General features: G+C 65.6%; 51 protein-coding genes and 5 tRNA genes (2 of these 56 cut by a window edge). 33 read left to right on the top strand and 23 right to left on the bottom strand.

Features of this window, described 5'->3' with window-relative positions:
• From A5785_RS10295 to A5785_RS10285, 3 genes are all read right to left on the bottom strand, one after another.
• Positions 1-280 carry the 5' portion of a DUF1416 domain-containing protein gene (locus A5785_RS10295; protein WP_005204217.1) on the bottom strand. 26 nt of this gene lie to the left of the window's left edge, so the window shows 280 of its 306 coding nt (coding positions 1-280); the start codon lies at positions 278-280; the stop codon falls past the left edge of the window.
• A gap of 2 nt (positions 281-282) precedes the next feature.
• Positions 283-1122 carry a sulfurtransferase gene (locus tag A5785_RS10290; RefSeq protein WP_005204219.1) on the bottom strand — a complete coding sequence of 280 codons (840 nt, stop codon included), beginning with the start codon at positions 1120-1122 and terminating at the stop codon, positions 283-285.
• A 411-nt stretch (positions 1123-1533) separates the two neighbouring features.
• Positions 1534-2505 carry an LmeA family phospholipid-binding protein gene (locus A5785_RS10285; protein ID WP_082938028.1) on the bottom strand — a complete coding sequence of 324 codons (972 nt, stop codon included), beginning with the start codon at positions 2503-2505 and terminating at the stop codon, positions 1534-1536.
• Positions 2506-2661: 156 nt separating this feature from the next.
• Here A5785_RS10285 and A5785_RS10280 point away from each other — a divergent pair, with 156 nt between their 5' ends.
• The 4 genes from A5785_RS10280 (at position 2662) to A5785_RS10265 (ending at position 6549) form a co-directional block, all read left to right on the top strand.
• Positions 2662-3552, top strand: a complete 891-nt coding sequence (locus A5785_RS10280) for a winged helix-turn-helix transcriptional regulator (protein ID WP_049697753.1) — start codon at positions 2662-2664, stop codon at positions 3550-3552.
• Complete coding sequence (mshD, locus tag A5785_RS10275; protein WP_049697754.1) at positions 3536-4474, top strand: mycothiol synthase; 939 nt, start codon at positions 3536-3538, stop codon at positions 4472-4474. The genes A5785_RS10280 and mshD overlap by 17 nt, the downstream gene beginning before the upstream one ends.
• On the top strand, positions 4440-5438 hold the full coding sequence (locus A5785_RS10270; protein WP_049697755.1) for an endonuclease/exonuclease/phosphatase family protein: 999 nt from the start codon (positions 4440-4442) through the stop codon (positions 5436-5438). Before mshD ends, A5785_RS10270 begins: the two co-directional genes overlap by 35 nt.
• Before the next feature lie 124 nt (positions 5439-5562).
• Positions 5563-6549, top strand: a complete 987-nt coding sequence (locus A5785_RS10265; protein WP_231894258.1) for a glycosyltransferase family 2 protein — start codon at positions 5563-5565, stop codon at positions 6547-6549.
• 4 nt (positions 6550-6553) lie between these two features.
• Here A5785_RS10265 and A5785_RS10260 read toward each other — a convergent pair whose 3' ends face one another.
• Positions 6554-10003 (bottom strand): AMP-binding protein, encoded by a 3450-nt coding sequence (locus A5785_RS10260; protein WP_082938027.1) that lies wholly within the window; start codon positions 10001-10003, stop codon positions 6554-6556.
• A 46-nt stretch (positions 10004-10049) separates the two neighbouring features.
• Positions 10050-11360 (bottom strand): hypothetical protein, encoded by a 1311-nt coding sequence (locus tag A5785_RS10250; RefSeq protein WP_049697757.1) that lies wholly within the window; start codon positions 11358-11360, stop codon positions 10050-10052.
• Between the two features lie 179 nt (positions 11361-11539).
• On the opposite strand from A5785_RS10250, the gene pstS reads away from it, so the two are divergent.
• Genes pstS through pstB form a run of 4 tightly spaced genes read left to right on the top strand, consistent with a single transcriptional unit; the run spans position 11540 to position 15541 of the window.
• Positions 11540-12661 (top strand): phosphate ABC transporter substrate-binding protein PstS, encoded by a 1122-nt coding sequence (pstS, locus tag A5785_RS10245; protein ID WP_197494557.1) that lies wholly within the window; start codon positions 11540-11542, stop codon positions 12659-12661.
• A gap of 35 nt (positions 12662-12696) precedes the next feature.
• The gene (gene pstC / locus A5785_RS10240) at positions 12697-13785 is read left to right on the top strand and encodes a phosphate ABC transporter permease subunit PstC (protein ID WP_049697759.1); all 1089 of its coding nucleotides are present in this window, start codon (positions 12697-12699) and stop codon (positions 13783-13785) included.
• A complete protein-coding gene (gene pstA, locus A5785_RS10235) occupies positions 13782-14711 on the top strand; it encodes a phosphate ABC transporter permease PstA (RefSeq protein ID WP_005204269.1) in 930 nt (309 codons plus the stop codon). The genes pstC and pstA overlap by 4 nt, the downstream gene beginning before the upstream one ends.
• 53 nt (positions 14712-14764) lie before the next feature.
• Positions 14765-15541 carry a phosphate ABC transporter ATP-binding protein PstB gene (pstB, locus tag A5785_RS10230; protein WP_049697760.1) on the top strand — a complete coding sequence of 259 codons (777 nt, stop codon included), beginning with the start codon at positions 14765-14767 and terminating at the stop codon, positions 15539-15541.
• 88 nt (positions 15542-15629) lie between these two features.
• Here the strand turns inward: pstB and A5785_RS23485 are convergent, their stop codons facing one another.
• From A5785_RS23485 to A5785_RS10205, 6 genes are all read right to left on the bottom strand, one after another.
• On the bottom strand, positions 15630-15779 hold the full coding sequence (locus tag A5785_RS23485) for a hypothetical protein (RefSeq protein WP_168431243.1): 150 nt from the start codon (positions 15777-15779) through the stop codon (positions 15630-15632).
• Between the two features lie 140 nt (positions 15780-15919).
• Positions 15920-16582, bottom strand: a complete 663-nt coding sequence (gene phoU / locus A5785_RS10225) for a phosphate signaling complex protein PhoU (RefSeq protein WP_049698056.1) — start codon at positions 16580-16582, stop codon at positions 15920-15922.
• Positions 16583-16682: 100 nt separating this feature from the next.
• Positions 16683-19034: an LCP family protein gene (locus A5785_RS10220; protein ID WP_064866254.1), complete on the bottom strand. Its 2352-nt coding sequence runs from the start codon at positions 19032-19034 to the stop codon at positions 16683-16685.
• A gap of 129 nt (positions 19035-19163) precedes the next feature.
• A complete protein-coding gene (gene dusB, locus A5785_RS10215) occupies positions 19164-20297 on the bottom strand; it encodes a tRNA dihydrouridine synthase DusB (RefSeq protein WP_268760657.1) in 1134 nt (377 codons plus the stop codon).
• A 133-nt stretch (positions 20298-20430) separates the two neighbouring features.
• The gene (locus A5785_RS10210) at positions 20431-21423 is read right to left on the bottom strand and encodes an acyl-ACP desaturase (RefSeq protein ID WP_049697762.1); all 993 of its coding nucleotides are present in this window, start codon (positions 21421-21423) and stop codon (positions 20431-20433) included.
• Positions 21424-21606: 183 nt separating this feature from the next.
• Positions 21607-22185, bottom strand: coding sequence for a nuclear transport factor 2 family protein (locus A5785_RS10205; protein WP_049697763.1), 579 nt, complete (start codon positions 22183-22185; stop codon positions 21607-21609).
• A 153-nt stretch (positions 22186-22338) separates the two neighbouring features.
• Here A5785_RS10205 and A5785_RS10200 point away from each other — a divergent pair, with 153 nt between their 5' ends.
• Together A5785_RS10200 and A5785_RS10195 are read left to right on the top strand one after the other, a co-directional pair.
• Positions 22339-23742 (top strand): WS/DGAT/MGAT family O-acyltransferase, encoded by a 1404-nt coding sequence (locus A5785_RS10200; protein WP_049697764.1) that lies wholly within the window; start codon positions 22339-22341, stop codon positions 23740-23742.
• Positions 23743-23785: 43 nt separating this feature from the next.
• Positions 23786-25810 (top strand): NAD(+) synthase, encoded by a 2025-nt coding sequence (locus tag A5785_RS10195; protein ID WP_049697765.1) that lies wholly within the window; start codon positions 23786-23788, stop codon positions 25808-25810.
• Between the two features lie 13 nt (positions 25811-25823).
• Here A5785_RS10195 and A5785_RS10190 read toward each other — a convergent pair whose 3' ends face one another.
• Positions 25824-26981: an acyl-CoA dehydrogenase family protein gene (locus tag A5785_RS10190; protein WP_049698058.1), complete on the bottom strand. Its 1158-nt coding sequence runs from the start codon at positions 26979-26981 to the stop codon at positions 25824-25826.
• Positions 26982-27164: 183 nt separating this feature from the next.
• Between A5785_RS10190 and A5785_RS10185 the strand changes: the two genes are divergently transcribed.
• Positions 27165-28325, top strand: a complete 1161-nt coding sequence (locus A5785_RS10185) for a thiolase family protein (protein ID WP_049697766.1) — start codon at positions 27165-27167, stop codon at positions 28323-28325.
• On the opposite strand, the gene A5785_RS10180 is transcribed toward A5785_RS10185, so the two are convergent.
• From A5785_RS10180 to A5785_RS10160, 5 genes are all read right to left on the bottom strand, one after another.
• Positions 28309-29190 (bottom strand): LysR family transcriptional regulator, encoded by an 882-nt coding sequence (locus A5785_RS10180; protein ID WP_049697767.1) that lies wholly within the window; start codon positions 29188-29190, stop codon positions 28309-28311. The genes A5785_RS10185 and A5785_RS10180 overlap by 17 nt on opposite strands.
• A gap of 3 nt (positions 29191-29193) precedes the next feature.
• Complete coding sequence (locus A5785_RS10175) at positions 29194-30099, bottom strand: LysR family transcriptional regulator (protein ID WP_049697768.1); 906 nt, start codon at positions 30097-30099, stop codon at positions 29194-29196.
• Between the two features lie 30 nt (positions 30100-30129).
• Positions 30130-30891 (bottom strand): crotonase/enoyl-CoA hydratase family protein, encoded by a 762-nt coding sequence (locus tag A5785_RS10170; protein ID WP_049697769.1) that lies wholly within the window; start codon positions 30889-30891, stop codon positions 30130-30132.
• Complete coding sequence (locus A5785_RS10165) at positions 30888-32006, bottom strand: MBL fold metallo-hydrolase (RefSeq protein ID WP_197494562.1); 1119 nt, start codon at positions 32004-32006, stop codon at positions 30888-30890. The genes A5785_RS10170 and A5785_RS10165 overlap by 4 nt, the downstream gene beginning before the upstream one ends.
• 167 nt (positions 32007-32173) lie before the next feature.
• A complete protein-coding gene (locus A5785_RS10160; RefSeq protein ID WP_049697771.1) occupies positions 32174-33124 on the bottom strand; it encodes an alpha/beta fold hydrolase in 951 nt (316 codons plus the stop codon).
• A 174-nt stretch (positions 33125-33298) separates the two neighbouring features.
• Here A5785_RS10160 and A5785_RS10155 point away from each other — a divergent pair, with 174 nt between their 5' ends.
• The 6 genes from A5785_RS10155 (at position 33299) to nrfD (ending at position 41076) form a co-directional block, all read left to right on the top strand.
• On the top strand, positions 33299-34168 hold the full coding sequence (locus A5785_RS10155; RefSeq protein WP_082938034.1) for an alpha/beta fold hydrolase: 870 nt from the start codon (positions 33299-33301) through the stop codon (positions 34166-34168).
• 170 nt (positions 34169-34338) lie between these two features.
• Complete coding sequence (locus tag A5785_RS10150; protein WP_064866269.1) at positions 34339-35124, top strand: DUF2510 domain-containing protein; 786 nt, start codon at positions 34339-34341, stop codon at positions 35122-35124.
• A 132-nt stretch (positions 35125-35256) separates the two neighbouring features.
• A complete protein-coding gene (locus A5785_RS10145) occupies positions 35257-35577 on the top strand; it encodes a putative quinol monooxygenase (RefSeq protein ID WP_049697773.1) in 321 nt (106 codons plus the stop codon).
• Between the two features lie 15 nt (positions 35578-35592).
• On the top strand, positions 35593-38949 hold the full coding sequence (gene fdh / locus A5785_RS10135; protein WP_197494556.1) for a formate dehydrogenase: 3357 nt from the start codon (positions 35593-35595) through the stop codon (positions 38947-38949).
• Between the two features lie 10 nt (positions 38950-38959).
• Entirely contained in the window at positions 38960-39976 is a 1017-nt protein-coding gene (locus A5785_RS10130) for a 4Fe-4S dicluster domain-containing protein (RefSeq protein WP_049697776.1), read from the top strand.
• Positions 39973-41076, top strand: a complete 1104-nt coding sequence (nrfD, locus tag A5785_RS10125) for an NrfD/PsrC family molybdoenzyme membrane anchor subunit (protein ID WP_064866251.1) — start codon at positions 39973-39975, stop codon at positions 41074-41076. Before A5785_RS10130 ends, nrfD begins: the two co-directional genes overlap by 4 nt.
• Here the strand turns inward: nrfD and A5785_RS10120 are convergent.
• A complete protein-coding gene (locus A5785_RS10120; protein WP_049697778.1) occupies positions 41060-42211 on the bottom strand; it encodes a GGDEF domain-containing protein in 1152 nt (383 codons plus the stop codon). The genes nrfD and A5785_RS10120 overlap by 17 nt on opposite strands.
• Before the next feature lie 57 nt (positions 42212-42268).
• Positions 42269-43303: a selenide, water dikinase SelD gene (gene selD, locus A5785_RS10115; RefSeq protein WP_049697779.1), complete on the bottom strand. Its 1035-nt coding sequence runs from the start codon at positions 43301-43303 to the stop codon at positions 42269-42271.
• 52 nt (positions 43304-43355) lie between these two features.
• Here selD and A5785_RS10110 point away from each other — a divergent pair.
• From A5785_RS10110 to selB, 3 genes are all read left to right on the top strand, one after another.
• Positions 43356-43451, top strand: a tRNA-Sec gene (locus A5785_RS10110).
• Positions 43452-43475: 24 nt separating this feature from the next.
• Positions 43476-44810 (top strand): L-seryl-tRNA(Sec) selenium transferase, encoded by a 1335-nt coding sequence (gene selA / locus A5785_RS10105; RefSeq protein ID WP_049697780.1) that lies wholly within the window; start codon positions 43476-43478, stop codon positions 44808-44810.
• 1 nt (position 44811) lies between these two features.
• The gene (selB, locus tag A5785_RS10100) at positions 44812-46602 is read left to right on the top strand and encodes a selenocysteine-specific translation elongation factor (protein ID WP_049698060.1); all 1791 of its coding nucleotides are present in this window, start codon (positions 44812-44814) and stop codon (positions 46600-46602) included.
• 27 nt (positions 46603-46629) lie between these two features.
• On the opposite strand, the gene A5785_RS10095 is transcribed toward selB, so the two are convergent.
• The gene (locus A5785_RS10095) at positions 46630-47232 is read right to left on the bottom strand and encodes a TetR/AcrR family transcriptional regulator (protein ID WP_049697781.1); all 603 of its coding nucleotides are present in this window, start codon (positions 47230-47232) and stop codon (positions 46630-46632) included.
• An 81-nt stretch (positions 47233-47313) separates the two neighbouring features.
• Between A5785_RS10095 and A5785_RS10090 the strand changes: the two genes are divergently transcribed.
• The 6 genes from A5785_RS10090 to A5785_RS10065 all read left to right on the top strand — a co-directional run bounded on the left by A5785_RS10090 (position 47314) and on the right by A5785_RS10065 (position 52566).
• The gene (locus tag A5785_RS10090) at positions 47314-48432 is read left to right on the top strand and encodes a hypothetical protein (RefSeq protein ID WP_049697782.1); all 1119 of its coding nucleotides are present in this window, start codon (positions 47314-47316) and stop codon (positions 48430-48432) included.
• Between the two features lie 5 nt (positions 48433-48437).
• Entirely contained in the window at positions 48438-49511 is a 1074-nt protein-coding gene (locus A5785_RS10085; RefSeq protein WP_049698061.1) for a phosphotransferase family protein, read from the top strand.
• A 10-nt stretch (positions 49512-49521) separates the two neighbouring features.
• Complete coding sequence (locus A5785_RS10080; protein ID WP_049697783.1) at positions 49522-50070, top strand: dihydrofolate reductase family protein; 549 nt, start codon at positions 49522-49524, stop codon at positions 50068-50070.
• A 91-nt stretch (positions 50071-50161) separates the two neighbouring features.
• Entirely contained in the window at positions 50162-50623 is a 462-nt protein-coding gene (locus A5785_RS10075) for a MarR family winged helix-turn-helix transcriptional regulator (RefSeq protein ID WP_049697784.1), read from the top strand.
• 17 nt (positions 50624-50640) lie between these two features.
• Positions 50641-51063, top strand: coding sequence for an organic hydroperoxide resistance protein (locus A5785_RS10070; protein WP_005204332.1), 423 nt, complete (start codon positions 50641-50643; stop codon positions 51061-51063).
• A 90-nt stretch (positions 51064-51153) separates the two neighbouring features.
• Positions 51154-52566, top strand: coding sequence for an HNH endonuclease (locus A5785_RS10065; RefSeq protein ID WP_231894250.1), 1413 nt, complete (start codon positions 51154-51156; stop codon positions 52564-52566).
• Positions 52567-52625: 59 nt separating this feature from the next.
• Here the strand turns inward: A5785_RS10065 and A5785_RS10060 are convergent.
• Positions 52626-52698 (bottom strand) — tRNA-Lys (locus tag A5785_RS10060).
• A 216-nt stretch (positions 52699-52914) separates the two neighbouring features.
• On the opposite strand from A5785_RS10060, the gene A5785_RS10055 reads away from it, so the two are divergent.
• The 3 genes from A5785_RS10055 to A5785_RS10045 all read left to right on the top strand — a co-directional run bounded on the left by A5785_RS10055 (position 52915) and on the right by A5785_RS10045 (position 53207).
• Positions 52915-52987: transfer RNA gene (locus A5785_RS10055), tRNA-Glu, on the top strand.
• Between the two features lie 38 nt (positions 52988-53025).
• A tRNA-Asp gene (locus A5785_RS10050) sits at positions 53026-53102 on the top strand.
• Positions 53103-53130: 28 nt separating this feature from the next.
• Positions 53131-53207 (top strand) — tRNA-Phe (locus A5785_RS10045).
• Positions 53208-53297: 90 nt separating this feature from the next.
• On the opposite strand, the gene A5785_RS10040 is transcribed toward A5785_RS10045, so the two are convergent.
• Complete coding sequence (locus tag A5785_RS10040; protein ID WP_049697786.1) at positions 53298-53579, bottom strand: cyclic-phosphate processing receiver domain-containing protein; 282 nt, start codon at positions 53577-53579, stop codon at positions 53298-53300.
• 53 nt (positions 53580-53632) lie between these two features.
• Complete coding sequence (locus A5785_RS10035) at positions 53633-54166, bottom strand: DUF1990 family protein (RefSeq protein ID WP_049697787.1); 534 nt, start codon at positions 54164-54166, stop codon at positions 53633-53635.
• Between the two features lie 67 nt (positions 54167-54233).
• On the opposite strand from A5785_RS10035, the gene A5785_RS10030 reads away from it, so the two are divergent.
• From A5785_RS10030 to A5785_RS10010, 4 genes are all read left to right on the top strand, one after another.
• The gene (locus tag A5785_RS10030; RefSeq protein WP_049697788.1) at positions 54234-55295 is read left to right on the top strand and encodes a hypothetical protein; all 1062 of its coding nucleotides are present in this window, start codon (positions 54234-54236) and stop codon (positions 55293-55295) included.
• A gap of 264 nt (positions 55296-55559) precedes the next feature.
• Entirely contained in the window at positions 55560-56207 is a 648-nt protein-coding gene (locus A5785_RS10020; RefSeq protein ID WP_049697790.1) for an NUDIX hydrolase, read from the top strand.
• A gap of 115 nt (positions 56208-56322) precedes the next feature.
• A complete protein-coding gene (locus A5785_RS10015; protein WP_049697791.1) occupies positions 56323-56877 on the top strand; it encodes a YceI family protein in 555 nt (184 codons plus the stop codon).
• A 210-nt stretch (positions 56878-57087) separates the two neighbouring features.
• Positions 57088-57671 carry the beginning of an adenylate/guanylate cyclase domain-containing protein gene (locus A5785_RS10010; protein ID WP_197494555.1) on the top strand. It continues 1126 nt past the right edge of the window, so 584 of the gene's 1710 nt are visible here — the first part of the coding sequence; its start codon is at positions 57088-57090; the stop codon falls past the right edge of the window.

Here is a 57671-nt window from a genome sequence, read left to right as displayed (position 1 = left end):
CGTGAACGCCGGGGCCCTCGGGGCTGACGGTCACGTCGCCGTTGCCGACCGACGAGAGGGCGCGCAGCGTCCAGGTGCCGGGGGCGGCGAAGAAGCGGAAGTCGCCGGTGGGGCTTGCGACGACCTCGGCGGTGAACTCACCGGTCGAGTCGAGCAGTCGCACGAACGCGCCCGCAACCGGGTTACCGGATGCGTCGGTGACCTGTCCGGTCAGGACGGTCTCCTTCTCGACGTCGACGCCCGCGGGCAACTTCTGTCCCTGCTTGGGTGCAGCACACATACTTACTTTCCTTCTCCCAGTTCAACCGGAACGCCGACCAGCGAACCGTATTCGGTCCAGCTGCCGTCGTAGTTCTTCACATTCGTCTGTCCGAGCAGCTCCTGCAGCACGAACCAGGTGTGGCTCGAGCGCTCACCGATACGGCAGTACGCGATGGTCTCCTTCGAGCCGTCGAGGCCCGCTTCCTTGTACAGCTCGGCGAGGTCGTCGTCGGACTTGAAGGTGCCGTCTTCGTTGGCAGCCTTGCTCCACGGCACGTTGATGGCGCCGGGGATGTGGCCGGGACGCTGGCTCTGCTCCTGCGGGAGGTGCGCGGGAGCCAGGATCTTGCCGGAGAACTCGTCAGGGCTACGCACGTCGACGAGGTTCTTCACGCCGATGGCGTCGACGACCTCGTCGCGGAAGGCGCGGATCGAGTTGTCGGGATCGGCAGCCTTGTACTCGGTCGCGGGACGCGAGACGGCGTCGGTCGACAGCGGGCGGCCGTCGAGCTCCCACTTCTTGCGTCCACCGTCGAGCAGCTTGACGTCCTGGTGGCCGTAGAGCTTGAAGTACCAGTACGCGTAAGCGGCGAACCAGTTGTTGTTGCCGCCGTAGAGGACGACGGTGTCGTCGTTGGAGATGCCGCGCTCGCTGAGCAGCGCGGAGAACTGCTCGCGGTCGACGAAGTCGCGACGGACCGGATCCTGCAGATCGGTCTTCCAGTCGAGCTTGACGGCGCCTTCGATGTGGCCGCCGTCGTAAGCGCTGGTGTCCTCGTCGACCTCGACGAAGACGACCTTGTCGTTGTTCAGGTTCTGCTCAGCCCAATCAGCGCTGACCAGGACGTCGGAACGTGCCATGTCTGGTTCCTTCCAGAGGTGGGATTTCTCGGTAAGTGTGTCCGGTCACCGGAGTGATGAGAATGGGCCGGACGTCGGTCGAATGACGGTCGAACGATGACGGCGGCATCTGAGGAGATGCGGACTTGCGATGTCACGAGCGCGCACACTGCACACACCGGCCGTCACCTGTGGTGAGCGTGCCGAGGTGGCGCGATCACCGGACTAGAGACAGCAACAGTCGGCGACGCGACAGAAGTCGATCGCCCGCCGACGGGTGAGCAGAAGCTCACGGCGCAGTTGCATGCCAACGAGGGTACAACAGCCACCCCGTGACACTTCAATAGCGGCCCCCGTGATTTCGACTGCGACGACGAGTTGCGCTGGCGCGCGGCGGCGGAGTTACGCTCGCGCGCTGAATGCCGACGGTGGTCAGAAGTCTCTCGGGCGAAGATCGCGCGGACCGGTGTCGGCGACGAGGAGTACGTCGCTTCCCTCGCTGTGCGCACCCGTGGCAGTGATGCCCCACGGTAGGGGGAGGGGTGGCAGCGTCGTCGAAAATCGTTGCAGCACTTGGGCGCGCAGCGCCGCGTTGTCGGGGCCGTCGAGTTCGGGAGCGCTCTCGTGTTCTTCCGGGCCGTCGTAGAAGTCGGTGGCCTGCAGGTGTAGCCGACCGTCGCGGATCGAGAGGTCGACGCTCACGCTCACCTTTGCTTTGCGACCCCGATATTCCGACGCCGACGGGGTGTCCGCGGGGACGGGCGTGGTCTCGGGTCCTGCGGAGGGCAGAGGACTATCGGATGGGGGCAGGGCGACGGTTCCGGTCAGCAGCACCCCGGATGATCGGTGCAGCAGGCCGTCCTGCGGGCCACCGCCGCCTGCCTTGCCCTCGGGAGCGGGAGTGTTCACCGTGAGGTCGAGGATGCCCAGGAATCGGCCGAGATTGACCGAGTCCAGCCGTGTATACGCGTCGACCGACTCGGTGTGCATCGTGTCCGACGGCCCGATGTTCCACCCGTCGGGCACAGACAGCGTCCCGAGACGGGCGCCGAGTTCTGCGGTACACCCGCGTCGGATCTGGCAGCCGGCCACCGCGACGCCGCGCGCGGTGATGGTCGCACCGGAGAACTCGCCGCGTGACGCGTGTGTCACGTAGGGGAATCCGCTGAGCGTGACCTCGGGATCGAAGGTGATCTGCGGCGAGGCCTGCAACGATCGCGACAGGCGGTACTCGCCGCGCGCGGCGGCGCCGAGATCGGCGAGAAACGCCCCGACCAGCACTACGACGACGACACAGACGCCGACGATGAGTGCGCGACGGGCGCGGAATGTGCCGCGCTCGTGGCTGCCCGACGCAGTTGCGCCACCCCCGTCGGCTGCCTTGTTAACAGCAGAACCCGACATTGGCGCTATTCTGTCATCTATCGCGCACACGGTGGTAAGCCGACGTAAACAATGAGGTTCGTTCGTGTGTGATGCTGACGTCCCGGCGAACTTCTGCCCGGCGGTCGCAGTAGTAGTGGTGGAGTTCAGGGCGGGAAGACGAGATCGGAGTATCACGTGGATCTCTTGTTATTGACAGCCGATCCGAATCCGGAGGCGGTGCTGCCATCCCTGTCGCTGCTCGCGCACACGGTCCGTGTGGCACCCACCGAGGTGTCGTCGCTGATGGAGGCCAGTAACGCCGACATCGCCATCGTCGACGCGAGAACAGACCTCGCCGCGGCACGCGGATTGTGCAGACTCCTCGGCAGCACCGGCTCAGCCGTGCCGGTGGCTGCGGTGCTGACCGAAGGCGGGCTCGTCGCGGTCAACGCCGACTGGGGCCTCGACGAATTCCTCCTCCCGGCGACCGGACCAGCCGAACTCGACGCGCGGCTTCGGCTTCTGGTCGTTCGTACCCGTGGGGTGGGCACGGAGGAGGCGTCCGGCAAGGTCACGCTGGGTGAACTCGTGATCGACGAGGGCACGTACACCGCTCGACTGCGAGGGCGCCCGCTCGACCTCACCTACAAGGAGTTCGAACTCCTCAAGTACCTCGCGCAGAACGCGGGCAGGGTGTTCACCCGCGCACAACTACTGCAAGAGGTGTGGGGTTACGACTTCTTCGGCGGCACGCGAACGGTCGACGTCCACGTCCGACGCCTGCGCGCCAAACTCGGCAGCGAGCACGAGTCGCTCATCGGGACCGTGCGCAACGTCGGATATAAAGCAGTACGTCCGACGCGCGGTCGCGGCGCAGGCTCCGGAGCGGCCAGCGACTACCCGGTCGACGATGACATTGCCGACGATGACATTGCCGATGACGGTCTGTCCGACAGCGATATTGCTGAGAATGCAGATCTCGATGACGACCTCGACGGTGGGGACGTGAATGAGGACGCCAGGTCTGCGGGCGACTCCTTCGACGCCTCGGGATTCGGTGAGGAGTTCAGTGCCAGCGGAAGCTGACGCGATCGGAGACACCCCGGTCGTCACCGATCGACTCGACGCCGCCGGTGTCGCGCACGCACGCCGACTGGTGGCCGACGCGACCAGCGCCGACGATGTCGGCCCGCTGTCCGAGCAGTCCGTCCTGTCCATCGACGACGCCGCCGGATCTCACGCGGAGTCGGGCGTGCGTCACGTCGTCTCGACGGCCGGCTACGCCAACATCACCCCCGGACGCGAGGGGGAGCCCTCGATGATCGAGGGGGTCGTCGACCCGGCCCTGCGCCGCCGCGGGCACGGGAAGGCCCTGTTCGACGCAGCATTCGACGCCGCGCGCGCTGTCTCGAATCCCGACGGCCCGACGCCCCGCGCCTGGGCGCACGGCGATCTCCTCGGCGCGCAGGCGCTCGCGGCGAGCATGGGCCTGCACAAGCAGCGGGAGCTGCTACAACTGCGCCGCGACGTCGCAGCCGACGGGTCTGATCTACCACCGCTGGTCGTCGACCCGTCGATCGAGCTGCGCACCTACGCCGGACCCGCCGACGACGCGGAGATCCTCCGGGTCAACAACGCCGCGTTCGCGTGGCACCCGGAGCAGGGCGGATGGTCGTCGGAGCAGATCACCGAACGGACATCGGCCGAGTGGTTCGACCCGGCCGGGCTGTTCCTCGCCTACGACGTCGACGACCCGACGACGCTGCTCGGCTTCCACTGGACCAAGCAGCAGGACGCCGATCTCGGCGAGGTCTACATCGTCGGGGTCGACCCGGCGGCTCAGGGCCGTGGCCTGGGCCGGATGCTCACGCTGGCCGGGCTTCACTACTTTGCCGACCGTCGGATCGGGACTGTGATGCTGTACGTCGAAGGCGACAACACCGCAGCCCTACACACCTACGAGAGGCTCGGGTTTGCCCGATACGCCGTCGACGTCGCGTACGGCTGAGTCGGGCAGGACCGGGTCGAGTCGGCTGCGCCGAGCGCTGACGATCATCGGTTGCCTGCTGGCCGCGGTCGGTCTTCTCGGGGCCGTTGCGCATGCTGTGCCATTCGTCAGCAACACCTGGGCACGATTGGCCGCGGGCACCCCGATCCTGATCGTGATCGGGATCGTCGGTCTGGTGGTGTTGCTCGCGTCGCGGGCATGGATGTGTGCTGTCGTCGCTGCAGTCGTCGTCGCCATCGGGATCGGCACACAGGTACCGCTCTTCGTCGGGACCGACGAAGCGCGCGCGGCGTCGGACATCACCGTCATGCAGGCGAACATCTATCTCGGACAGGCCGACGCCGCGTCGGTGGTGCGGGAGATACGCGACAATCGCGTCGACATCGCCACCGTCGTCGAACTCACCGACGACGCGATCGGCAAGCTCGACGCCGCCGGAATCGCCAGTGCGCTGCCGTATCGGTTCGTGGTTCCGAGGCGGGGTGGGGGCGGGGCCGGCATCTACTCGCGCTACCCGTTGACCGACGAGTTCCGCATCGGCAAGATGGCGATGGCCAATCTGCGGGCCGTCGTCGACCTGCCGGGTGTCGGGCGTCGCGCCATCTATGCGCTTCATCCCATACCGCCGTGGCCGGAGCCGGCGTGGCGGTGGGCGTACGAGGTCGATCTGCTGTCCTCGACGCTGGGTGAGGAGCGACTCCCGCTGATCCTCGGCGCCGATTTCAACTCGACCTACGATCACGCACGCTTTCGGCGGTTGCTCGCGCAACCGCCGGGTCTCGTCGACGCCGCTGACCACCTCGGGGCGGGGATCGTCGCAACGTATCCCGCCAACAGGCGCTTTCCGCCCGTGCTCGCTCTCGATCGGGTGATGACGCGCGGCGGTCCGATGCCGACGAGCTTTCGTCGAGTCGAGTTGCCCGGTTCCGACCACACCGGCGTGATCGCCACGGTCAGGCCCTGACCTCGTCCGCGGCGGTGCCCGACAGGCGCATGGTATCGCGGTTAGGCTACCCTTACGCGGAGTGATTTTGAGGGGAGCGCATCTCGCGATGTTTCAATCCGCCACGAGCCGGACTCGACTGACGATGCAAGACGTGTCGGTGTCTGTTGTCGTGCCGGTCTATCGCAGCGCTGCCTACATCGAGGCATGTGTGCGCTCGATAATCGACCAGCACGCTCCGGTCGACGAGATCGTGCTCGTCGATGATCGCGGCGGTGACGATTCCATCGAACGGGCAGAAGCCGTGCTCGCTGATGGGGAGGTCGCGCATCGGGTCGTGCGTATGCCACACAACAGCGGTGTGGGGCCGGCACGCAACGCGGGACTTGCGGCAGCGTCGGGAAACATCATCTGGTTCTTCGACAGCGACGACATCGCCGACGCGGCGTTCACGGCGACAATGCTGGACCAACTGCTTCGTTCCGACGCCGATTTCGCCACGTGCACAACGCGATTCGTCGACGAGAGTGGGGTACCGACGGGAGATTTCACTCCGGTACTTCCGACCGGCGCGCTCTCCGGCGACGAGTACGCGAACCTATTGCTGCGCAGTAGGGCACGGTCGTATGCCAGTGGAAAACTCTTCCGCCGTGACGTTCTCGGCGACGACCCCTGGGGTACGCGCCGCGCGTACGAGGATTTGTCGACCATCGCGCGGGTGGCGCTGGACTCACGCGCCGTGGCGACGGTGCCAGAGGCGTTGTACCGCTATCGACTTCGCAACGATTCGGTGTCGCACCGTGTCACGGCCGACACGCGCGCGATCTTCGAGATGGGCGACGAGGTCCTCGAGATGCTCGACACCGTTCCCGACACGAGGCAATGGCGTTCGACTGCAAGGTCATTCGTGTATCGAGAGGTTCTGATCCCCGCGGCGCACATGGCGATGCGCGCAGAGCACGAAGGCGGTGCGGGCCCCATGACGAACGAACTGCTGCGCATCGCTCGTGCTCGCGTATCGCGTCGGGACGTGCTCCCGCTGCTCGCGGCGGGTGAGATGCGCTCTGCCGTCTTCGCCGTCGCGATGCTGACAGCACCGCACCGCTACGCGAATGCGTTGCGGCACAGGTGATGCGTCAGGGCAGCGCGTGGAGGAAGTGCCCCACCACCTCGGTGATGTGTGGCTCGCGCACGATCGACATGTGATCGGCCCGAATCCGGGTTATCGTGATGTCGCCCGGGGTGAGATGGTCGGTCCAGACCCGCTCGTCGTGGTGGTTGTCGGCTCCGAGCACGACGAGTACCCGGCCGTGATACGGCGCGGGGCGGTGGAACCGGCCGACACGCCAACCGACCTGCTCCATCGCACGTGCCGACTCGACGGGTTCGTCGGTGAGGAACCCGGCGCGGAGCAACTGAATTCGATTGCGCCACAACTCTGATCGAGACAACTGGGGACCTTCGGTGGTCTCGGTGGTCGCGGGGGTCTGTGCCGACGAGCCGACGGCGCGAGCGGTGTGCTGCGGGACGAACGTGTCGAGCGTCATCACCAACTCGACCTGCTCGCCCGCGTGGCGGAGTCGTCGGGCGACCTCGAGTGCGATCAATCCGCCCAACGAATGGCCAAGCAGCACATAGGGTCCGCTCGGTTGGAGGCGACGCAGATCGCGCAGATGTCTGCGCGCGGCCATACCGACCGTCCAGTCGGGGAAACCGCGATTCTCCAGGCCGTGGGGTTGGAATCCGTAGATCGATCCGATCCGTTCATCGCCGGCGAGGTGATCTGCCAGCGCGACGAACACCAACGCCGACGCGCCCGCGCCCGCGAAGCAGAAGACCGTCTGCCCGTCGCCGCGGCGTAGGGGTACCGTCGTCGGGGAGAGTGAATCGCTACTGCTGGCAACGGAATCCGGTCGCAGGCGTGCATCCAGCGTGCGTGCCATCGCCGCGACCGTCGGTGCCGACGCGGCGTCGGCCTGGGTGAGTGCAACGCCGTGGCGCCGGGTGATTCCGACCAGGATCTGTGCCACCGTCAGCGAGTCGGCACCGAGTGCGTAGATGTTCTCGTCACGTCCGATCTCGTCGAGCCCGAGGGCCTCGGACCAGATCGCTGCCACCGACATCTCGAGATCGCCGACTGGCGGGTCGATGTGTCGGGTCGGCGCGGGTAGTGCGGCCCGGTCGATCTTGCCGCGCGCAGTTCTCGGGAGGGCGGCGAGCTCGACAACGTGTGCGGGAATCATCCACTCGGGCAGTCGTTGTCGCAGTCTGGTGCGGATTTCGGCCGCCGGTGGGGTGCGGCCACCGGGCACTGGTGCGACGTACGCGAGCAGCTCGGTCCTGCCGGAATCGGGCTCCTTCCGTGCGATCACTGCGGCTTCGGCGAGGTCGCCGTCGGACATGATCGCGCGGTGCACCTCCGCGGGCTCGACGAGATAGCCCCTGATCTTCACGGCGTCGTCGACGCGGCCCGTGAGGATGAGCGTCGCGCCGTCCCACGTACCCCTGTCGCCGGTGCGGAAGCTGAGTACTCCGTCGGCGTCGCGGGAGAAGCGGTCCTCGTCGGCGGCCGGGTCGAGATATCCGAGTGCGAGGTGACGCGACGAGACGACGACGCGACCGTCGTCGTCGATGGTGACCGATTTGTGTGGCGCGAGAACGCCTGCGGGAAGCGGGCCGGGAGAGACGTGCTCTCCCGCGCGGAGATCGAAGTAAGCAAGTGCCGACGTCTCCGACGATCCCACCCAGTTCGTCACCGTGGCCTCGGGAGCGTGCGACAGCGCGGCCTGTGCGACGTCGGACGTCAGTGCCTCGCCGGTGGTGATGATGCGACGCAACGATGTCCACGCCGGATGGCCGGTCGCCTCGCGTGCGCTCGTGAGCGCACGCAGCAGTGCCGGGGTGAGAAAGGTGACGTCGGCGGCGCACTCGGCGAGCTCGTCGAGTACCGCAGCTGCGGTGCGGTCACGCGGGTCGACGGCGGTGATGTCGGCCCCGTTGATCAGCGAACCGATCAGGACGTTGAGTCCGGCACCGAAGCTGATCGGCAGGCACAGCGCGACCCGACGTCCCGGCGTGATCGAGAATCCGGTGCGCATCAGCTCGGAATCGCAGAGCCACATGCCATTCGGGTGCAGGACGCCCTTGGGTGTGCCCGTCGAGCCGGACGTGAACTGGATGCTGGTGAGGCTGTCGGGATTGTCGAGACCCGCGGTTGTTCCGGGGCCCGCGGCGGCGCCTCGCTGTGTGATCGCCGCGAGGTCGGTCACCGGAAGCTCGTGGGCGGCAGCGACGGCGCGGGCGGCGTCGAGGTGCTCGGCGTCGGCGATCATGAATTCGGCACGGCGGTCGTGCTTCTCGAGCTCGGCCAGGATCGTCGAGACGCGTTCTGCGGGTAGGTGCGGGTCGAGGGCGACGATCGGATGTCCGGAGAGAAACACCCCGAGAACGAGTGCGACCGCATCGGGTGACAATCCCACCTGCACGACAATCGGATTCGAGGCTCCACTCGCATGCGCGGTGATCGACGCCGCGGCAGACGTGGCTCGGTCGACGAGTTGGCCGTACGTCAGGCTCTGACCCGCCATGCGGATGGCCGGGCGGTCGGTGAAACGTTGTGCGCCTGCGAGGATCGCGGTTCGCACCGAACGGGCCTCGGCGGTGAGCGCCGCGACCCGCGTCGGTGTGTGGCGTGAACGCCACACACCCTGCGGCAGAGTGCGGGTCGCGTACCCACGCTCGGTGGAAAGCGCTGTGTCGGTTGAGGTCAGGCGTGACAGGGTTGCCTTGGAGCGTCCCTCTTCGTAACAGCGACGTGCGAAGTACGCGAAGCGGGCGCGGTCGGGTGACACCGCATGGAGGACACGGAAATGCGTGTCGCGCAGAATCGTCGAATCCGGGAACCTTTGGCGCAGAGCGATTCCCATCAATGTTTCCTCGCAGCCGGCGGGGAGATTGGCGCGCCGACCGAGCGCCGTCGAGAAGCCTCCGACGGCCTCGAGCCGATCGCGCCGCACGGCCATGGCAGCCCCGATCGGATTGCGGATCTGCGCACTGTGCCCTGGTAGGCCGCGATAATCGCAGCCGACGACCCAGCCGAACTCCTCGGGGAACCATGTCGGCCTGGGGGCAAGCCACCGGGCATCGATTGCACCGCCCAGGGCACTGATGTCGTCGTCGGCGAATCGCGATCGAACCGCGGCGAACGACCCGGGTACCGGCTCGGCGTCGTCGTCGATGAAGACCAACACGTCACCGCGTGCCACGCGAGCGCCGGTGTTTCGGGCTCCGGACAGTCCCCGCGGCCCCGATGACGCGACAACCGTGACCGCGGAGTGGTCTGTGGGGAACTGCGCTGTCAGTGAGATGAGCAGGTCGTCGTTGTGATCGACCACGACGAGGAGCTCGTCGACGTCGAGGAGTTGCGCGCGTGTCGCGGTGATGGCGCGCGTGAGAAGCGTTGCGCGATCGGAGGTATAGCAGCAGATGATCGCCGACAGGGTGGGCGTGACGGACTGCTGGTGCGGGTGCGGCAACTTCGACTCCGGACGGCATGCGGGACGGCGGACCTCGGTAGCGTAACCCATAAATATTAGGGAAGGCTAACCAAAGTAGCCTGATGTGATCGACCCACTACCTCGGTGCGGTGATCGTCCCTTCGAGCGCCGCCAGCGCCTGCGCCGGTAGGTCCGCCAGCGCGGCTGTCACCGCGTCGGCGGGAAAGACATCGTCGCGGAAGGTTGCTGTAAGACAAAGGCTTCCGGCGACCGACGTGCTTGTGACCGTGATCCCGGTTGGCGACGGAGGCTCGGCGATGCCGATGACAAGCGCCCTGTCGGTGTCGACGAAATCCCACCCTCGCCCACGTCCCGGTACGACGCCGCCCGACGAGTGCAGTAGGTCGATCGCCGCCTCGCCGGCGGGCGCCCACGACTGTTGGCCGGTCGCCTCCACACTTCGGCCTTCTGTGGACCTCGACCTCCCCGCGGCTCTTGACTCGGCTGCTCTCGACTTTGCTGCTGTCACAAGGAGATTCGCCACGGGGCGACCTATGGACGCCGCCTCTGACAGCTCTACCTGTAGCGCGACCGGCGCGGTGTCGGGAAGCACGGCGAAGTCGAGGCCTGCCGCGAAGTTCGCCATGGTGCCCACTGACCGGGGTAGGTAGGCCCGCGCGTCGAACGGAAGTGTGACCATCGGATTGACCCGCAACCCGGCGGCGGTCAGAGCGCGCACGAGCGCGACGGTGTGCAATGTGAACATCCCGACGCCTGGCGCGCGCGACGTCCGCGCGGCGCGCATCGATTCGACGACGTCGCGCGGCGTCCGCACGAATACGCTCGTCGCCGACCGCGGCGGATCGACCGGCACCAACGCCGAGGGTTGCGATGCCAGATAGTCGCGGGACCGATGCATCCGGGCCAGTGCGATGAGCCGCCGCGGATTCGACAACACGGCCGCACCTGCGAGCGCGAGAGCACGCGTCGGCGTCCACCCGCTCGGAGATGTCGTGATGGTTTCGGGGATCTCCTCGCTGAGTAGAACGTCGACGATGGTGTTGAGGAGCGTGGTGTCGCCGAGGCCGTGGTCGTAGTCGATTGCCAGGTAGCGGCCACTGAGTACGACGCGCAGATGCCGAGGTGGAAGCGCCGCCAATACGTCGAGCAACGCCAGGGGATCGTCGGTCGGTGGCGCGGTGTGGACGGCGTCGGCCAACCTGTCGGGCTCGTATGACCAGGCGCGACGATCGTGTGATGGTACGAGCCCGATGCGTGTGTGGGGGCCACGCTTCGCGAAGCGGATGAGTCGGTGTGACGCGCAGTTCGCGTCCGGGAGATCGAGCGGACCGACGACGACGGCGCTGCGATGGCCACTGTGATGCGCGTCGATGGCCGCGCCTGTGAAAGTGCGCGACGCGTCGGGGGAAGTGGCTGAACTACTCATCTTCCTGGAGACTTTAACAAAGGCTTACCTAATACGCGCAGGCCGCGCCGGAGATGTCCAATTCATCTTCCGTTCACCTTCGGTGCCCGGTACGTCCACCACGGCACCCTACTGTCATTGCGACCGGGCAAAGCCGCTTGGCGGGACTGCCATGTTCTGATGCTGGAGGGAACCAGAAAGTGAAATTGAGTCGTACAGGAGCCGCTGTCGCCGTGATGGCCGCCAGCTCCGCCCTCGTTCTCGGTGCGTGTAGCAGCAATGCTGACAAGGGCGGCACGAGCGCAGCGCCCGCCTCAGCGGTGACTGACATCAAGTGCGAGGGCAAGCAGTCACTCAAGGCGAGTGGTTCGACAGCCCAGGCCAACGCCATGAAGATCTTCTCCACCTCGTTTGCGAAGACCTGCCCCGGTCACGAGCTCGCCTACGGTGGCGGAGGCTCGGGACAGGGTGTCTCCGACTTCACGCAGAATCTCACCGACTTCGGTGGCTCCGACTCGCCGCTGAAGGGCGACGAGATCCAGAAGGCCGCACAGCGCTGTGGCTCGGAAGCATGGCAGCTGCCGCTCGTGTTCGGTCCGATCGCCGTGACCTACAACGTCGATGGTGTCAACGATCTCGCGCTGTCGGGTCCGACGCTCTCCAAGATCTTCAGCGGCGAGGCAAAGACCTGGAACGATCCGGCGATTGCCGCCGACAACCCGGGCAAGACCCTTCCCAGCACTGCGATCAGCGTGATCTACCGCGCTGACCAGTCGGGCACGACGGACAACTTCCAGAAGTACCTGACCGCCGCGGGCGGATGGACCAAGGGTGCGGGCAAGACCTTCAACGGTGGTGTCGGCGAAGGCAAGCAGGGCAACCCCGGCGTTGGTTCCGCAGTGAAGCCGACCCCCGGATCGATCGCCTACGTCGAGTGGGCGTACGCGCAGTCCAACAAGCTGTCGATGGCGAAGATCATCACCGATCAGGACAAGAGCGGTGTGGAGCTGAACTCTGAGACCGGCGGCAAGACCATCGCGGCGGCGACTCTCAAGAACGGTCCGGACAACCACAACATGGTCATCGACACCGAATCGTTCTACAAGCCGACCGAGGCGGGCGCGTACCCGATCATTCTGGCAACATACTCGATCGTCTGCTCGAAGTACGCCGATACTTCGGTTGGCCAGGGTGTCAAGACGTTCCTCTCGGTGGCGTCTGCACCGCAGAACCAGGGCCAGGATCTGATCAACGCGGGCTACATCCCGCTGCCGAGCGAATTCCAGCAGAAGCTGACTTCGTCGATCAACGCCCTTCAGTAACCACACGAAAACACCGACCCGAAGCGATATGAGTTATGTCTGTGGATGACACCACCGGTGTGGGCCGGGGGAAGGCGGAGACCCCGCCCGAACCCGGCACGCAGCCTCCCGAATCGTCCGACCAGTTGCCTCCGGATTCCGAGGAGCAGCTCGAAGAGCAGCTCCACCCGGGCCTGCGCAGCCACCGCGGCGCACTCGGCGACCAGCTTTTCTCCTACCTCGCGCGGGGCACGGGTTTCTTCGTGGTCGTCCTCGTCGCCGGTATCGGCATTGCACTGATCGTCAATGCCATACCGGCGATGCTGGCGAACCACGCCAACTTCATCTTCTCGTCCCAGTGGGACGTCAGTTCGGCGAACTTCGACAACGACACGGTGCGTTTCGGCATCTGGGAGTTGTTCCGAGCGACGGTTCTGACCTCGCTGTTCGCCCTGGTGATCGCCACCCCGATCGCGATCGGCATCGCGGTGTTCCTCGTGGAGTACGCCCCGCGACAGGTCGCCCGCCCGCTCGCCGCGGTCATCGATCTGCTCGCAGCGGTGCCGTCGATCATCTTCGGTCTCTGGGGCATCTACGTCCTCGCTCCGGTGATCGCGCCGTTCGCGGAATGGCTCAACAGCGTGCTCGGCTGGTTCTTCCTCTTCTCCGCCGGTAGCACGTCAGTCAGCGGCGGCGGCACGATCTTCACCGCGGGCATCGTGCTCGCGATCATGATGCTGCCGATCATCACCTCGATCACCCGAGAGGTGCTGCGCCAGACCCCTCCCGGCCAGAAAGAAGCGGCACTGGCCCTCGGTGCGACGAAGTGGGAGGTCATCCGGATGACCTCGTTCCCGTACGGACGCTCCGGCATGATCGCCGCGGCGATGCTGGCGCTCGGACGTGCGCTCGGCGAGACCATCGCCGTCATGATCATCCTGAGTGCCGCCGTCGGCCGCCTCAAGTGGTCGCTGTTCGAAGGCGGCGACACGTTCGCGTCGAAGATCGCTCGCGACGTCGGCGAGTTCGTCGGTAGCCAGGACACCCAGAGCGCCTACATCGCGGCCGGTCTGGTGCTGTTCCTCCTGACATTCGTGGTGAACGCGGTCGCTCGCACGGTCGCAGGCGGAAAGGTCAACGGATGAGCATCGCACTTGATAAGGGCGCAGGCGGCGGCCCGGTCAAACAACATCCGTCGGCATTCCGCGAGATCTCGCTGAGTCGTCGAATCCGCAACAACGGTGCGCGCGCCGCTTTCTTCATCTGCTTCGCGCTCGGCGTCATTCCACTGGTGTGGTTGCTGTGGACGGTGCTCTCGAATGGAGCGAGCGCCATCACCGACCCGAACTGGTGGTTCGGCGACGGCTACGCAGTCGACACCACAACCGACTACGGCGCGGGAATCGCGCCGGCGATCGTCGGTTCGATCATCCAGGCGCTCGTCGCCACGATCATCTCGGTCCCGATCGCGGTGCTCACGGCCGTTCTCCTGGTCGAGTACCCGACGTCGAAGCTGGTCAAACCGGTCAGCTTCATGGTCGACATTCTCGCGGGCGTGCCGTCGATCGTCGCGACGCTGTTCATCTTCACGGTGTTCGTGATCGGACTCTCGATGGGGCAGAGCGCCTTCATGGTCAGTCTCGCGCTCATCCTGCTGATGATCCCGATCGTCGTCCGATCGTCGGAGGAGATGCTCAAGCTCGTACCCGACGAACTGCGCGAAGCGTCGTACGCATTGGGCATCCCCAAGTGGAAGACGATCATGCGTGTCGTGATCCCGACCGCGCTGTCGGGCATGCTCAGCGGCATCTTCCTCGCCATCGCACGCATCATGGGTGAGACCGCCCCAGTCCTGATCCTCGCGGGTCCGGCGAGTTCGCTGGTCAAGACCAACCCCTTCGAGGGCGGTATGAACTCGCTGCCTCTGTTCATCAAGGACATGTGGGCGGCGAGTCAGCCGGCGTCGTCGTTCTACTACTGGGGTGCAGCGCTGACGCTGATCATCATCATCGCCATCCTCAACATCGTCGCAGCGCTGCTCGCGAAGTTCCTGGCACCCAAGTCCAGGTAAGACCGCACGCCCAGCAACAGCGTCGTACATCAACAGCACGAGAGAGTAATGCCATGGCCAAGCGCCTCGACATCAAAGACCTGAATATCTACTACAGCAAGTTCCACGCCGTGAAGGACGTGACTCTTGCAGTGCCGCCGCGCAGCATCACCGCGTTCATCGGTCCGTCGGGCTGCGGCAAGTCGACGGTGCTGCGCACGCTCAATCGCATGCACGAGGAGATCCCCGGAGCCTATGCGGTCGGCAGTGTGCTGCTCGACGGTGAGGACATCTACTCCAAAGAGGTCAACCCGACGAGTGTCCGTACGACGATCGGCATGGTGTTCCAGCGGCCGAATCCCTTCCCGACCATGTCGATCCGAGACAACGTCGTCGCAGGTCTTCGCCTGCAGGGCATTCGCAACAAGAAGCAGCTCAACGAGGTGGCCGAGCGCAGCCTTCGCGGCGCCAACCTGTGGGAAGAGGTCAAGGACCGTCTCGACAAGCCCGGTGGCGGTCTCTCGGGTGGTCAGCAGCAGCGACTGTGCATCGCGCGTGCCATCGCGGTGTCGCCGGACGTCCTGCTGATGGATGAGCCGTGCTCTGCGCTCGATCCGATCTCGACGCTGGCCATCGAGGATCTGATGGGCGAGCTCAAGAAGGACTTCACGATCGTCATCGTCACGCACAACATGCAGCAGGCTGCGCGTGTCAGCGATCAGACCGCGTTCTTCAACCTCGAGGGCGTCGGCCAGCCGGGACAGTTGGTCGAGATCGGCGACACCGAGACCATCTTCACGCACCCCACCAAGCGCGAGACCGAGGACTACATCTCCGGCCGCTTCGGCTGATCACCGGCAGGGCACAACGCACAGGCCCACAAGCAGACAAAGACCCGCGACGAGGAATCGTCGCGGGTCTTTTGCGTTGATGGGGGGCTTACATGTTGAGCAACAGAATGACCAGCAGAGCGACGAGCGACAGCGTCACGCCGACATAGACGAACAGCTGGCGTCGCCGGAGATGTGCTTCGGCTTCGTCGTCGGATTCGGCATTGAAATCAGGTTCTGCCGGATAGTGCACGCCCATGGCGCTCACCCTAGACTGCGCGCCTGGTGTGCGTGAAGTCAGGACGCCCTCCACGACGAGAAACGTCGGTGAATCACATCCGAACCGGGGTGTGATCCACCGACGTCGGTGGTGGGGGTGTGTCGGGAAGCGTCTGTGCTTTAAGAAGCGTCCTGGAACTGCTCGGGCGTCTGGCCGGTGGCCTGGAAGACGACCCGACGGCCGATGAGTACGGCGTGGTCGGCGAAGCGCTCGTAGTAGCGGCCCAGCAGGGTGACGTCGACGGCTGCGGCAACTCCGTGCTGCCAGTCCCGGTCCATCAGCACCGTGAACAGGTGGCGATGCAGATCGTCCATGGCGTCATCGTCTTCTTGCAGACGAACCGCAGCCTCGGGATCTTGCGTGTCGAGGACCTCGCGCGCGTTGGTGGCGAGCTGGACTGCCAGCCTGCCCATCTCGGCGAAGTAGCCGTTGACCTCTTCGGGCAGGGCCTTCGCGGGATGGCGTCGTCGGGCGACCTTGGCGACGTGCAGCGCCAGCGCGCCCATACGGTCGACGTCTGCGACGATCTGGAACCCGCTGACGACTCCGCGCAGGTCGCCTGCGACGGGAGCCTGGAGCGCGAGAAGCGCGAACGCCTGCTCCTCGGCGCGCGCGGACAGTTCGGACAGCTTGTCGTTCTCCGACAGCACTTCCTCGGCAATGGCGAGATCGGCCTGCAAGAGGGCCTGGGTGGCACGGTCCATTGCTGAACCGGCCAGATCGCACATTTCTCCGAGCACCGCATTCAGTGAATGCAGCTGTTCTTGATACGCGGTACGCATACCCTCAAGGGTACTGTGCGTGCCGCAGATCACGATCTTCCGCGTGGTGAACACACCGTGAACGCGCGGTGAGTAGCTCTGCTCGCGGTACGTGCGCCCGTCAGGAGCAGGTGGTGTCTCCCGCGTTGGTCACCGCGAGATCGTTGGGCAGATTGCTGGAGTTCGCCGCTGGAGGCAGTGCCTGCGCCGATAGCGTCTCGCCTGCGGCGGGAGCACTGGTGACGCTGCCGGCGAAGTCGCTGCCGAGAATGACCTCGACGCCCGACTTCACTGTCTTGTCGCTCTGGATCTTGGCGCCGGGGAACATCGCGGCGAGTGTTGCAGCAGAGTCCTGTTCACCCGGCCCGTAGCGCACGACAGTGTCTGTGCGGTTCTCCGACGCATCCGCGACGCCGCGGACGTCGAAGCCCTGGGCGGTCAGCTGGTCGGACGCGTCGGCGGCTTGCCCGGCCTTGCCCGTGCCGTTGAGCACACGCACCCCGACGTTGCTCGGGTTCTGCGCGGTGGCCGAGACCGTCGACGGCGTCTGCGACGTACTCGTGGTGGCGCCCGCAGCCGTGGTCTGCTTCTTCGACGAACTGCTCTGCTTCTTCTTCGCGGCCTGCTCGCCGGGTAGCGGGTCGTCGTCGATGATCGCGTTGAAGATGGCGTTGATGTCGTCGGTGCGCGGGATCTCGTTATTCGAGCCGTCGGTCGCCGTACCCGACGTCGGGATGGTCAGGAACGTCACGCGACCCGCCTCGATACCCTGCATCGAGTCGGCGAGTTTGAGCAGTGACTGCGTGTCGACGCCGTCGACGTAGCTGTTCTTGATGAAGGTGTTGACGATGCTGTTGAGCTTGGCCGGATTGGACAGGACGTTGCCTGAGAGCGTCGACCGCAGCAGTGACGACATGAACAACTGTTGGCGCTTGATGCGTCCGTAGTCGCCGTTGCCCTCCGTCGACACCGTGCGGGCGCGAACGTAGTTGAGCGCCTTGCGACCGGTGATCGTCTGCTTGCCCGGCTTGGAGAGGATCTGGCCGAGTTCGTAGTCGTACACCGGAGTGGTGGAGCACACCTCGACGCCGCCGACAGCGCGCACGATCTTCTCGAAGCCGGAGAAGTCCATCCCGATGAAGTGGTTGATGTTCAGACCACTCATCTCGGTGATGACCTTGACCAGGCACTTCGGTCCGCCGTCGGCGTAGACGCTGTTCAGTTTCACCTGGCTGGCCGCGGGTAGGTCGCCGGTATAGGTTCCGGCGTCGTTGTCCCAATCCTGACATTCGGGTCGGTCGACCTGCAGATCCCGCGGGAACGAGACCGCAACCACGCGGCTGCGGTTGGCGGGGATGTTGACCAGGATCACCGTGTCAGAACGTGCGCCCTCGGCGTCGGCCGTGGTGCCCGCGCCAACCTTGCCGTTCTTGCCGCTGCGTGTGTCGGTGCCGACGATCAGGTAGTTCTCGTCGCCGTACTGGGCGTCCTTGTTGCGAATGTTCGTGTCGTCGGGGTCGACGGCGGCGATGGTCCGCCAATCGCTGTTCTTCGACTTCATGTACCCCCACACGAAGCCGGTCCCGACGAGCGCCATGACGCACGCGATGGCGACCATGATGCGGCCGGTGAACGCGACGTTCTGGCGTGTCGTGCGGTCGTGACGTCGACGCCCCACACGTTGCGGGCGTGAACGCAGCGCGATCGTCTCGGTGAGGTCGGGAGTGGGCTCGAGCGGTGGGGACGCCGGCTCGCGCTCCGGTTCAGGAGCAGCGGGGGTCTGCTCGGGCGTGTCGGGTGCGGCGGCATCTCCGGACGTGGCGGAATTTCCGGATGCGGCGGGCTCGAGGTGTGACCCCTGTGCCCGTGATTCCTCGACGACCCGCTCCGTCGTCGCCCTGTCACTGAGGTCGACGACCGGTTCTGGGGTGGCACCGACGATCGGGATCTTGCGCGTGACCTCGTTGGGCCCTGGCGTGTCGGAGGGGCGATTCGACGGCTTGTCCGTGGCGGCGCGGTCTGTCCCACGCCGAGCTCGACGCAGTCCGGAACGGTAGCCGCCGACTCGTGGGATGGCCTCGGTCGGCGATGAATCACCTCGTGGCTGCGTGCCGGCGCCGGTCGATTCGTCAGAAGCAGACGGCTTGTCGGACGCAGATGGCTTGTTGGATGCAGTCGGCTTGCTAGATGCAGGCGGCTTGTCAGAATCGGTCGCTTTGTCGGCGGGAGCCGCGGTGCCGGACGGGGAATCGGAGCGTGCGCCGGGATCGGCGTTCATCTGCTCCATCAGCTCGCGGACGGTCATGCGACTACGGCCGCGGACGTACCGATCGGCGGAGCGCGGCTCACGAAGCCTGCCGTCATTGGGGTTCGCTGGTCGTGAGGTGCGTGAAGCGCGTGGAGTCGATGAGGACGTCGAATCGTCCCGGTCGCCCGGCTCGTCGCCGTGCGGCTTGGGTGTCCAACGACTCACGTCACATATCCTCGTACCCCGTGGTGACGCTGCCGCCCCGTCGGGGCTGAACGCTGCGGCAAGCAGGAAGAACTCAGATCCCGCCTGCGGGACCTTCGGACATAGTACTGATAGGTCCTGAGAAGCGCCTCAGCCGCCGGAGTGCATCACTTCCGCGCCTGCGGGGACGACATCCTCGTAGGGATCGTCGAGCCAGCCGTCGGGGAGCGCGACCTTGGCGGGCGACCCCTGCCGCCCACGCGGACCGTGCCCGTCCTCGGGGAACGGTGTGTCGGCGGGAAGTGACCCGACGAGGTCGCGGAGTTCGTCGAGCGTCGACACCAGCGACATGCGCGAACGAATCTCCGAACCGGCCGGGAATCCGCGCAGATACCAGGCAACGTGTTTGCGCATCTCGCGCATGCCCTTGTCCTCGCCGTGGTGATCGGCGAGCAACTCGCCGTGCCTGACGATGATCTGTGCGACCTCGCCGAGGTTCGGTGCGGCGGGTGCGGGCAGCCCGTTGAGTTCGGCGGCGAGTTCGGCGAACAGCCACGGCCTACCGAGGCAGCCGCGTCCGACCACGACGCCGTCGCATCCGGTCTGCGCCATCATCGCGACCGCGTCTTTGGGTTCGAAGATGTCGCCGTTACCGAGCACAGGTACGTCGGTCACGTGCTCCTTGAGCCGGGCGATCTCGGCCCAGTCGGCCTCGCCGGAGTACCGCTGTGAAGCCGTACGGGCATGGAGCGCAACAGCTTTCGCGCCCTCGCCCGCGGCGATGCGTCCGGCGTCGAGGTGCGTGTGATGCTCGTCGTCGATTCCGATGCGGAACTTGACGGTGACGGGGATGTCGGTGCCCTCGGTCGCCTTGACCGCGGCTGCGACGATTCGTTGGAACAGGGTGCGCTTGTACGGGATCGCCGAGCCGCCGCCCTTGCGGGTCACCTTCGGGACAGGGCAGCCGAAGTTCATGTCGATGTGGTCGGCGAGATTCTCGTCGACGATCATCTTGGCTGCCTCGTAGGTGTAGCGCGGATCCACCGTGTAGAGCTGCATCGACCGCGGATTCTCGTCCGGGCCGAACGTGGTCATGTGCATCGTGACCGGATGCCGCTCGACGAGCGCGCGGGCGGTGACCATCTCACAGACGTACAGACCCGACACCGTGCCGGTGCGGGCCAATTCGAGTTCGCGACACAGCGTGCGGAACGCCACGTTGGTGACGCCCGCCATGGGTGCGAGCACCACGGGACTGGCGAGCTCGATCGTGCCGATTCGCAAGCGGGTGTCGCGCAGCGGGGTTGCTTGGAGCGGGGTGGCGTGCGCAGCCGACAGCGCACCGGCGCCCTCGTGGATCGTGGAGGGCGCCGGCGCTGCTGGGGTTCGGATCGTCGTCGTCAAGCCAATGGTTGCGTCAGGACGCCTGACGCTCGCGCTTCTTGGCTTCGCGGGCGAGTGCGCGGTCGCGCATCTCCTCGAACTTGATGGTGTCCTTCTCGAGCTGCTCGAGGAAGGCTGCGAGCTCCTCGCGGGTCTGGTCGCCCTCGGCGGAGAAGTCGTCGCGATCGAAGACGTTCCACTTGCGCAGGACGGGCTGGATGACCTCTTCGAGGTGCTGACGCAGGTCGTAGATGCCGTGCTTGGCCATCAACACGCCGTGGCGGCGGAAGTTGGGCATTCCGGCGCCGGGCATCTGGAAGTTGGTGACGATGTCGGTCACGGCACGCAGCGTCTGGTCGGGAGCGATGTCCATACCGGCGCCGCAGATGTTGCGGTAGAAGATCATGTGCAGGTTCTCGTCGGCCGCGATGCGCTGAAGCATCTTGTCGGCGATCGGATCGTTGCACGCCTTGCCGGTGTTGCGGTGGCTGACGCGCGTCGCGAGCTCCTGGAACGTCACGTAGGCGACGGAGTGCAGCAGGCCCATTTCGCCGCCCTTCTCCATCATCTCCTCGACGCGGTCGCCTGCAGCGGACTCGGGCGAGTAACCGTTGGTCATGTGGACCATGCGGTCGGCCTCGAGCTGGGCAGGGTCGACGCCGCGCGTCACCGTGAGGTAATCGCGCATGACGATCGAGTGCCGGTTTTCCTCGGCGGTCCAACGACCGACCCAGAAGCCCCATGCCGAATCCATCGAGAAGTTGTCGGCGATCACCCGGTGATAGGAGGGCAGGTTGTCCTCGGTCAGCAGGTTCGTGATCATCGCGGCCTTCGCAACCTCATCGAGCTGCGACTGCTCAGGGTCGTAGTCGACGCCGCCGAGCGCGGCGAAGTTACGACCCTCGTCCCACGGGACGTAGTCGTGCGGGTTCCAGTTCTTCGCGATCTTCAGGTGCCGGTTGACGTTGTCCTCGGCAACCGGTGCCAGCTCGCGGAGCAGATCAAGCTGAGTGAGCTCACGTGCCATTGTTCGTTCCTCCGAACGGTCCACATCGAAACAGGTCGGACTGTCGTAGTCTCCGACTGTCGTCTCTGGTTGTCATGCCTGGCTCGGTGACCGACATGTATCCAAGTCAGTCAGTAAGGCTACGGCACCGAGCAGGCGTTACCCAAGTACGCACTTACGGTGTCGAAACTTGGCTCGCAAGCGTTACCCCCGAAACGCTCGGCCGAACGTCGACGCCCACGTGGCGGCGTCGTCGTCAAGAGTACCGAGTTCGCGCGCCTTGTCACACCACAGCATCGCGGCGCTGCCGAACTCCATGGGGTTGTAGATGTCCTCCTCGCACCGCCACAGGCCGTCACCCGCGTACGTGATGATCGAAATGTTGGTGGCGGTGATCACGCTTCCGTCGCCGGGATCGCACATCGGATTGTCGACCTCGAAGATCACCCGACCTGTGGGGGCGTCGAACACCTTCCACAGGTTGGGGAAGGCGACCATGTGGTTGCCGGGGAAGCGCGTCATCGTCTTCACGATCCACGGGCGGATCTCGTCCCTGCCGTGCATGGTGCCGAGTGCGTGCTCGATGTAGTCGGCGTCGGGAGTGAAGAGGTCGGCGAATCGGGCCCATGCCGCGGGCGCCTCGGACGGCTGTGCTCGGGCCTCCGCGGCGATGCCCGCGACGGTGGCCTCGAAGACGTCGAACGCCTCCGACAACTCGTCGAGATCGAATGGGGTCGGCGAGAATCGGGCATCCGCGGCAGACGCGGCGTTTTCGGTGCGCATCGGGCTGATCGTAGGGAACTACGGCGGGTGCGCGAAGCGTTATGGAAAAGGAGCGCGACGACGCATCGACGTGGTTCGATTTCATCATCGGCCCGACGACGAAGACGGGCGTGCGCGCGACGGCGCGGGCGAGCAGGATGCGGAGGATTTGCGATGGAGCGGCTGAGCGGTTTGGATGCCTCGTTCCTGTACATGGAGACGCGGTCACAGTTGATGCAGATCATCGGCCTGATCGAAATCGATCCGTCGACGATTCCCGGTGGGTATTCGTTCAGCGGTATCCGTGATCAGATGCGACAGCTCGTCCGTGCTACCCCGAAGTTCCGACGCAAGCTCGACAACTCGCTGATCAACATCGACCACCCCGCCTGGGTGGAGGACGACCATTTCGACATCGACCGGCATGTGCACCGTGTCGCGGTTCCGGCGCCGGGCGGGATCGGCGAGGTCACCGAACTCTGTGGGCATCTGGCCGGGCAGACCCTCGACCGGGCGAAGCCGCTGTGGGAACTGTGGGTCATCGAGGGACTGTCCAACGGGCGGATCATGATCATGCTGCGGATGCACCACGCCGCGGTCGACGGCGTCGGCAGCGCCGAGGTGCTGTCGCAGCTCTTCTCGCTGTCGCCCGAGCAGCCCGACCTCGACGCCGATCTGCTGCATCAGACAGCGGGCGGGTCGTCGCATGCGCTGCTCGCCGCGACGGGAGCGGTGCACTACCTGATCCGACGTCCGATCGCGATGGCTCGATTGCTCCCGGAGACGGTCTCGGTTCCGGTCGCGTGGTTGCGTCGGGCGCGCTCGCACGAGGCGATGCCCGCGCCGTTCGGGGCGCCGCGCACCCGATTCAACGGGCCGATCACCCCGCACCGCTCGATCGCACTGACCCAGCTCTCACTCGCCGACATCAAGCGCGTCAAGAATCGGTTCGGCGTCAAGGTGAACGACGTCGTGCTGGCGATCACCGGCGGGGCGCTGCGCGAGTATCTGCTGGCGCACAACGAGCTGCCGGACAGACCACTCGTCGCGATGGTGCCGGTATCTGTCCACGGCGCCGACGACAGCGGCTTGATGGTGCAGGGCACCAACAAGGTGTCGGGGATGTTCACGCAGTTGGCCTCCGACGTCGCAGATCCCGTCGAACGGATCGAGCGCGCTGCAGAACTCTCGCGGAAAGCAAAGGCACACCACGCCGACATCGACGCGAACATCCTGCGTGCGTGGGCACAGTTCGCGCCAGGAACAACGATGTCGACGTTGATGAAGTTCTACGGCGACCGGAAACTGGCACTCAAGCATCCGCCGATCTTCAACGTGACGGTGTCGAACGTCGCGGGCGCCGACATTCCCGTCTACTTCTGCGGCGCGCGTGTCACCGCGGTCTACCCGCTCGGGCCGATCTTCCACGGGCTCGGCCTCAACATCACGGTGTTCTCGGCCGACGGCGAGCTCAACGTCGGCATCCTCGGGTGTACCGATCAGATCCCCGACGTCGACTTCCTCGCCCACGCCTTCGACGAGCAGCTCAAGACGCTTCTCGAGGTGTGTGGCGACTGAGGTCTTGCGGTGATGGGGTCATCCGGTCACTAAGCTTTGCCCTGTGTCCATCTATCGCCACGGATTTGCCCGAGTAGCGGGCGCGGTCCCGGTCGTCCGTATCGCCGACCCGGTGGCCAACGCGCAGGCCACCGTCGAATTGATGCGGCAGGCGGCCACCGAGGGTGCTGCGCTCGTCGTGTTCCCCGAGATGGGACTCACCGGATACAGCATCGACGATCTTGTCCAACAGGACGCGGTTATCGACGCCGCGCTCGACGCCCTCGCCACCGTCGTCGCCGCGAGTGAGGGTTTGCGCCCGTTGGTGGCGGTCGGCCTGCCGCTCGTCGTCGACGCCGGGCTGTACAACTGCGCCGTCCTGCTGCGTGATGGTCGGATTCTCGGCGTCGTACCGAAGGCGTTCCTGCCGAATTACCGCGAGTTCTACGACAAGCGCTATTTCAGCGCGGCCCGCGACGCACTCGCCGACACGGTGACGCTGCTCGGACAGACGGTTCCGTTCGGCACCGACCTGATCTTCGACGCCGTCGACCTGCCGGGTTTCGCGCTGCATCTCGAGGTCTGCGAGGACGCGTGGGTGCCGATCCCGCCGAGCACCTGGGCCGCCCTGGGAGGTGCGACGGTTCTCGCGAACCTGTCGGGTTCGCCGGTCACGATCGGCAAGGAGTCGTATCGGAAGTCGTTGTGCACCAGTCTTTCCGCCCGGTGCATCGCGGCCTACGTCTACGTTGCCGCCGGATATGGCGAATCCACAACCGATCTCGCGTGGGACGGTGACGCCCTGATCGCCGAGAACGGTGGACTACTCACTCGCAGTACGGGGTTCGCGACGGCCGAGCAACTCGTCGTCGCCGACGTCGACCTGGACCGACTGCGCCAGGAACGCATCCGGATGGGCAGCTTCCACGATCAGGTCGGTGATCTCGAGGATCGTCTGACGTCGTTGCGCCACATCGACTTCGAGTTCGGTGACCTCGACCTCGCCGACGACGATCTGCGACGCTCGGTCGCACGATTCCCATTCGTTCCCGCCGACGCCGGTGATCGTGACGAACGGTGCCGCGAGGTGCGCGACATCCAGGTTCAGGGCCTGGCTGCACGTCTGCGCGCCACCGGCATCGACAAGATCGTCATCGGGGTGTCCGGTGGTCTCGATTCGACGCTCGCACTGCTCGTCGCCGTCGACACCTTCGACCGACTCGGCCTGCCGCGCACCAACATCCTCGCGTACACGATGCCGGGATTCGCCACCGGCGGCGCGACGCTGCGGCGCGCACATGTGCTGATGGATTCTCTCGGCGTCACCGGCACCGAACTCGACATCCGGCCGTCGTGTGAGCAGATGCTCGCCGACATCGGGCATCCATATGCCAAGGGCGAGAAGGTCTTCGACGTCACCTTCGAGAACGTGCAGGCAGGCGAGCGGACCTCGCACCTGTTCCGGTTGGCGAACTTCCACGGCGGAATCGTGCTCGGGACAGGTGATCTGTCCGAGCTCGCTCTGGGTTGGTGTACCTACGGTGTCGGCGATCAGATGTCGCACTACAACGTCAACACCTCGGTCCCGAAGACGTTGATCCAGTACCTGATTCGCTGGATGATCTCGACCGGACAGTACTCGCAGGAGACCACCGACACGCTCGCAGAGATCCTCGACGATGTGATCTCGCCCGAACTCGTCCCGCCGGGCGACGACGGCGCGATCCAGAGCACCGAGGACACCGTCGGCCCCTACGAACTCCACGATTTCTTCCTGTACTACCTGACGCGCTTCGGGTATCGCCCCGACAAGATCGCCTACCTGGCCGGCCAGGCGTGGGGTGACCGGGAACGCGGCGCGTGGTCGGAGTTGATCGCGCCGGAGCGTCGAAACCAGTACGACGCCGCGACGATCGAGCACTGGCTCTCGACGTTCCTGAAGCGATTCATGAGCAACCAGTTCAAGCGCACCGCGATGCCCAACGGGCCGAAAATCGGTTCGGGCGGGTCACTCTCGCCGCGTGGCGACTGGCGCTCGCCGTCGGACGCCTCCGCCCGCACCTGGCTGGACCAACTCAAGGGTCGCTGATGTCGAGGCCCCTCTAGAGCCCCAGGTCCTTGGCGATGATCGTCTTCATCACCTCGTTGGTGCCGCCGTAGATGCGGGAGACGCGGGTGTCGGCGTACAGGCGCGCGATGGGGTACTCGGTGATGTAGCCGTATCCGCCGTGCAATTGCAGGCATTTGTCGATGACGCGGCCGGCGGTCTCGGTGGCGAAGAGCTTGGCGCGCGCGGCGTCGGCCACCGAGAGTTCGCCCCGGTTGTGCAGGATCAGCGCCTGGTCGACGAACTGCTGCACCGCCGCGACGTCGGCTGAGCACTCGGCCAGTACGAACTTGGTGTTCTGGAACGATGCGACGGGCCTGCCGAACACGTCGCGCTCTCGGGTGTAGGCGAGGGCGTGCTGCAGAGCAGCGTTCGCGGTTGCCGACGCTCCGATCGCGATGCTCAGGCGCTCCTGCGCCAGGTTGTGTGTGAGGTAGGAGAACCCCTTACCCTCCTCGCCGAGCCGATCCTCGACGGGTACGCGCACCGACGAGAAGGAGAGTTCTGCGGTATCCGATGCCTTGAGGCCGATCTTCTCCAGCTTCCGTCCGACCGCGAAGCCCTCGGACGTGGTGTCCACCACCAGAATCGAGAGTCCGGCACGACGATTGTCGGGATCGAACGGTGCGGTGCGGCAGACCACCAGAATGCGGTCGGCCAGCGCGCCACCGGTGATGAACGTCTTTGCGCCGTCGAGGATGTAGTGGCTGCCGTCCTCGGAGAGCTTGGCCGTCGTCGAGATGTTCGCGAGGTCGGAGCCGGTGCCCGGTTCGGTCATGGCGATCGCGAACATGATGTCGCCCGAGGCGAATCCGGGTAGCCACCGCTGCTTCTGCTCGTCGGTCGCGTACTCCATCAGGTACGGCAGGATCAGGTTGGTGTGCACCGACTCGCTGCCGAAGGTCACGCCTGCAAGCGAGGTTTCCTCCGACACGACAAGCGAATACGTGAAATCGTGCACGCCTCCGCCGCCGTACTCCTCGGGCACCTCGATGCCGAGCACACCCAACTCGCCGAGCTTGCGGTAGAAGTCACGCGGAGGGTGTCCCTGCTTCTCCCACTCGTGGTGGACCGGCACGACCTCCTTGGCGATGAAGTCGCGGATCGTCTTGCGAAAGGCCTCGTGGTCTTCGGTGAATACGGTGCGCTGCATGGTCTCCAGCATGCACCCGTGGCATACCCGGAAGGAACGGCCGGATCGGCTAACACACCGATAGGGCGAGTCAATGTGTAGAGACGTCAGGGGGACTGGGCGAATCAGGATAGGTCGCGGCTATGGGTCCGTGAACGCGAATCTACTTGTGGTCACCGGGTGAGAAGTGGTCGGCTCGAATGCATGACAGATGCAGTGATCGTCGACGCGGTGCGCACCCCTATCGGACGCCGAAATGGCGCGTTGGCCGGCATCCATCCCGCTGACCTCTCGGCGCACGTGCTCGAAGCACTCGTCGAACGTACCGGGATCGACCCCGCGATCATCGACGACGTCATGTGGGGTTGCGTGAGCCAACATTCCGAGCAGGCGGGAAACATCGCACGTACGGCGGTGCTGGCCGCGGGGTGGCCGACAACGGTCCCGGGAACCACGGTCACACGGGCGTGCGGGTCCAGTCAGCAGGCGCTGGCGATGGCCGCGGCCGCAGTGATCTCCGGACAACTCGACGTCGTCGTGGCGGGCGGAGTCGAGTCCATGAGTCGCGTGCCGATGGGTACGGCGGCGCCCAACGGGGAGAGCCAGCCGGCAACCGTCCTCGACCGCTTCGGCGTCGACCGTTTCAGTCAGGGCATCGGGGCAGAAGAGGTCGCACGACGGTGGGGACTGAGCCGCACTCAACTCGACGAGTACGCGCTTCGATCACACGAACTCGCAGCCGCAGCAACCGATTCGGGTGCATTCGACGCCCAGCTCGCTACGTTGCCCGGTGTGCTCGAGGGTGACGAGGGAATTCGACGCGGCGGTTCACTGGAGTCACTCGGCGCACTCCGGACGGTCTTCGACGAGAACGGCGTCATTCACGCGGGCAACGCATCACAGATCTCCGACGGCGCGGGCGCACTGCTGGTGATGTCGAGCGAGACCGCTGCGGCCCACGGTCTGGTGCCGCTGGTGCGGATTCACACCACCGTCGTCGCAGCCGACGATCCGGTCATCATGCTCACGGGGCCGATCCCCGCGACGGCCAAAGCGCTTGAGCGGTCGGGACTTTCGATCGACGAGATCGGCGCGTTCGAGGTCAACGAGGCTTTCGCGCCGGTGCCGCTGGCCTGGCAGATCGACACGGGCGCGGCGGAGAAGGCACTCAACCCGCTCGGCGGGGCGATCGCCGTCGGCCATCCACTCGGGGGTTCCGGTGCCATCCTTGCCACGCGCCTCGCGCATCACATGCGGGACAACGGTATTCGCTACGGACTGCAGACGATGTGCGAAGCCGGTGGCATGGCCAACGCCACCATCTACGAGCTCATCAGCCCCGAACTCATCAGCTCCGGGCGCTGACGACGTCGACGAAAGCCTGTGCGGCGACCGACAACGCCGTCGGGTCGTACATGAGCGCGAAGTTGCGGACGAATCGCGGTCGAACCGGCCGCACGGTGGTGCGATCGGCAACCGATTGCGCGACACGGCGTTCGAGCAACGTCGCGCCGATTCCTGCCAGCACCATGGGTAGTCGCTCTTCGCGGTCTTCGGCGAGCACCGCGATCGGTGGCCGCACGCCCGCTTCGCGCATGGCGCTCTCGATCTCGTCGGCGACTGTCCCGCCGCGCGGAACGAACACCATCGGGATGTGGGGGAGGTCGGCGATGTCGATCGGACCGTCGGGCAGGACGGTGCCCGACGGACAGACGAGCCAGAACTCCTGCTCGCCGAGCACGATCACCTCGAGAGCGTCGTCGACCGCCGTCTCGACGGGGTGGAGATGCGTGACGACGAAGTCGCAGCGTCCCTCCTCGATCACTGCTGCTGCGAGTGATTCGTCGTCGAGCTCACCCACCCGAATGGTGGCGGTGGGGTGCGCGTCGACGAATGCCGCGACCACCTCGGCGATCGTGGCACCGTCGGCGAACGGTGAGGCGAGTATCTCCACCCGTCCGGTGATCTGATCACTGCCGACGGCAAGCGCGTCGTCGACCGACTCGACGTCGCGCACGATCTGTCGCGCCGAGCCGACGAGTGCACGTCCGGCAGCGCTCGGCACCATCCCGCGGCCGATCCGGTGAAACAACTGCACCCCGAGCTCACGTTCGAGTGCGCGCAGCGCCTGGGACACCGTCGGTTGTGTCACGCCGAGCGACACCGACGCCCCGCCGATGCCGCCGTGCTCGACCACGGCGAGGAAGTACTCGATCTGGCGCAGTTCCACGGGTTACTCGAAGACCGAGTCGTCGACTCGTGTTGGGGCGCCGCATGTCTGGCGTGCAACGGCGACGAAGGCCGCTGCGGCGGGCGACGGTTGGCCCGAGCGCATGATCAGACCGAAGTCTCGTCGTAGCGGAGGGTCCAGGCTGTAGGTCGTGGCGTCCGGGATCTGCTCGGCGACCGACTCCCGCGGTGCAATGGTCGCGCCGACGGCGCGGGTGACCAACTCGCGGATGGTCGGCGGGTGCGAGCAGTCGACCATCACGTTGCGCGCGCCGTCGGAGATGATGTCGGCGAGAAGACCCCCGGTCGACGGATCGGAGAGGTCGAGCAGCAGTGGCAGCGACCGGACGGACTCGCGTGCGACAACACCCTCGTCGGCGTCGACGCTCAGCGATGGCGATGCGGCAAGGACGAGTTCCTGTGTGCCCAGCGGAGTGAATACGAAGGTGGAATGGTCGGCGGTGGAATCGATCAGTCCGATCTCGGCTCGCCCGCTGCGTAGCGACGCGAGGATGCCCGCGGGACCGTCGGCGGCGAGGATTCGCACGATCACCTTGTCGAAGCGGGCACGGAAATCACGCACGATCGCGACGAGGGGTGCGACGGCGAACGCGGATTCGGTGACGATATCCACTGTCCCGGAACGTAATTCGCGGACGGCGCCGACTCGTAGACGTGCTCGCTCGACATCGGCGAGGACGCGCCGCGCGATCACCTCGACGCGTGCGCCCGCCTCGGTGAGTTCGAGTCGACGCCCCGTGCGGTCGAACAGCGTGACGCCGAGCTTGCGTTCGAGCGTACGAATCGCCTGCGACAGCGACGGCTGGGAGATGTAGAGCGCCTGCGCAGCCTTGGTGATACCGCCGTGATCGATGACCGCGACGAAATAGGTGGCAAGGTGCAGGTCCACCTCTCGATCGTAGGCGAGGGGGTACCTCGATCAGTGGCCGGTCCACTTCGGTGCGCGCTTCTCGGCAAAGGCGCGGGCGCCTTCCTGCGCGTCGTCGGAGACGAAGACGGGATCGAGGATGCCGCGCTGCGCCGCGAACAGATCGGGGTCGGTGTAGCGGATCGCCATGCTGACGACCTGCTTGGTGGCACGCACCGCCAGAGGGCCGTTCGCGGCGATCCGCGCGGCGAGTTCACGCGCGCCGTCGAGTGCCCCACCCGACGGCGTCAGGGTGTTCACCAGACCGAACTCGTGGGCGCGGGCGGCGGTGATCGGATCGCCGGTGAGTGCGATCTCCATGGCGAGTTGATAGGGCAGGATCTTGGGGAGTCGTAGCAGACCGCCCGCTGCGGCCGCGAGTCCGCGCTTGACCTCCGGCAGACCGAACTTCGCGTCGTCGGCGGCGACGATCAGGTCGGCCGAGAGCGCCAGTTCGCACCCGCCCGCCAGCGCCCAACCCTCGACGGCCGCGATGAGTGGTTTGCTCGGGGGAGCGGAGGCGATACCGCCGAAGCCACGACCCTCGACGCTGGGCAGCTCACCACGGGTAAACGCTTTGAGATCCATACCGGCACAGAAGGTTCCACCCGCCCCGGTGAGGATGCCGATCGTGATGTCGTCGCGACGTTCGAACTCGTCCATCGCTGCGGCGAGTTGCTGCGCGACCTCCTGATTGACGGCGTTGCGCGCCTCCGGGCGGTCGATGGTGAAAACGGCTACGCCGTCGGCGAATTCGGTGCGTACCGGGGTCATCGCAGAGTTCCTCTCGTGGTTGCGGATTCGATCGTCGCGGATTCGATGCTGTGATCGGCGGGTCGGGTGTCGGTGACCGTCCAGCGCACCGGCTCGTGGCCCGTCGACGAGATGATGCCGCGCGCTTCCAGTACCAAAAGGTGCGCGTTGGTCTCTCGCAATGCCACGCGGGACAGGGGAATCGACAGGTCGGAGAACGGGAGAGACCACGTGACAGCGCGGGTGACGTCCCACGCTGTGGCGCCCGGCTGGTTCCAGATCGCCTCGGCGATCTCGGTGAGTCGCTCCTCGTGGTGCGACAGGAGATCGGTCACCCGATCGGCGAGCCCGCGGAACCGGTACTCGTGACTGGGCATGGCCTCGAGGTCGCCGATGTGCTCGGTGCGCGCGAGCGACGTCAGGTAGTCGGCCAGCGGGCTCGGCGTCTGGAACGGATTGGTCGAGACATTCGGGCTGATCCGGGGGAGCAGATGATCGCCGGTGAAGATGACGCCCGCGTCGTCGTCGGCGAAGCACAGGTGTCCCGCCGTATGGCCGGGGGTCCACACCGCACGCAGATTCCACCCGGGAACGTTCAGCGGAACGTCGTCGTCGAGTTCGACGTCCATCGTGCGACCTCCCGGGAGCCGGACGAATTCGAGGAGGCCGGTGTCGGCGACGTCGGTCGGAGCGCCCAGGACACGCAGGTCCTCCTGAGCGGCTACGAACTCGCCCGCGAGTTCTTCCTCGCTGTGAAACCGCAGGTGACGGGCATCGGCGTTGTGCATCGCGAGTTGCGGGTCGGTGTGCTCCAGCAGGCGCGGGACGAGTCCGAAGTGGTCGGGGTGCAGATGGGTGACGAAGACGTGCGAGACGTCGGCGAGGTCGTGTCCGGTGGAATGGATTCCGTCGACGAGCATCTTCCAGCCCGTGTCGGTGTTCCAGCCGGTGTCGATGAGCGCGAGCCGACCGTCTGCCGTCGCCAATGCGTAGACGAGGATGTAGCGCAGCGGGTTCTCGGGAATGAGAACCGGAATCGACCAGAGGCCCGGCCGGACCTCTTCGACGGGCGGCATCTCCTTACGCACCCAGGCCTCGCGCTGGCGATGGCCGGTGACCACGATCGACGTACTCATCATCTGATCCGACCACGGCGCAACCGAGCGCCACAAACACCCGTCGACTCACAGCCCGTGAGGAAACCCCTATGTGGCTAAATGCCGAAAATCCACCTCATCTGTTGCACGCCACCTTCGGCACTGCCGAAGGTAAATCGACACAGATGAGGTGAACTTTTCTGGTCCTACTCGCCCGCGGGGCTCGGCGGCGCAACCGTCGCCTGGTCCCAGACGGCGAGCAGTTCGTCCATCACGTCGGTCGACATCCCGAACAGGCTCAGATGGCTCTCGCCGTGCAGGCTGAACAGCTTGGCGTCGGGCAGGAGCGAGACCACGTGCTCGCCGTGCGCGTAGGGGACGATGTGGTCGCGGTCCCCGTGCCACCAGCGCACCGGGGTGGAGACGTCGCTGACCGAGAAGCCCCAGTCGCGGGAGAACACCCGGACGTCGTTGAACGGTGCCTCCATGCGATGCGACCCGCCGCTGAGGAGGTCGTCGAGGAACATCGCGCGGAACTCCGGGCGGCTGAGCAACTCGCGGTCGGCGGCGGGGGAGAGCCTGCCGTAGAGCAGGATCGCGGGTTCGGCGATCGGCCGTACGAAGCGCAGTGCGGTGCTGATCACCTGCCCGACGGGTGCCCCGAGGACGGGTAGGACGGGTGCGGCGCGGCGTGCCAACGCGACCGCGCCACCGCCGATCGCCTCCGGTCCCACGGTCGGGGCCACGCCGCCGACGATTCCGGCGACGTGGACGCGTGGACCGAACTCGTGCGCGACGGCCAGCGCGTACGGGCCGCCGCCGGAGACGCCGATGACACCGAAATCGTCGATGCCGAGCGCGTCGAGGACGTCGGTGAGGTCGGCGCAGAAGTCCCGCACGGAGTCGTAGGGGTGGGCCGTCGACGATCCGACACCCGGCCTGTCGATACCGATGAGCCGCACTCCGCGGGCAGCGGCGTACTCGCGGGCTTCGAGCGGGATCTGTCGACGAGCACCCGGCGTGCCGTGGAACCACAGGATCGGGCGTCCGGACGCCGAACCGAACTCGGCGAACCCCATTCGTCGTTTCGTGCGGTCAGTTGCGTGCGTTCCGACAGCTACGGAGCCCTCGATCTTCGGGCGATCGACGTCGATCATGTGACAAGGGTCTCACGTTGCCACCTAGCCGACGAACGGCACCTGTTCAGCACGAACATTCGTTGACGCGCCGAATTCAGCGAACCCGCAGCGTGGGCGCGTACCGTTGACCGGGTGAGTGCAGACGTTTCCCCGACAACCGAGGCTTCGACGCCGTCGTCGATTCAGCGGATCGTGCGCGGCGTTCGTCACGTTGCGACGCCCTACCCGGTACGCGACCTTCCCGCCGGGCGGCATGTCGAATTGCCCGGCCGCGGAACGACTTACGTCACCGATTCCGGGCCGAAAGACGCGCCGGCGGTGTTCCTGCTGCACTCGGTGCTCACCACCGGCCTTCTCTGTTGGTATCCGTCGATTCCGCAGCTCAACGGTCGGTATCGGGTCATCACACTTGATCAGCGGTGGCACGGCCGAGGCATTCAGGCCGAGGGTTTCGATCTGCGCGACTGCGCCGACGACGTCGTCGCGCTCGCCGACGTTCTCGGCATCGACCGGTTCACCGCTGCGGGCTTCTCGATGGGCGGCGGCATCGCACAGCTCGTCTGGCGTCGACACCCGCGCAGGGTGTCAGGACTCGTGCTGTGCTCGACCGGGCCGTTCTTCAGCGAACGCGATCCGCACCGGCGCGACCGCGACGCCCGTATCGGACGAATCCTGCGCCCGATCTACGAGTCGCTGCCCCGCCCGTCCGACGCCAGCCTCGACCGCCCGGCGAAACACACGAGCATCTGGGCCACCAAGCAGTTCCTCTCGACGCCGCTCTCGCACGCGGGCGATTTCGGCGAGGGTCTTGGCAACTTCGACTCCAGCTCGTGGCTGCGCGACATCGACGTGCCCACCTCTGTCGTCGTGTCGACGAGGGATCACACCGTCGAACCCGAGCGTCAGCAACTTCTCGTCGACGGCATCCCCGGTGCACGCCGATTCGACGTCGACGGCGGCCACGCCTGCTGCGTGATCGGCGTCGAGAACTTCCTGCCGCCTTTCGTCGCGGCGGTCGACGCCGTCGCGCTCGAATCCCCGGTGCTCGTAAGCGGCAACTGACGCCATCCGACGTTCCATCTGAGGCCGAATCTCCTACAAGGAGCGCAGATTTGAAATCTTGTGCAAGTCTGTGCCAGATTTCTCGCCAGGAGCGTCACCGGTCCTGACCAGCAGTTACAGTGATCGCATTTCTCGCGCGCGTGCAGTCCGCGAGTCTGAAGGAGATCACGATGACCACGCCTACTCCGCCGCCCGACTGGTATCCCGACCCGGAGAGTCCGCGTAGCGGTCGCTACCGATGGTGGGACGGCCACAAATGGACAACGGATACGCACACTCCCTCAGAGCCGCCGGGGACTGCTGAAGCGCCGGGGATTGATCCGACTTCCAGCGTCGCGCCCCCGCCGGTGGCGACCAAGGAGAAAAATTCTCGGAAGATCTGGTACCTGATAGGGGCGCTGTGTGCAGTTGCGCTGGTAGTCGTGGTCGCCGTCGCCGTATCGGTAGCCGCATCTGACAAAGGGGCGAACAAGACCAACCGTGCATCCTCTGGCGCTGCTCAGTCGACAACAGTCGACCCCGCCGAGCAGTCCAGGGAGGCCGCAGCAGCCCAGTCGGCTCAGCGTGAAATGGAGCAGCAACGGGCCGCAGATCTCGACAAGTCGACCTACCAAGCTACTGATTCGCGTGGTTGGCAACTCGTCGCCAAGAACCCGGACTCCCACGTGGGCGAAAAATACGTGATCTATGGCCACGTCACTCAGGCTGACGCGGCGATGGGGTCTTCGACGATCCGCGCAGATACGGATGGCGCGCAAGTCGACTATTACGAGATGAATATCAACACAATCGCCAAAGCCGGCGCAGCAACCTTTGTCGACATCGTAGAGGACGACCTCGTCACCATGTGGATAGTAGTCAAAGGCTCGAAGACATATGACACCACAGTAGGTGGGAGCGTGACTGCTCCAGAGGTTGAAGTGAACATCATCGAGACCACTGGAAGCTCGAAATAGGTGCGAGCGCAACGAACCTTCGCTGTCTGAGATCTGAGTTCCGTTGAAATTCGGGACGTGAGCCATTGCCGCCCGTAGCGTTGAGTGCGCCCGGAAATCCAACTGGGCGCGGAACCCCAAGTAGGAGTGCATATGTCGCCCGTCATCGTCGTCGCAACGCTATCGCCGAAGCCCGGACAGGAGGCAGCGGTGCGCGAGGCAGTGATCGCGGCGGTCCCCAAGGTGCAGACCGAGCCGGGTTGCCAGCTGTACTCACTGCACGAGGCCACCGGCGATGGCACCGATCTGGTGATGATCGAGAAGTGGGAGTCGTTCGACGCCCTGGCTACGCACGGCAAGGGAGCCGCCCTCGCCGAACTCGGCGCAGCGCTGAACGATCTGCTCGCCGCACCGCTCGACATCAAGACGTTCGACGCCGTGCCCGCGGGTGACCCCGACAAGGGTGCAATCTGACGTAGGGTCTATTACGTGCCCTCCTTCAGCCCATTGGAGTGGCCGGTCTTCCGGCAGTTACGCACCGGCGACAAGTTCGGCCGCGGTCCGGCCGTGCAGTCGGCGCGCACCCGCGCAACCGAACCGAGGACCGCCACCGCCGACCGCGTGGTGCAGAGCGTCTGCCCGTTCTGCGCAGTCGGCTGCGGGCAGAAGGTCTACGTCAAGGACGAACGCGTCATCCAGATCGAGGGCGATCCCGACTCGCCGATCTCGCGCGGACGCCTCTGCCCCAAGGGCGCGTCGAGCGAGCAACTGGTCAACAATCCGATGCGGCAGCGCACCATTCGCTACCGCGCGCCGTACGCGACCGAGTGGACAGACCTCGATCTCGATACCGCCATCGACATGATCGCCGACCGCTTCGTCGAGTCGCGTCGTCGAACCTGGCAGGACACCGACGAGCAGGGGCGCGTACTCCGACGCACCATGGGCATCGCATCGCTCGGCGGCGCGACCCTGGACAACGAAGAGAACTATCTGATCAAGAAGCTCTTCACCGCGGCGGGCGCGATCCAGATCGAGAACCAGGCGCGCATATGACACTCCGCAACCGTTCCCAGTTTGGGAGCTTCATTCGGACGCGGCGGCGCAACGCAATCACTGCAGGACATGGCGAACTCCGACTGCATCGTGCTCATCGGCGGCAACATGGCCGAGGCGCACCCGGTCGGCTTCCAGTGGGTGGTTGAGGCGCGCTCGCGTGGTGCGCGGGTCATCCATGTCGACCCGCGGTTCACCAGGACGTCGGCCAACGCCGACAAGCACATCTCGATCCGTGTCGGCTCCGACGTCGTGCTGCTCGGTGGGCTGATCAACTACATGCTCACCCACGAGCGGTACTTCCGTGAGTACGTCGTCGCGTACACCAACGCCGCGACGATCGTGAACGACGAGTACCGCGACACCGAGGACCTCGGCGGACTGTTCTCCGGCTTCGACCCCGAGACCGGACAGTACGACCCGTCGACGTGGGCCTACGCCGACGCAGAGGACAGCGGCGGCATCGAATCGCCCGGTATCGAATCGCCAGGCGGCGACGAGCACGGCGAGACGGCAGCGGCGCGTGCGGCAGGCGACCAGCACGGTTCGGGCGGTCCGCCTCTCGAACACGCGAACGTGCTCCGCGACGACTCGTTGACCGATGAGCGCACGGTCTTCCAGGTCCTCAAACGCCACTTCTCCCGGTACACGCCGGAGATGGTCCGCGACATGTGCGGGATCTCGGTCGAGGAGTTCACCTACCTCGCCGAGTCGATCGCCGACAACTCCGGCCGTGACCGCACAACGTGTTTCGGCTATGCGACCGGTTGGACGCAGCACACCCTCGGCGCCCAATTCATCCGTACCGCGGCGATCCTGCAGTTGTTGCTCGGCAACGTCGGTCGCCCCGGCAGCGGCATCATGGCGCTGCGCGGACACGCGAGCATCCAGGGTTCCACCGACATCCCGACCCTGTTCAACCTGCTTCCCGGCTATCTGCCGATGCCGTCGGTTGGCAAGCACGACACTCTCGACGAGTACCTCGCGGGCGTCGGATCGCCACAACAGAAGGGGTATTGGGCATACGCCGACACCTACATGGTGAGCCTGCTCAAGGCGTGGTTCGGCGACGCCGCCACTGCCGACAACGACTGGTGCTACGACTACCTGCCCAGGTTGAACGGGCCCGCCGGCACATATCAGACCACCGTGTCGATGCTCGACGACGAGGTCGAGGGCTACTTCGTACTCGGCCAGAACCCTGCCGTCGGATCGGCCAACGGCAGACAGCAGCGCCTGGCGATGAGCCATCTCAAGTGGCTGGTGGTGCGTGACCTCAACATGATCGAGTCGGCGACCTGGTGGAAGGAGGGACCCGAGATCGCCTCCGGCGAATTGCGCACAGAAGACATCGGTACCGAGATCTTCTTCATGCCTGCAGCAACGCACGTCGAGAAGGCCGGCTCGTTCACCCAGACCCAACGCATGGTGCAGTGGCGGCATCAGGCGGTTGCGCCGCCGGGACAGGCGCAGAGCGAACTCGACTTCTTCTACGAACTCGGGCAGCGCATCCGCGCGCGGCTGGCCGACTCCGACGACCCGCGCGACCGACCGCTCCTCGACATGACATGGGACTACCCGCTCGACGAGCACGGCAACCCCGAACCGGAGTCGGTGCTCTCGGAGATCAACGGCTACTTCACATCTGGCGAGCACGCGGGCGAGAATCTCACCAGCTACACGCAGATGAAGGCCGACGGTTCGACGGCGGGCGGCTGCTGGATCTACACCGGCATCTATGCGCACGCGACGAACATGGCCGCGCGGCGGGTACCGCACGGCGGCGACTCGGTGAGCCAGCACGAGTGGGGCTGGGTGTGGCCGGCGGATCGTCGAATTCTCTACAACCGCGCCTCCGCCGACCCCGAGGGCAAACCGTGGAGCGAGCGCAAGCGCTACATCTGGTGGGATGCACAGGCGCGCAAGTGGGTTGGCGACGACGTGCCCGACTTCCCGGTCGACAAGGCGCCCGATGCCCGCCCCGATCCCGATCTCGGGGGAGCTGAGGGACTCGCGGGCGACGACCCGTTCATCATGCAATCCGACGGCAAGGGTTGGCTTTTCGCGCCCAAGGGGCTCGTCGACGGCCCGCTGCCCGCGCATTACGAGCCGCAGGAGTCGCCGGTCGCCAACGCGTTGTACCCGCAGCAGCAGGCCCCCGCACGAATCATGTTCGCGCGTAACGACAATCTCGACGCTCCGAGCGCGGGAGACGAAGGCGTCGACGTCTACCCGTATGTGTTCACCACCTACCGCCTCACCGAGCACCACACCGCGGGCGGGATGAGTCGCTGGTCGCCGTATCTCGCCGAGCTGCAACCGGAGATGTTCTGCGAGGTCTCCCCGGCACTCGCCGCCGAACGCGGGCTGGTCAACGAGGGTTGGGCGACGATCATCTCGCCGCGCGCGGCCATCGAGGCACGTGTACTGGTCACCGATCGGGTGAAGACGTTGCGTATCAACGGACGTGACGTCCATCAGGTCGGTCTGCCCTATCACTGGGGCGTCGGCAGCGACGCCGTCGTCAGTGGCGACGCCGCGAACGACCTGATCGGTGTCACGCTCGACCCCAACGTCCAGATCCAGGAGTCCAAGGTCGGGTCGTGTGAGGTGATCGCGGGGCGTCGACCTCACGGGCAGGCGCTACTCGACCTGGTGCACGACTACCAGCAGCGCGCAGGCGTGACACCCGAGACCGACAACGTGCGCATCACCGATCCCGAGCACGAGACAATCTATCCGCCAACCGATTCCGATGATGCGGACGGAGAGGGGTTCACCCGATGGTGAGGAGTGCGAGATGAGTCATCAACTGTCCGGTCCCACCGATCCCAGTGCAGACGCGCACTGGGGCGACGCCGAACGTCCGCGCAAGGGGTTCTTCACCGACACGTCGATCTGTATCGGCTGCAAGGCATGCGAGGTCGCGTGCAAGGAATGGAACCAGAACCCACGTGACGGCGACCTCGAGCTGACGGGCATGTCGTACGACAACACCGTCGCGCTCGGTGCGAGTACGTGGCGACACGTCGCATTCATCGAGCAGGACCGCGACCGCATCGACAAGGCACGCGAATCCGGCCGTGCCCTGGTCGGTTTGGGGATGCCGACGATGCCCGGGGGTACTATCTCGGCCGACGCCACGATTCCCGACGCCGTGGACACCACCCCGCCCGACACGCCCGAGTTCCGTTGGCTCATGTCGTCGGACGTCTGCAAGCACTGCACGCACGCGGGTTGTCTCGACGTGTGCCCGACCGGCGCGTTGTTCCGCACGGAGTTCGGGACGGTCGTCGTGCAGCACGACGTGTGCAACGGGTGCGGAACCTGTGTCGCAGGTTGCCCTTTCGGCGTCGTCGAACGTCGATCCGACGGCACCGTCGAGCCGACGACGCGCGAGGGGCAGCGCAAGGGCGAGCAGCCTCCAGTGCCCAGACGTGGTGTGGCACAGAAGTGCACGCTCTGTTACGACCGACTCGTCGACGACGAGACGCCCGCATGCGCCAAGACCTGCCCGACGACGTCGATCAAGTTCGGCGATCACGACGACATGGTCGACACCGCGCGCGAACGCGTCGAGCAACTACACGCGCAGGGGATGACCGAAGCCCGGCTCTATGGGGCGAATTCCAACGACGGAGTCGGCGGCACCGGGTCGGTGTTCCTTCTCCTCGACGAGCCCGAGGTCTACGGCCTTCCGCCGGACCCACGCGTGTGCACGGCCGACCTCCCCACCATGTACCGACGAGCGGGCGCTGCCGCCCTCGGAATGGTTGCCGCGGCGGCGGTCTCGTTCCTGACCGGCAGAAAGCGATGACCTCCGACTACGATTCGCTGCGCCCGCCCGAGCCCGGTCGCCGAAAGCGCAAGGGCGGCAAGGGTCGTCGACGCGGCTTGTTCGGCCAGGGCGACGGCGCGCGCGAGATGTCGATGGTGCCCGACGTCGAGTTCGAGAAGGTCGACGTCGAGGGCTACTACGGACACAACGTGGTCAAGCCTGCGCCGTGGGACGACAAGGTCGCGGCGTACCTGTTCCTCGGTGGCGTCGCGGGTGGGTCGGGAGTACTCGCGGCGGGTGCACAGTTCACGGGGCGAGAAGTGTTGCGCCGCAACGCCCGTCTCAGTGGTCTCGCCGCGGCCGGGCTGGGTGGGGTTGCGCTCATCGCCGACCTGGGCCGACCCGATCGGTTCTACAACATGCTGCGCACCTTCAAGGTGACGTCGCCGATGAGCGTCGGGTCATGGATACTGTCCGGCTTCTCCGGCGGCATCGGGGTCGCGGCCGCGGCGGAAGTGGATCGGCTTCTCCGAGAAAGACTTCCGCTCGGACCGTTGCGTACTGTTCTGCACGTCGTGGAGGCGCCGGCGGGACTCGTCGGCGGCGCGATGGGGCCGCTGCTCGCCGTGTACACCGCGGCGCTGCTGGGCGATACGGCCACACCGACGTGGAACGCGATGCACCGCGACCTGCCCTTTGTCTTCGTCAGCTCGGCAAGTCTCGCGGCGAGCGGACTGGCCCTGGTCACCACACCGCTCGACGAGGTGGGCCCGGCACGGACGCTGGCCGTGCTCGGCGTGGTGGGCGATGTGGCGGCCACCCGCGTCATGGAAGCGCGCATGGATCCGATTGCCGCAGAACCGCTCCACCACGGCAAGGCAGGCACGCTGATGCGCTGGGCAGAACGCCTGGCGGTCATCGGGGGAGTGGGCACACTGCTCAGTGGTCGTTCGCGGGTCGCGTCAGCCGCGTCGGGACTCGCCTTGCTCGCGGCGTCGGCCTGTACCAGGTTCGGTGTGTTCCACGCGGGCATCGAGTCGGCGAAGGACCCGCGCTACACGATCGAACCGCAGAAGCGACGCCTCGCCGCTCGCCGCGCCGCCGGATTCACCGACGACTCGATCACGACTGCGGACTGATCGCGTCGTGGCGTTCGCGCCGAGCGTGTCGGGCCAGTGGTCGGTGGTCGTTGGACGGCGCCACCACCACGCGATTCCCGCCCTGTCGTTTCGCGAGGTACATGGCGGCGTCGGCGTCTTCGAGGAGTCGGTCGACGTTCGCCTTGACGTCCGGTGAGGTGACGCTGATTCCGACGCTGACGGTCACCGACGGTGAGGTGTCGGCTGCGACGCCGATGCGGATGCGCTCGGCAAGCGAACGGGCGGTGCGCAGGTCGTCGTCGAGAATCACGGCGAACTCCTCGCCGCCGGTTCGCGAGGCGATGACATTGCGGATGCCTGCCAGCCGATGACACGCCTCCATGATCCGACCTGCCACGCGCACGAGCACCAGGTCGCCGACCTGGTGGCCGTGGGTGTCGTTGATCGCCTTGAATCCGTCGATGTCGATGATGATCACCGAGACCGTTCGGGCTGAGTTGTCGAGCCCACCGACGTATCGCGTAAGGCCTCGCCGATTGGCCAAGCGCGTCAGCGGATCGGTGCCGGCGTCCATGGCGTTGGTGCCCAGAACCCAGAAGAAGTAGTGCATCGAGGGCATGATCAGTGCCACCAGGGCAAGGGGGGCGATGCCCTTGGACATGGCCACCAACAGCATCGGCCGCCCGTCGTCGATAGCCACCAACGTGATCAAACTCACAATGACTGCGGACGCGAATGTCGCGTGCAGGATGTGTGACCGTGGCGTGCAGAAGAACACCGCGAATGCGCTCATGATCGAGAAAAGGGTGACGCCTGCGATGCCGAGCATGCGGTCGTGATGCCCAAAGCATGCGGTTGCGATCACGGCGTCGGCGAACACCAGTACCAGAAGGCTTTCGGTTCGTGTCGGCAGCGGAAGCAGCCACCACCGGAGGACCAGCGTCGCGGCGACGACGGCTGTGACCAGCAGAATGTTCTCGACGAGGGGCGAAAACCCCGAGCTCGACGACGCGGCAGCGGCCGCTGAGGCGAATCCCAACAGGGCCGCGCCCAGCGACAACACGAGCCGTTTGAGGGGTGCATTTCCGAGTTGATCGAAGAGTGCGACGCGCCACTGCAGTGGCGTTGAGTCACGCAGCCATTCCGAGACCGCGATAGCGCTGCGACGCTGCACCCGTCTCCCCCTCGGACTCGACGTGTGTAGAAACAATAGAGCGCCAGGGGGTCAGTGTCAGCGAATGTCGATCCCGGAACCTGGCGTTTCAGTCCCTGCAACTGCAACGATCTCGCCGATGATCGGGTATCCGGGTACTTCGCCGACCAGCAGCAGCCCGCCGGACGTCTGGGCGTCGGCGAGCATCAGGAGGTCGTTCTCGTCGACACCGCGTCCGACGTCGAGGTGGTCGCGAACCCAGTCGAGATTGCGGCGAGTTCCGCCCGAGACGTATCCGTCGTCGAGCGCGTCGCGGGCGCCGTCGACCAGGGGGACGGCAGAAGCGTCGATCACCGCGCGCACCCCCGAGGCCCTCGTCAGTTTGTGGAGGTGCCCGAGCAATCCGAATCCGGTGACGTCGGTGCCCGCGCGGACACCTGCAGCGAGGGCGGCGTCGGCGGCGTCGCGGTTGAGTGTTGTCATGACGTCGATCGCGGCGTCGAATACTTCGCCGGTCTGCTTGTGCCGGTTATTGAGCATCCCGACGCCGATCGGTTTGGTCAGGGTGATCGGCAGTCCGACGGTCGCGGCGTCATTGCGGATGAGCGCGTCTGGCGACGCGACACCGGTGACGGCCATGCCGTACTTCGGCTCGGGGTCGTCGATGCTGTGGCCGCCGATCACCGGGCAATCGGCCTGCGCTGCGACGGCCAGTCCGCCGCGCAGCACCTCGGTCATCAGTTCCATCGGCAGAAGGTCGCGCGGCCAGCCGACGAGGTTGATCGCGACGACGGGCGATCCGCCCATTGCGTAGATGTCGGAGAGTGCGTTCGCGGCTGCGATGCGTCCCCAGTCGTAGGCGTCGTCGACGACAGGGGTAAAGAAGTCGGCGGTGGAGAGGACGGCGAGGTCGTCGCGGATGCGTACGGCTGCGGCGTCGTCGCCGTCGTCGAGGCCGACCAGGATGTTGTCGCCGCTCTGGCCGGTCAACCCCGCGACTGCGGCCTCGAGCTCGCCCGGCGGGATCTTGCACGCACAGCCGCCACCGTGGGCGTAGCCGGTCAACCTGATCGTCGGGCTCTGCGAATCCGGATTCGTCTCGACGGTGCTCATCTCACCGAGGGTAATTGCAGGGGTGATGCCAGATCGGCGGTATGGTCGCCGAGGAGGCGTCTGGGTTCCTGGTGGGCCCCCCGGTCTTCAAAACCGAGGAGGTCGAGTATCTCGGTCTGGCGGGTTCGATTCCCGTCCGCCTCCGCCACAGCTTGTTCTTGAAGGAGGCGCGGTGACCCGATCCGATCCCCGACGGCGGATCCCGCGCACCGACCATCTGCTGGCCGATCCCGAGATCGCCACGGCTGCACGACGACTCGGTGAGCAAGCCGTCCGCGGCGTCGTCCGCGATGTTCAGGAGTCGGCCAGGCGAGGCGACGTCGATCCCGACGACGTGCTGGGAGTCATTCGGGAAACACTCGTCCGACGCCGCGTCGGCACCGGACGGTCGGTGCTGAACGCGACGGGGGTCGTGGTGCACACCAACCTCGGTCGAGCACCGTTGTCGACGGCCGCACGCGATGCGGTCCTCGATGCGTGCGGCTACGTCGACGTCGAACTCGACCTGGAGTCGGGTACGCGCTCGCGTCGCGGCGTCGCGACCCGCGAGGCGTTGCTGCGCGCCTGTCCCGCCGCAGGCGACGCCCTGATGGTGAACAACGGTGCTGCCGCGATGGTGCTGGCCACCACCGCGCTCGCGGCCGGACGCGAGGTGGTCATCAGTCGCGGCGAGATGATCGAGATCGGCGCGGGTTTTCGGCTCACCGACCTCATCGAGTCGACCGGTGCGCGACTGCGCGAGATCGGGACCACCAACCGCACACACCTGCGCGACTACGCCGCAGCACTCGCAGACGGTGACGTCGGCTGCGTACTCAAGGTCCACCCGAGCAACTACCGGGTCAGCGGATTCACCGCGGAGGCGACCATCGCCGAGCTGGCGGAACTGACGGCCTCCCAGGGCGTTCCGCTCATCGCCGACCTCGGGAGCGGACTCCTCGTCCCCGACGCCGCGCTCCCCGACGAACCGGACGCGTCGTCTGCGCTGGCCGCAGGCGCCGATCTGGTGATCGCCAGCGGCGACAAGTTGCTCGGAGGTCCGCAGGCCGGAATCCTGCTCGGCGACGCCGATCTGGTCGGTCGACTGTCGAAACATCCACTCGCGCGGGCGGTTCGTGCCGACAAGCTCGCCCTCGCGGCGATGGAGGCGACGCTCGTCGGACCTCTGCCGCCGGTGGCCGAGTACCTGCACGCCGACAACGGGCGGTTACGTCAGCGGGCCGAGGCGGTCACCGCAAGAGTCGGTGAAGGCGTGAACGTGGTGCCCCACGACGGCAGGGTAGGCGGGGGAGGAGCTCCGGGAGTTCCGTTGCCCGGCTGGGCGATTGCGCTGCCGGAACAGACCGCCAAGGCGTTGCGCGTCGGCACTCCCGCAGTGCTCGCACGTGTCCACGACGGCGTATGTCTCGTCGACCTGCGATGCATCCCGGAGACGGACGACGAGATTCTCGCCGAAGCGGTCGCGCATGCGCTCGGCGTCGTCCGCGTGTCGGGGGCGACTGGCTGAGGTGTACGTCGTCGCCACGGCGGGGCACGTCGATCACGGGAAGAGTGCGTTGGTGCGTGCCCTGACGACGATGGAACCGGACCGCTGGGCCGAAGAGCGACGTCGAGGACTGACGATCGACCTCGGATTCGCCTGGATGGCAACACCATCCGGCGCCGACATCGCATTCGTCGACGTTCCGGGTCACGAGCGATTCCTCGGCAATATGTTGGCGGGAATCGGTCCGGCGCCCGTGGTGGCGTTCGTCGTCGCTGCCGACGAGGGGTGGAGCAGGCAGTCGTCGGATCATCGCGATGCGATCGCCGCGCTCGGCATCGATCGTGGCGTGCTCGTGATCTCGCGGGCAGACCTCGCCGACGCGGAGCGGATCTCCGACGTCGTCGCGCAGGCACGCGACGAATTGTCGGGGACAGGTCTCGCCGACGCACCTGTCGTCGTCACCTCGGCGTTGACGGGGCGTGGGATCGACGAGCTGCGCGAGACGATCGCAGACGTGCTGCAGCGCAACCCGTTTCCCTCAGATGCCGCACCCGTTCGATTCTGGATCGACCGTGCGTTCACCATCAAAGGTGCGGGTGCCGTGGTCACCGGGACGTTGTCGGCCGGGTCGGTGGGACGTGGTGACACGCTGGATGTGTTGACGGGCCGAGGCATTCGATCGGTCACCGTGCGTGGTGTGCAGAGTGAGAACACGCCGCGCGAACGTGTCGGGCCGGTGAGCCGGGTGGCGATCAACTTGCGCGACGTGTCGGCGTCGGACGTCGCGCGGGGTGATCTGCTGTTGAGTCCCGGGGTGTGGCGGCTGACCGACTGTGTCGACATTCGACGTGTCAGTGGTCCTGAGTTCGACTCGGTACCAAGCGCTCTGAGTGTTCATGTCGGCACGGCCGCGCTGCGAGTTCGGCTCCGCCCGTTCGACGCCGACCACGCGCGGATCACGCTCGAGCGAGCCGTTCCGCTGATTCTCGGTGATCGACTGGTGCTCCGCGACGCGGGCAGCGGTCGGATCGGTGGGGGTGTCGTGGTGGATGCGGAGCCACCGCCCCTGCGGCGTCGCGGTGATGCGGCGCGTCGAGCAGATGCGTTGTCGGGCATGAGTGATCGAGGCGACACACGACGTGAGGTCGAGCGTCGCGGTGCCGTAGCCGTCGAGCATCTGCGACGGCTCGGTGTCGTCGGAGCCGAGGCAACGCCGCCCGAGGGCGTGCGCGTTGTCGGGGACTGGTGGGTCGACGAGCAGGCGTGGGCGGAGTGGGTCGAACGGCTCCGCGACGCTGTTGATGCTGTCTATCAACGAGACTCGCTCGCAGAGGGTTTGCCTCGCGCAAGCGTGGGAGGCGTCGTCGGACTACCGTCGGATGCGCTTGTCGCGCCTCTCATCGCCGACGCCGGTCTGGACCATGCGGGCGGGTTCCTGTCGAAACCCGGTGTGGCGCGCGGACTCGGCGATGCGGAGGAAGCCATCGCGGCACTCGAGCGTCGGTTTGCCGACGATGCCTTTGCCGCGCCGGAAGCCGACGACCTCGCCGCACTCGGGCTCGGCCCCAAACAACTGGCGGCAGCCGAGCGCCTCGACAGGCTACTTCGGTTACGTGACGGTGTTGTGCTCTCGCCTCGATCGCCTGCGTTGGCGATGCGGGTTCTGGCTGCTATTGATCAGCCCTTCACGACGAGCGAGGCCCGAAAGGCATTGGGCACCACGCGCCGCGTCGCCATCCCCTTGCTCGAGCACCTCGACGAGCGCGGCTGGACACGACGCCTCGATGCGGGGCATCGCGAAGTGGTTCGGTGATCCTCGGATCGGGTGGCGGTGCAGTCGTCAGGTCCAGGTCTGCGAGAGCAGCATGGCGGTCAGAGCTTGGGCTGTGCGGTCGCAGAACTCGTCGCGCCCGGTCTCACCGAAGGTGAGAGCCTGCAGCAGCGTCTGGCCCACGAGGATGTCGAATGCCACGTCGAGTCTCTGTTCGACCTGGGCCGGATCATCACCACTTACGTGGACAGCCAGTCGCTCGACGAATACCGCTCGTGCGCCCGAATCGGCACGGTCGAGGAGCCGTTGGTACAACTCCGGGTCTTGTTGATAGTCGGAGATCAAGCCCGGTAGGGCTGCTCGGGTCACGGGGTCGGCGAGCGTAGCGAGAAACACTGTCGCCCATGCCCGAAGGTTCCTTTTCAGATCACCCTGGTCCTCGGGTAGCGAGACGCTGTCCGTCTGCCTGAAGGCGGCATCCTCGATGAGCATCTCGCGACGCGGCCAGCGCCGGTAGATCGTAGGTGCACCAACCCCCGAGTGGCGCGCGATCGCCGCGACGGTCGCGCCTCGATATCCCTCGTCGAGCAGTAGCTGTTTGGTCGACGCGATCACCGCACGATCCTTCTCGGGATCGCGGGGGCGGCCGGTGCCGCTGGTCGCTGACGTCATGAAGCGAATCTATCGGAAGCGGCTCCTCGTAGTTACATTACGTGTCAGCATGTAACGATAATCCGACGAAGGGTGTGACCGTTGCTTGTTCCTCACGATGAGATCCTGTGCCACCAAATGGCGACGACGTTCGACCATGTCGGTCAGAGCGACCTGCGCTGGGTCGAGCGGATCGTCATGTACGGCTTCGATATTTCCGGTGACGTCAATGTCATGACCGGGATGGCGAGATATCCCAATCGCAATGTGACGGATGCCTACGCGATGGTCACCCGAAAAGACGGCACCGCGCACGTTGCTCGAATGTCGACCGAATTGCAGCCGGAGAGTGCCGGAGCTCTCGGCGTCTACCAGATCGGACCGTTCACCTACGAGATCGAGGAGCCTCTGCGTGCGGTGCGAGTTCGTCTGGCGCCCAACGAGTCCGGAATCTCGCTGGATCTGAGTCTACGTGGTCGGTTCGACGCGTATGAGCAGACGCCGGCGTTTCATCGCAGTCGTGGACGCGTGCTCGAGGACGCACGACGCTTCTATCAGAATGGTGTGGTCGAGGGATTCTTGTCCATCGGGGACGAGCGCATCGAGATCGATTCGCGGAAATGGTGGTTCGGCCGCGACCACTCGTGGGGTGTGCGTCACGGCGGGGGTGGCGGCAGCATCTCCGAGGGCCCGGAGCGACAGCCCACCGAGATCCCCGACGGGGTCCTCTACTACATGGGAATCTTCGAATTCGACGACCAGCTTGTGCATTTCGCACAGCGCGAGGACAGCGCGGGGCGTCGCACCCAGTTCGAGGGCGAGCTCCTGTATCCGAGTGACACCCAACGCGCTCCCGGCCGCCTCATCGATGTCGAGCACGATCTGACTTTCCGCGATGATCTGCGTGTCGTGAGCGGAGGTAGTTTCTCGATCATTCGCGACGACCGTTCTCGCTCTCAGATCGAAGTCAAGCCGCTGACCGACTTTTGGCCAGGTATCGCGGGCTACGACGACTATCGTGGCTATGCCAGCGGGTATTGGCGTGGAACGGATTTCATCGACAGTTTCACCGTCAATACTCTGGAGATCGACGAGATCCGGCCGGCCTCGATGCTCAGCGAAACGCTGTGTGAGGTTCGGATGGACGGCAAGGTCGGCCACGGGCTCGTCGAGATGGTCTTTCTCGGCGCGTATCCGCGCTACGGCTACACCGGATGGTGAGCGGTATGGAACACGACGTCGAACAGCGTTGCGCTGAAACGGATCTGGCCGAGGTGCTGACTCCCATTCTTCGAGCGAGACTTGCGGAGGCGGCGTCGGCCGATGTGATCTCCTGTGTGCGAACGGAGACGGGGTATTCCACGGAGACGTTCATCGTGACCGTAGACGGGGTTGCCGAGCCGGACACACGGTCGCGCACTCGGCGATACGTCCTGCGACGACCTCCCCGGCTGGCGATCCTGCCCGACTACGACCTCGAAAAGCAGTTCCGTGTGATGCACCGGCTCACCGAATCCGATGTGCCGGTGCCGCGGGTGCGCTTCTTTGAGGCTGACCCTGCCGATCTCGGAACACCGTACTTAGTCATGGATTTCGTCGATTCGGTCTACACCGTCGGTGATGTTCCTCCGTATCATCAGGCGGGAATCTTTGCCGACACCGACGATGCGGGCCGGGCTCGATTGTGGAACGGCTGCGTGGACATGATCGCGCGGATACATCGTGCCGATGTCGGGCGAGACCGTCTGGGCTTCCTCCGTCTGAACACCGATTCGTCACCGGGCCCTGAGGGCCTCGCGCGCTATCTGCGCACGTCTATCGAATGGGCGTATGCGGGTGAGCCCATTCATCCGGGACTGCTGGGCGGGCTCGACTGGCTTGACGCCCATCTCTACGAACCACGTCGAATCGGCCTGTGCTGGGGCGACGCTCGAATGTCGAATCTGTTGTTCGGCAGAGACTTCGAGCCGGTAGCGGCGCTCGACTGGGAGATGGCATACCTCGGAGATCAGGCGGCCGACATTGCATGGATGTTGACCACGGATTGGATCAGCAGCCCGCATGAGGGGCACGCGCCATCGCCGGGTGTACCCACTGCCGCCGAGACCATAGCCCGCTACGAGGATGCGGTTGGTGGGCGGGTTGAGCACATGACATTTCACTTCATCAGTAGCGCGTTGCTGCTCGGACTTCCGCTCATACGCCTCGACAGGTCCATGGGGCTCGGCGGACTGCTTCCCGAGGTGTGTGCCAACAGAATCGAAGCGGTACTCGGCGGTGAATGCGACACTGCAGGGTAGGAGGTGCTCGATGAGTGCGGCAACGCGATTCCGCTTCTACACGGCCACGAGTCTCGACGGTTTCCTCGCCGACACGGCCGACTCGCTCGATTGGTTGCTCAGCCAGCCGATCGACGAGGACGGTCCGATGAATTACGCGGAGTTCATCGGCGACGTCGGAGCCCTGGCGATGGGGTCGACCACGTACGAGTGGCTCGTCGAACATGAAGTGGAACAGGGTAATCCGTGGCCGTACGAGGTCCCGACGTTCGTCTTCAGTACGCGCGACCTGACTGCTGTCGCCGACACCATCCGCGTGGTGTCCGGGTCGCCTGCGGATCATCGCGCTGCACTGGTCGACGCCGCTGCCGGACGTGACGTCTGGATCGTCGGCGGTGGCGACCTGGCCGCGCAGTTCTGGGCGTCGGGAATGCTCGACGAACTCGTGGTGTCGATCGCGCCCGTGCTGCTCGGCTCCGGGCGTCCACTGTTCACCGCGAGGTGCGACCTCGAACTGCGTGACCTCGCGCGCAATCAGGGATTCGTCTGCGCCCGATACGACGTCACGGCGTTCCGCTGAACGTTCCTTGCGCGTCGATATGACGTCGCCCACAGAAATATTGCGAGCAACTAGGTTGTGCACAATCTAAATCGGGCCTAGTCTTCTTCACGTGGGAAAGATTCGCCTCGACGACCATCTGTGCTTCGCGCTCTACACCGCGTCGCGCGCGATCATCGCCGCCGAGCGACCGGGTTTGCGCGAACTCGGACTGACGTATCCGCAGTACCTCGTGATGCTGGTGCTGTGGGAGGAAGAATCTGTCCCGATCGGCCGGCTCGGGGAGCGTCTACAACTGGACTCGGGCACCGTGTCACCACTGGTTCGTCGTTTGGAGTCGATGGGACACGTGGAACGTCACAGGTCTCCCGACGACGAGCGGTCGACGATCGTGTCACTCACCGAATCGGGCGCGGCGCTGGGCGAAAAGTCTGACTGCGTGATGGCCGCCTTGGTCGACGCGTTGACCGATCCTGTGGAATCCGATGCCGACTTCGACGTCGACGCGGCCGTCGAGCTGCGTGCGGCACTGCACCAACTATCTGATGTGTTGCGCGCCAACCAGGCTCGCTGAAAAGAAGGGATGTCACCATGAAGACTCTGTACACAGCCGAGGCGCTTGCGACAGGCGAAGGCCGGGACGGTCACGCCAGGACGAGCGACGGACAACTCGATCTCGACCTCGCTATCCCCAAGGAGCTGGGAGGTCCCGGCGGCGCGACGAATCCGGAGCAGCTCTTCGCAGCCGGCTACGCCGCGTGCTTCCACAGTGCGCTGCGCACCGTTGCGCGGGCTGAGAAGGCCGACGTCAGCGACTCGGCCGTTGGCGCCCGAGTGTCGTTGGGCTCCAACGACTCCGGCGGGTTCGAGCTGGCCGTCGTTTTGGAGATCTCGTTGCCTGCGCTGAGCGCAGACGACGCGCAGGCACTCACCGCTGCGGCCCATCAGGTGTGCCCGTACTCCAACGCCACGCGCGGCAATATCGACGTCACGCTGACACTCGTCGACGAGTAGTCACGACACCGGCGGTCGAACTCCAGATTCTCTGTCGGTGCCCACCGATACTCTGATACTCGAACATGTTGTCGATTGTCAGGGGGCATCGTGAACGCCAGCAGCACAACCATTTTCGACGACGCCGACCCGTCCGGGTTGGAGTTGGATCAGATCGCAGACCGCCTTGTGGGGCACGCCAGTCAGATCGCGAGCCTGACAGGGCGGTTCTTGCTGCTGCTGTCCGAGTTCGATCGCAGGAAAGGGTGGACGGGCGAGGGGATCATTTCTTGTGCGCACTGGTTGACGCTGCGAACCGGCTTGTCGCCGCGGACGGCACAGGAGTACGTGCGGGTGGCGCGCACGCTCGACGGTGTGCCCCGGATTCGGGATGCGTTCGTCGAGGGCCGACTGTCGTATTCGAAGGTGCGTGCGCTGACGCGAGTCGTGATGCCCGACCGCGAGGACGAGTTGCTCAGCGTCGCGTTGTCTGCCGACGCTGCTCAGCTCGAGCGGGTCGTGAGAGCTATTCGTTCGATCGATCAGCGTGAGCGAGAGGCGAGCGAGGGCGAGGTCGAATCGACGGCGTCGTGGGAGTGGAATTCCGACGGCACGTTGTCGGTGCGCATGCGGTTGTCGGCATTGGACGGGGCGTCGTTCCTTGCAGCGACGGTGCGTGCCGAATACGAACGAACGCGCACGTCGCCCGGTGACGCCGGACCGTCGGTGACGGATCTGGTTGCCGCACAGATTGATTCGGCAGGTAATTCTGACCGGGAGGCCGAGATCGAGGAGGCCGGCCTCGAGCCCGCCGATCAACGGTTGTGGCGGCATACCCCTGCCAACATTGCGCCCGCGGTGGTGCTGATGGCGGAGACGATGCAGTCGGCGATCGACGTGCCGACGTTCACTCCCGGGGCCGAGGTGGTCGTGCACAGCCAGTCGTCTGAGGCTGACTCGTACGTCGAGGGTGGGCCTGCGCTCTCAGCGGTCGAGGAGGCGGAGGCGTCGTGTTCGGGCACCAAGACCGAGGTGCGTCACGGAAGGCAGGGCAGCATCACGTCGTGGGGCCGTCGAACGCGGACGCCCTCGACGCGGACGCTGCGCGCGATCCTCGCTCGCGATGGTGGGTGCCGCTACCCGGGGTGTGGACGGACTAAGCATCTACACGCGCATCACGTCCGGTTCTGGTCGCGTGGTGGTGCCACGACTCCCGACAACCTGGTGCTGCTGTGTTCGTCGCATCACCGCGCGCTGCATCGCGGCGAGTTCTCGATCACGGCGCATGCGTTGCAGCAGTTCACATTTCATCGTCAGGATAATGGGCAGCTGATCGAACAGGCGCCGCCGATCAGTGCGCCACACGGTTGGCGGCCCGCGGCGATATCCGACGACGCGGTGGTCCCCGAAAACCCCGGACCGCTCGACCTGGGCTACACAACCGAGGTGCTGTACGCCAGTTGGCGTTTCAAGCAATCCGCCGCGGCCCGCGCCGACCGACCTGCCTCGCTGGCAGCCGCGTGACGACGTTCAGCGGAACGCTCGACGGACTCGCCGCGTGCCAGCGCGGACTCCGTCATGAGTGCCCCCAGTAGGGCTCGAACCTACGACCTGCGGATTAAAAGTCCGTAGCTCTACCAACTGAGCTATAGGGGCGGACGCCTCGGCGCTGCGGCCGACGCAGGAAGTGAGTTTACAGGTCGGCTACGCGGCGGTGCATCGACGGTGGGCTTGCAATTGTCGATGCCGTCGGCGTCGGATACGGGTATGGTGTTCGGAGGGCGTCAACTCGTGCGAAATGCAGTCTGACCAGCTGATTTGTGAATTGCGCGAGCGGTGTCCTAAGCTAAGTCGGCTCCCAACGGAGAACCGGCCCCCTTCGTCTAGCGGCCTAGGACGCCGCCCTTTCAAGGCGGTAGCGCGGGTTCGAATCCCGTAGGGGGTACAACTGGTCCTCTACGGGGGAGCAGGAAAATTGAAGATGGCCCTGTGGCGCAGTTGGTTAGCGCGCCGCCCTGTCACGGCGGAGGTCGCGGGTTCGAGTCCCGTCAGGGTCGCCAAAGGTTTCGGTTTTACGCCGGACCTCCTGGCCAGGTAGCTCAGTTGGTACGAGCGTCCGCCTGAAAAGTGGAAGGTCGTCGGTTCGATCCCGACTCTGGCCACCAGTTAGCTACTCGAAAAAGACCATCCGGCTTGCCGGATGGTCTTTTGCTTTCGATGACGGTAGCCCGAACCCTTGAGTGCCTGGGACCGATTCAGCGGGTGACCCCAGGCCCGTAGCGCTCCGCCATTCCGACAAGCCATTCCACTCCGACGGGGTTCGAGCTGTGCACGCGCACGATCGGAGGCCATTGGTCGTGCTCGGACAGGTAGAGGGCGATCGGCCGCGTCGTGTCGTCGCCGCCGAGGTCGTGATCCAAGGACAACTCTTCTACGACCGCCTCGCTCCGCAAGATCGCCAAGGCTTCGGCGCTCGATCGGGCAACGGTCCAGGTGTCGTCGGGCGGGTCGCGTAAGTCATCGACGTAGAGGCGCATCGCCGTGACGCTACGGGCGGGAATGACTAGGGGCTACAGAATTTCGCTCGCGCTCATCCCCGCAAGCCGCCCCCGAGTCGCGCCATCGCGGCCAAGTATCGCCGGGTCATCAGCCGCTGAGCGAGACGCGCGACGGGACCGCCGAGGCGGGTGTACCAGCGGGCAGGACGAGAGAAGGCGCGGACCGTCGCGACCACCGAGCCGTCGGCTCGTAGCTCGACCGCGAACAACTCCTCGCCACTCTCCGGATGCCCGGGAAGTGTGCCGTAGGCGAACCCGGCACGATCCGGCTCGTCGACGACGTACACCACCCGACAAGGAATGCGAACCGGCCCGAGAAACCACGCGGTGAGGACGATGACGGTGCCGACCTGCGCCGACGTCGTACTCGCGTGAACCTGCAGCCCGGCACCTCGCTGCATGCCGTACCGGAGAACCGCGTCGCTGATCGTGTCGAAGTCGGACTGGCCGTGACCGACGAGGCGCTCAGCCCGTACGACGTGAGCACGCGCCGGAGGCGTGCCGCGGGTCGCGCCGACCTCGTCGTACGTGAACGGCTCAAGCTCCCAACGGCCGAGGTCGGACATCACGCCATTCTAGTGACCGAGTCCGATTTCGAACTCACGCTGCACCGTCACGCGCAACAATCGCCTCATGTCGGCTCGGCAAACAACCGTCCTCGTGCGCAGCGTCTACGGAACAGCGGCGGTGCAGTGGTTCCTCATCTTCGCGATCGGCACGATCCTCGTGACGCGTGCCTACCTGCGTCTGACCGGCTACCCGCAGATCGGAAACGGCACGCTGCACATCGCCCACGCACTGTGGGGCGGGGCGCTCATGATGCTCGCGCTGGTCTTCGGTTGGCTCCTGCTCGGTTCGACGCCTCGCGTCGTCGCGGTGGTGATGGGCGGTATCGGATTCGGGCTGTTCCTCGACGAAGTGGGCAAGTTCGTCACCAAGGACAACGACTACTTCTACGGTCCATCGGCCGAGATCATGTACCTGCTGGTGGTGCTGATCTTGCTGATCAGTCGGTTCGTCCGCGATCTCAAGCGACCATCGGTGCCCGAGGCGATCGCGAACGCAGCGGTGATCGCGGCCGACGGTGTGGCGCACGGACTTCCGGAGAGTCGACGCCGCCAGGCCGCCGACCTTCTTGACTTCGCCGAGGCGCGCGACGCCGATCCTGCACTCGTGGCGCACATTCGCGGTCTACTCGACGCGAGCGTCGACACCCCGGACCGGTTGACCCGGGTGCGTGCGCGTGCGCTCGCGTTGATCCCGAGCTTCTTCCGACGACGCTGGTGGTTGACGCTGATCGGCTGGCTGCTGGTCATCAGCTCCGCACTGACGGTCATCGTGGGTGCGCTCGCGCTGTACGTGAATCACCGTGACTACGGGATCTATCTCGAACTCAGTCGCGACCCCACCGCGGCATGGATTCTCTTCGTGAGCGGCGTGGTGACGCTCGCGTGCTCGGCGTCGGCGATGATCGGTCGCCGCCACACCGACCGCGTCTGGCCGCTGCGCGCGCTACGGATGGCGGCGCTCGTCTTCACTATGGCCAACGCCCTCGTCGACTTCGCGCTCGACGGCTTCGGAGCGCTCTACAACCTGGCGCTCGGTCTGTTCGCGCTGGCGATCATCGACTATCACCTGCGAGCGGCAGTCGCGCGGGCGAGCGCGAACCACGAGCACGGACAGCTACGCGTTTAGCGCCCCGAACCGCCCATGCTGCGCGCATAGAAGTTCAACCCCGGTCGGTTGCTCAGCGCGGCGAGAAGAACCAGGACGATGAGGGTGACAACGATCGCGGACATGATCTGCCTTGTCTGGGAGAAGTTTTCGATTCGCAAGTGCGTCAATGGTGGCCGATCGTCGTGGTGGAGAAAAGGTTCGCCGATGCAGATCACGCGTGCGTCGCCAGTGTGTGTGCAGGCACATCGGTTAGCGATTCTTCGACCGTGGTGAACTGAATGTGTGACATCCATCGATCGCACGATCGCCACCGATCGCATCGCAGCACTTGAACGTCGCGTCGTCGACGATCCGGAAGCCCGACCTGCCGCGGTCGCCATCGTGATCTCGAATCAAGCCGACCGACAGGGGATCTGGGTTCTGCGCCGCCCACTGACCATGCGTCGCCATGCCGCACAGTTCGCAGTTCCCGGCGGACGCCTCGACCCGGGAGAGGGGATCGTCGACGCCGCGCTACGGGAACTGCACGAGGAACTCGGGGTAGCGCTCGACACCGACGACGTACTCGGACTGCTCGACGACTATCCGACGCGATCGGGCTTCGTGATGACGCCCGTCGTCTGCTGGGCGCCGGACGACGCGCCGCCTCCGACGCCGAGCCCCGACGAGGTGTCGGAACTGTTCTTCGTGCCTCTCGACGACCTACTCGACGAACCACGGTTCATCGCGATCCCCGAATCGCCGCGTCCGGTCATCCAACTCCGTATCCCAGGGCTGCGCCGCGACCCCGACGACTACTCGCCGAGCGGTCACTCCGCGTTGCTCCACGCACCGACAGCAGCGGTGATCTATCAGTTCGTCGAGGTCGTCCTGCGAGGTCGCGACACCCGCGTCGACGGCTTTGAGCAGCCAGTATTCGCCTGGAAATAAAAACTTTGCCCCGGTGGAATGAAATCGGACCGCGGTCCGTTTAGAATGAGCGATGGGCCGAGAAGACGGTCCACGGACCACAACCCGAAACGACAAGAAGCCGAGGAGTTTCACCATGACCACAAGCACCGTCAAGGCCCCCATCGAGGCCGGCGTCTGGAACATCGATCCCACCCACTCGACCGTCGGCTTCGTCGTGAAGCACCTGATGGTGAGCAAGGTTCGCGGCAAGTTCGAGTCGTTCAGCGGAACCATCACCGTCGCCGAGGACGGCACCCCTTCGGTGCAGGCCGAGATCGACGTCACGACCATCACCACCGGAAACCCGCAGCGTGACGGCCACATCAAGTCGGCCGACTTCTTCGACGCCGATCAGTTCCCCAAGGCGACCTTCGTCTCGACCAGCGTGCGCCCCGACGGTGACAACTTCGTGCTCACCGGCGACTTCACCCTGCACGGCGTGACCAAGTCGGTCGACCTCGCACTCGAGTTCAACGGATCGAACCCGGGCATGGGCCAGGGCGCTGTTGCCGGCTTCGAGGCAACCACCGTGATCAACCGCAAGGACTTCGGCATCGACATCGAGATGCCCCTCGAGGGTGGCGGCGTCGTCGTCGGCGACAAGGTCACCATCAACCTCGAGATCGAGGCGCTCAAGGCGCAGGCCTGATCCCTTCAAGACCACTCGTGCGATGAGTCGATGACCTCGACATGACGTACGAGTCCACGGCCGGTGCCGTTCCCGTTAGTCCCCCGGGTGCGGCGCCGGCCTTTTTGGCGTTTCGGCTTGCGTCGTCACACACGATCGAGTTCTGATCGCGGCATTTCGCCTGTCACAATGAACTGTCTTATGTGACACAACAGGCAGAAAGGCGCCTCGGTGCATCCGCAACGCTCCCGCGACCACGATGACAGGTGGTCTCGCGCGCGGCGTCGGTACTCCACATTCGTGTGGGGCGTCGAGCGACCTCCGACGTTGCGCGAATGGGGTGGCATCGGCCGGGCGGAGCGTATTCGGCTCGCCCGCCGCGCGAGCGTGATCGCCGGTTCGGCAATCGTCGGCAGCAACGTGCTCGTCGGCCTCGAGACGTTCCTGCTGGTCCAGCTCGCGTACAACGGTGGCCAGATGACGTTCGCCACGACGCTGGGCGCACCGAACTTCCCGGCCGTCGTCGCAGCGATCGGTGTTGGCCTCGTGGTCAATGTGGTGCTGGTCTTCGCGGTGATGGTGCCGCAGTTGCGCTGGTTCATCAGCGGCGAGCAGGCCGATCGGGAGCGTCGACGATCCGTCCAACGAATTCCGTTCGCGCAGGCTGCGGCGACGATTGTCGGCTGGCTACTGGCCGTGCTCAGCTACGTGTTGCTGTCGTTGGACAGGCTCAGCGCCGACGACCTGCTCGGCGTCGCGGTCGCCTTCGCGCTTGCCGGTCTGTCGATCGGATGCCTCACCTACCTCTTCGCCGA

This window comes from Gordonia sp. 852002-50395_SCH5434458 (assembly GCF_001665905.1).
Taxonomy (GTDB): domain Bacteria; phylum Actinomycetota; class Actinomycetes; order Mycobacteriales; family Mycobacteriaceae; genus Gordonia; species Gordonia jacobaea.
This window is presented reverse-complemented; position numbering and strand designations above follow the sequence as displayed.

What these genes read in the sequence shown, in the direction of transcription:
- A5785_RS10290 (WP_005204219.1), bottom strand. Translation starts at nt 1,122, where the DNA reads ATGGCACGTTCCGACGTCCTGGTCAGCGCTGATTGGGCTGAGCAGAAC.
- A5785_RS10285 (WP_082938028.1), bottom strand. Translation starts at nt 2,505, where the DNA reads ATGTCGGGTTCTGCTGTTAACAAGGCAGCCGACGGGGGTGGCGCAACT.
- A5785_RS10265 (WP_231894258.1), top strand. Translation starts at nt 5,563, where the DNA reads ATGCAAGACGTGTCGGTGTCTGTTGTCGTGCCGGTCTATCGCAGCGCT.
- A5785_RS10260 (WP_082938027.1), bottom strand. Translation starts at nt 10,003, where the DNA reads ATGGGTTACGCTACCGAGGTCCGCCGTCCCGCATGCCGTCCGGAGTCG.
- A5785_RS10250 (WP_049697757.1), bottom strand. Translation starts at nt 11,360, where the DNA reads ATGAGTAGTTCAGCCACTTCCCCCGACGCGTCGCGCACTTTCACAGGC.
- pstC (WP_049697759.1), top strand. Translation starts at nt 12,697, where the DNA reads ATGTCTGTGGATGACACCACCGGTGTGGGCCGGGGGAAGGCGGAGACC.
- pstA (WP_005204269.1), top strand. Translation starts at nt 13,782, where the DNA reads ATGAGCATCGCACTTGATAAGGGCGCAGGCGGCGGCCCGGTCAAACAA.
- pstB (WP_049697760.1), top strand. Translation starts at nt 14,765, where the DNA reads ATGGCCAAGCGCCTCGACATCAAAGACCTGAATATCTACTACAGCAAG.
- A5785_RS23485 (WP_168431243.1), bottom strand. Translation starts at nt 15,779, where the DNA reads ATGGGCGTGCACTATCCGGCAGAACCTGATTTCAATGCCGAATCCGAC.
- phoU (WP_049698056.1), bottom strand. Translation starts at nt 16,582, where the DNA reads ATGCGTACCGCGTATCAAGAACAGCTGCATTCACTGAATGCGGTGCTC.
- A5785_RS10210 (WP_049697762.1), bottom strand. Translation starts at nt 21,423, where the DNA reads ATGGCACGTGAGCTCACTCAGCTTGATCTGCTCCGCGAGCTGGCACCG.
- A5785_RS10205 (WP_049697763.1), bottom strand. Translation starts at nt 22,185, where the DNA reads ATGCGCACCGAAAACGCCGCGTCTGCCGCGGATGCCCGATTCTCGCCG.
- A5785_RS10200 (WP_049697764.1), top strand. Translation starts at nt 22,339, where the DNA reads ATGGAGCGGCTGAGCGGTTTGGATGCCTCGTTCCTGTACATGGAGACG.
- A5785_RS10190 (WP_049698058.1), bottom strand. Translation starts at nt 26,981, where the DNA reads ATGCAGCGCACCGTATTCACCGAAGACCACGAGGCCTTTCGCAAGACG.
- A5785_RS10185 (WP_049697766.1), top strand. Translation starts at nt 27,165, where the DNA reads ATGACAGATGCAGTGATCGTCGACGCGGTGCGCACCCCTATCGGACGC.
- A5785_RS10170 (WP_049697769.1), bottom strand. Translation starts at nt 30,891, where the DNA reads ATGACCCCGGTACGCACCGAATTCGCCGACGGCGTAGCCGTTTTCACC.
- A5785_RS10165 (WP_197494562.1), bottom strand. Translation starts at nt 32,006, where the DNA reads ATGAGTACGTCGATCGTGGTCACCGGCCATCGCCAGCGCGAGGCCTGG.
- A5785_RS10160 (WP_049697771.1), bottom strand. Translation starts at nt 33,124, where the DNA reads ATGATCGACGTCGATCGCCCGAAGATCGAGGGCTCCGTAGCTGTCGGA.
- A5785_RS10150 (WP_064866269.1), top strand. Translation starts at nt 34,339, where the DNA reads ATGACCACGCCTACTCCGCCGCCCGACTGGTATCCCGACCCGGAGAGT.
- A5785_RS10145 (WP_049697773.1), top strand. Translation starts at nt 35,257, where the DNA reads ATGTCGCCCGTCATCGTCGTCGCAACGCTATCGCCGAAGCCCGGACAG.
- A5785_RS10130 (WP_049697776.1), top strand. Translation starts at nt 38,960, where the DNA reads ATGAGTCATCAACTGTCCGGTCCCACCGATCCCAGTGCAGACGCGCAC.
- nrfD (WP_064866251.1), top strand. Translation starts at nt 39,973, where the DNA reads ATGACCTCCGACTACGATTCGCTGCGCCCGCCCGAGCCCGGTCGCCGA.
- selD (WP_049697779.1), bottom strand. Translation starts at nt 43,303, where the DNA reads ATGAGCACCGTCGAGACGAATCCGGATTCGCAGAGCCCGACGATCAGG.
- A5785_RS10095 (WP_049697781.1), bottom strand. Translation starts at nt 47,232, where the DNA reads ATGACGTCAGCGACCAGCGGCACCGGCCGCCCCCGCGATCCCGAGAAG.
- A5785_RS10085 (WP_049698061.1), top strand. Translation starts at nt 48,438, where the DNA reads ATGGAACACGACGTCGAACAGCGTTGCGCTGAAACGGATCTGGCCGAG.
- A5785_RS10080 (WP_049697783.1), top strand. Translation starts at nt 49,522, where the DNA reads ATGAGTGCGGCAACGCGATTCCGCTTCTACACGGCCACGAGTCTCGAC.
- A5785_RS10070 (WP_005204332.1), top strand. Translation starts at nt 50,641, where the DNA reads ATGAAGACTCTGTACACAGCCGAGGCGCTTGCGACAGGCGAAGGCCGG.
- A5785_RS10040 (WP_049697786.1), bottom strand. Translation starts at nt 53,579, where the DNA reads ATGCGCCTCTACGTCGATGACTTACGCGACCCGCCCGACGACACCTGG.
- A5785_RS10035 (WP_049697787.1), bottom strand. Translation starts at nt 54,166, where the DNA reads ATGTCCGACCTCGGCCGTTGGGAGCTTGAGCCGTTCACGTACGACGAG.
- A5785_RS10030 (WP_049697788.1), top strand. Translation starts at nt 54,234, where the DNA reads ATGTCGGCTCGGCAAACAACCGTCCTCGTGCGCAGCGTCTACGGAACA.
- A5785_RS10015 (WP_049697791.1), top strand. Translation starts at nt 56,323, where the DNA reads ATGACCACAAGCACCGTCAAGGCCCCCATCGAGGCCGGCGTCTGGAAC.